Source organism: Denitratisoma sp. agr-D3 (assembly GCF_054658675.1).
In genome coordinates, this window is the sequence record NZ_BAAGIA010000002.1 from 671,799 (window position 1) to 727,649 (window position 55,851).

At 65.4% G+C, this 55,851-nt stretch carries 53 protein-coding genes and 1 other RNA gene (2 of these 54 running past the window's edge); 36 read left to right on the plus strand and 18 right to left on the minus strand.

Annotated elements, in window-relative coordinates:
• Positions 1 to 862: the 3' portion of a sigma-54-dependent transcriptional regulator gene (locus ACYQ2U_RS08220; protein ID WP_459949871.1), read on the plus strand. It extends 497 nt beyond the left edge of the window; 862 of the gene's 1,359 nt are visible here — the last part of the coding sequence; the start codon falls outside the window, past its left edge; it ends in the stop codon at positions 860 to 862.
• A gap of 25 nt (positions 863 to 887) precedes the next feature.
• On the opposite strand, the gene rfaE2 is transcribed toward ACYQ2U_RS08220, so the two are convergent.
• The 5 genes from rfaE2 to ACYQ2U_RS08245 all read right to left on the minus strand — a co-directional run bounded on the left by rfaE2 (position 888) and on the right by ACYQ2U_RS08245 (position 3,505).
• Positions 888 to 1,376: a D-glycero-beta-D-manno-heptose 1-phosphate adenylyltransferase gene (gene rfaE2, locus ACYQ2U_RS08225; protein WP_459949872.1), complete on the minus strand. Its 489-nt coding sequence runs from the start codon at positions 1,374 to 1,376 to the stop codon at positions 888 to 890.
• A gap of 9 nt (positions 1,377 to 1,385) precedes the next feature.
• On the minus strand, positions 1,386 to 2,054 hold the full coding sequence (locus tag ACYQ2U_RS08230; protein ID WP_459949873.1) for a BON domain-containing protein: 669 nt from the start codon (positions 2,052 to 2,054) through the stop codon (positions 1,386 to 1,388).
• Positions 2,051 to 2,644, minus strand: a complete 594-nt coding sequence (locus tag ACYQ2U_RS08235; protein WP_459949874.1) for a phosphoheptose isomerase — start codon at positions 2,642 to 2,644, stop codon at positions 2,051 to 2,053. Before ACYQ2U_RS08235 ends, ACYQ2U_RS08230 begins: the two co-directional genes overlap by 4 nt.
• A 71-nt stretch (positions 2,645 to 2,715) precedes the next feature.
• Positions 2,716 to 3,090 (minus strand): HIRAN domain-containing protein, encoded by a 375-nt coding sequence (locus ACYQ2U_RS08240; RefSeq protein WP_459949875.1) that lies wholly within the window; start codon positions 3,088 to 3,090, stop codon positions 2,716 to 2,718.
• A complete protein-coding gene (locus ACYQ2U_RS08245) occupies positions 3,071 to 3,505 on the minus strand; it encodes a YraN family protein (protein ID WP_459949876.1) in 435 nt (144 codons plus the stop codon). Before ACYQ2U_RS08245 ends, ACYQ2U_RS08240 begins: the two co-directional genes overlap by 20 nt.
• On the opposite strand from ACYQ2U_RS08245, the gene rsmI reads away from it, so the two are divergent.
• The 4 genes from rsmI to rnpB all read left to right on the plus strand — a co-directional run bounded on the left by rsmI (position 3,495) and on the right by rnpB (position 6,418).
• Positions 3,495 to 4,379: a 16S rRNA (cytidine(1402)-2'-O)-methyltransferase gene (gene rsmI / locus ACYQ2U_RS08250; protein WP_459949877.1), complete on the plus strand. Its 885-nt coding sequence runs from the start codon at positions 3,495 to 3,497 to the stop codon at positions 4,377 to 4,379. The two genes, ACYQ2U_RS08245 and rsmI, sit on opposite strands and share 11 nt — an antisense overlap.
• Positions 4,380 to 4,397: 18 nt before the next feature.
• Complete coding sequence (gene pyrC, locus ACYQ2U_RS08255) at positions 4,398 to 5,438, plus strand: dihydroorotase (RefSeq protein WP_459949878.1); 1,041 nt, start codon at positions 4,398 to 4,400, stop codon at positions 5,436 to 5,438.
• Positions 5,439 to 5,441: 3 nt separating this feature from the next.
• Positions 5,442 to 5,876 (plus strand): hypothetical protein, encoded by a 435-nt coding sequence (locus ACYQ2U_RS08260; RefSeq protein WP_459949879.1) that lies wholly within the window; start codon positions 5,442 to 5,444, stop codon positions 5,874 to 5,876.
• A gap of 33 nt (positions 5,877 to 5,909) precedes the next feature.
• Positions 5,910 to 6,418: RNase P RNA component class A (rnpB, locus tag ACYQ2U_RS08265), an RNA gene on the plus strand.
• Between the two features lie 32 nt (positions 6,419 to 6,450).
• On the opposite strand, the gene ACYQ2U_RS08270 is transcribed toward rnpB, so the two are convergent.
• Complete coding sequence (locus ACYQ2U_RS08270) at positions 6,451 to 6,999, minus strand: hypothetical protein (protein ID WP_459949880.1); 549 nt, start codon at positions 6,997 to 6,999, stop codon at positions 6,451 to 6,453.
• A 358-nt stretch (positions 7,000 to 7,357) separates the two neighbouring features.
• On the opposite strand from ACYQ2U_RS08270, the gene mraZ reads away from it, so the two are divergent.
• The 18 genes from mraZ (at position 7,358) to ACYQ2U_RS08360 (ending at position 26,594) form a co-directional block, all read left to right on the plus strand.
• Complete coding sequence (mraZ, locus tag ACYQ2U_RS08275; RefSeq protein WP_459949881.1) at positions 7,358 to 7,825, plus strand: division/cell wall cluster transcriptional repressor MraZ; 468 nt, start codon at positions 7,358 to 7,360, stop codon at positions 7,823 to 7,825.
• A complete protein-coding gene (gene rsmH / locus ACYQ2U_RS08280; protein ID WP_459949882.1) occupies positions 7,822 to 8,742 on the plus strand; it encodes a 16S rRNA (cytosine(1402)-N(4))-methyltransferase RsmH in 921 nt (306 codons plus the stop codon). Before mraZ ends, rsmH begins: the two co-directional genes overlap by 4 nt.
• A 2-nt stretch (positions 8,743 to 8,744) precedes the next feature.
• On the plus strand, positions 8,745 to 9,014 hold the full coding sequence (ftsL, locus tag ACYQ2U_RS08285; protein WP_459949883.1) for a cell division protein FtsL: 270 nt from the start codon (positions 8,745 to 8,747) through the stop codon (positions 9,012 to 9,014).
• A gap of 88 nt (positions 9,015 to 9,102) precedes the next feature.
• Positions 9,103 to 10,821, plus strand: a complete 1,719-nt coding sequence (locus ACYQ2U_RS08290; RefSeq protein WP_459949884.1) for a peptidoglycan D,D-transpeptidase FtsI family protein — start codon at positions 9,103 to 9,105, stop codon at positions 10,819 to 10,821.
• Positions 10,818 to 12,365, plus strand: coding sequence for a Mur ligase family protein (locus ACYQ2U_RS08295; protein ID WP_459949885.1), 1,548 nt, complete (start codon positions 10,818 to 10,820; stop codon positions 12,363 to 12,365). Before ACYQ2U_RS08290 ends, ACYQ2U_RS08295 begins: the two co-directional genes overlap by 4 nt.
• On the plus strand, positions 12,362 to 13,744 hold the full coding sequence (locus tag ACYQ2U_RS08300; protein WP_459949886.1) for a UDP-N-acetylmuramoyl-tripeptide--D-alanyl-D-alanine ligase: 1,383 nt from the start codon (positions 12,362 to 12,364) through the stop codon (positions 13,742 to 13,744). Before ACYQ2U_RS08295 ends, ACYQ2U_RS08300 begins: the two co-directional genes overlap by 4 nt.
• Complete coding sequence (mraY, locus tag ACYQ2U_RS08305) at positions 13,744 to 14,913, plus strand: phospho-N-acetylmuramoyl-pentapeptide-transferase (protein ID WP_459949887.1); 1,170 nt, start codon at positions 13,744 to 13,746, stop codon at positions 14,911 to 14,913. Before ACYQ2U_RS08300 ends, mraY begins: the two co-directional genes overlap by 1 nt.
• A gap of 9 nt (positions 14,914 to 14,922) precedes the next feature.
• On the plus strand, positions 14,923 to 16,317 hold the full coding sequence (gene murD / locus ACYQ2U_RS08310) for a UDP-N-acetylmuramoyl-L-alanine--D-glutamate ligase (protein WP_459949888.1): 1,395 nt from the start codon (positions 14,923 to 14,925) through the stop codon (positions 16,315 to 16,317).
• A 92-nt stretch (positions 16,318 to 16,409) separates the two neighbouring features.
• A complete protein-coding gene (gene ftsW, locus ACYQ2U_RS08315; protein ID WP_459949939.1) occupies positions 16,410 to 17,528 on the plus strand; it encodes a putative lipid II flippase FtsW in 1,119 nt (372 codons plus the stop codon).
• A gap of 124 nt (positions 17,529 to 17,652) precedes the next feature.
• The gene (gene murG / locus ACYQ2U_RS08320; protein ID WP_459949889.1) at positions 17,653 to 18,708 is read left to right on the plus strand and encodes an undecaprenyldiphospho-muramoylpentapeptide beta-N-acetylglucosaminyltransferase; all 1,056 of its coding nucleotides are present in this window, start codon (positions 17,653 to 17,655) and stop codon (positions 18,706 to 18,708) included.
• 16 nt (positions 18,709 to 18,724) lie between these two features.
• Positions 18,725 to 20,125: a UDP-N-acetylmuramate--L-alanine ligase gene (gene murC / locus ACYQ2U_RS08325; RefSeq protein ID WP_459949890.1), complete on the plus strand. Its 1,401-nt coding sequence runs from the start codon at positions 18,725 to 18,727 to the stop codon at positions 20,123 to 20,125.
• Between the two features lie 7 nt (positions 20,126 to 20,132).
• A complete protein-coding gene (gene murB / locus ACYQ2U_RS08330; protein ID WP_459949891.1) occupies positions 20,133 to 21,074 on the plus strand; it encodes a UDP-N-acetylmuramate dehydrogenase in 942 nt (313 codons plus the stop codon).
• The gene (locus ACYQ2U_RS08335) at positions 21,071 to 22,006 is read left to right on the plus strand and encodes a D-alanine--D-alanine ligase (protein ID WP_459949892.1); all 936 of its coding nucleotides are present in this window, start codon (positions 21,071 to 21,073) and stop codon (positions 22,004 to 22,006) included. Before murB ends, ACYQ2U_RS08335 begins: the two co-directional genes overlap by 4 nt.
• Positions 21,999 to 22,802: a cell division protein FtsQ/DivIB gene (locus tag ACYQ2U_RS08340; RefSeq protein WP_459949893.1), complete on the plus strand. Its 804-nt coding sequence runs from the start codon at positions 21,999 to 22,001 to the stop codon at positions 22,800 to 22,802. Before ACYQ2U_RS08335 ends, ACYQ2U_RS08340 begins: the two co-directional genes overlap by 8 nt.
• Before the next feature lie 7 nt (positions 22,803 to 22,809).
• Positions 22,810 to 24,039, plus strand: coding sequence for a cell division protein FtsA (gene ftsA, locus ACYQ2U_RS08345; RefSeq protein ID WP_459949894.1), 1,230 nt, complete (start codon positions 22,810 to 22,812; stop codon positions 24,037 to 24,039).
• 119 nt (positions 24,040 to 24,158) lie between these two features.
• The gene (ftsZ, locus tag ACYQ2U_RS08350; protein WP_459949895.1) at positions 24,159 to 25,322 is read left to right on the plus strand and encodes a cell division protein FtsZ; all 1,164 of its coding nucleotides are present in this window, start codon (positions 24,159 to 24,161) and stop codon (positions 25,320 to 25,322) included.
• Between the two features lie 126 nt (positions 25,323 to 25,448).
• Positions 25,449 to 26,363: a UDP-3-O-acyl-N-acetylglucosamine deacetylase gene (gene lpxC / locus ACYQ2U_RS08355; RefSeq protein WP_459949896.1), complete on the plus strand. Its 915-nt coding sequence runs from the start codon at positions 25,449 to 25,451 to the stop codon at positions 26,361 to 26,363.
• 48 nt (positions 26,364 to 26,411) lie between these two features.
• The gene (locus ACYQ2U_RS08360) at positions 26,412 to 26,594 is read left to right on the plus strand and encodes a hypothetical protein (protein ID WP_459949897.1); all 183 of its coding nucleotides are present in this window, start codon (positions 26,412 to 26,414) and stop codon (positions 26,592 to 26,594) included.
• A 3-nt stretch (positions 26,595 to 26,597) separates the two neighbouring features.
• Here ACYQ2U_RS08360 and ACYQ2U_RS08365 read toward each other — a convergent pair whose 3' ends face one another.
• The gene (locus tag ACYQ2U_RS08365) at positions 26,598 to 27,038 is read right to left on the minus strand and encodes a DciA family protein (protein ID WP_459949898.1); all 441 of its coding nucleotides are present in this window, start codon (positions 27,036 to 27,038) and stop codon (positions 26,598 to 26,600) included.
• 83 nt (positions 27,039 to 27,121) lie between these two features.
• Between ACYQ2U_RS08365 and ACYQ2U_RS08370 the strand changes: the two genes are divergently transcribed.
• The 4 genes from ACYQ2U_RS08370 to ACYQ2U_RS08385 all read left to right on the plus strand — a co-directional run bounded on the left by ACYQ2U_RS08370 (position 27,122) and on the right by ACYQ2U_RS08385 (position 32,565).
• On the plus strand, positions 27,122 to 28,030 hold the full coding sequence (locus ACYQ2U_RS08370; RefSeq protein ID WP_459949899.1) for a M23 family metallopeptidase: 909 nt from the start codon (positions 27,122 to 27,124) through the stop codon (positions 28,028 to 28,030).
• Between the two features lie 96 nt (positions 28,031 to 28,126).
• Positions 28,127 to 30,850, plus strand: a complete 2,724-nt coding sequence (gene secA, locus ACYQ2U_RS08375; RefSeq protein WP_459949900.1) for a preprotein translocase subunit SecA — start codon at positions 28,127 to 28,129, stop codon at positions 30,848 to 30,850.
• Positions 30,851 to 30,913: 63 nt separating this feature from the next.
• A complete protein-coding gene (gene mtnA / locus ACYQ2U_RS08380) occupies positions 30,914 to 31,933 on the plus strand; it encodes an S-methyl-5-thioribose-1-phosphate isomerase (protein ID WP_459949901.1) in 1,020 nt (339 codons plus the stop codon).
• Entirely contained in the window at positions 31,930 to 32,565 is a 636-nt protein-coding gene (locus tag ACYQ2U_RS08385; RefSeq protein ID WP_459949902.1) for a class II aldolase/adducin family protein, read from the plus strand. The genes mtnA and ACYQ2U_RS08385 overlap by 4 nt, the downstream gene beginning before the upstream one ends.
• A gap of 35 nt (positions 32,566 to 32,600) precedes the next feature.
• Here the strand turns inward: ACYQ2U_RS08385 and trpC are convergent, their stop codons facing one another.
• The 7 genes from trpC to rpe form a co-directional block, all read right to left on the minus strand.
• The gene (gene trpC, locus ACYQ2U_RS08390) at positions 32,601 to 33,389 is read right to left on the minus strand and encodes an indole-3-glycerol phosphate synthase TrpC (protein ID WP_459949903.1); all 789 of its coding nucleotides are present in this window, start codon (positions 33,387 to 33,389) and stop codon (positions 32,601 to 32,603) included.
• Positions 33,390 to 33,410: 21 nt separating this feature from the next.
• Positions 33,411 to 34,055 carry an FMN-binding negative transcriptional regulator gene (locus ACYQ2U_RS08395; protein WP_459949904.1) on the minus strand — a complete coding sequence of 215 codons (645 nt, stop codon included), beginning with the start codon at positions 34,053 to 34,055 and terminating at the stop codon, positions 33,411 to 33,413.
• Positions 34,056 to 34,074: 19 nt separating this feature from the next.
• Positions 34,075 to 35,097, minus strand: a complete 1,023-nt coding sequence (gene trpD, locus ACYQ2U_RS08400; RefSeq protein WP_459949905.1) for an anthranilate phosphoribosyltransferase — start codon at positions 35,095 to 35,097, stop codon at positions 34,075 to 34,077.
• Between the two features lie 49 nt (positions 35,098 to 35,146).
• Complete coding sequence (locus tag ACYQ2U_RS08405; protein WP_459949906.1) at positions 35,147 to 35,716, minus strand: aminodeoxychorismate/anthranilate synthase component II; 570 nt, start codon at positions 35,714 to 35,716, stop codon at positions 35,147 to 35,149.
• 13 nt (positions 35,717 to 35,729) lie between these two features.
• Positions 35,730 to 37,211 carry an anthranilate synthase component I gene (gene trpE, locus ACYQ2U_RS08410; protein WP_459949907.1) on the minus strand — a complete coding sequence of 494 codons (1,482 nt, stop codon included), beginning with the start codon at positions 37,209 to 37,211 and terminating at the stop codon, positions 35,730 to 35,732.
• 205 nt (positions 37,212 to 37,416) lie between these two features.
• Positions 37,417 to 38,088, minus strand: a complete 672-nt coding sequence (gene gph, locus ACYQ2U_RS08415; RefSeq protein WP_459949908.1) for a phosphoglycolate phosphatase — start codon at positions 38,086 to 38,088, stop codon at positions 37,417 to 37,419.
• Positions 38,089 to 38,155: 67 nt separating this feature from the next.
• Complete coding sequence (gene rpe / locus ACYQ2U_RS08420; RefSeq protein WP_459949909.1) at positions 38,156 to 38,851, minus strand: ribulose-phosphate 3-epimerase; 696 nt, start codon at positions 38,849 to 38,851, stop codon at positions 38,156 to 38,158.
• 650 nt (positions 38,852 to 39,501) lie between these two features.
• Here rpe and ACYQ2U_RS08425 point away from each other — a divergent pair.
• From ACYQ2U_RS08425 to ACYQ2U_RS08435, 3 genes are all read left to right on the plus strand, one after another.
• On the plus strand, positions 39,502 to 40,752 hold the full coding sequence (locus ACYQ2U_RS08425) for an HD-GYP domain-containing protein (protein WP_459949910.1): 1,251 nt from the start codon (positions 39,502 to 39,504) through the stop codon (positions 40,750 to 40,752).
• Between the two features lie 149 nt (positions 40,753 to 40,901).
• Complete coding sequence (apaG, locus tag ACYQ2U_RS08430; RefSeq protein ID WP_459949911.1) at positions 40,902 to 41,285, plus strand: Co2+/Mg2+ efflux protein ApaG; 384 nt, start codon at positions 40,902 to 40,904, stop codon at positions 41,283 to 41,285.
• A gap of 23 nt (positions 41,286 to 41,308) precedes the next feature.
• Positions 41,309 to 41,623: a hypothetical protein gene (locus tag ACYQ2U_RS08435; RefSeq protein ID WP_459949912.1), complete on the plus strand. Its 315-nt coding sequence runs from the start codon at positions 41,309 to 41,311 to the stop codon at positions 41,621 to 41,623.
• Positions 41,624 to 41,650: 27 nt separating this feature from the next.
• On the opposite strand, the gene ACYQ2U_RS08440 is transcribed toward ACYQ2U_RS08435, so the two are convergent.
• Positions 41,651 to 42,634, minus strand: a complete 984-nt coding sequence (locus ACYQ2U_RS08440) for a helix-turn-helix domain-containing protein (RefSeq protein WP_459949913.1) — start codon at positions 42,632 to 42,634, stop codon at positions 41,651 to 41,653.
• Between the two features lie 267 nt (positions 42,635 to 42,901).
• Here ACYQ2U_RS08440 and eat point away from each other — a divergent pair, with 267 nt between their 5' ends.
• From eat to eutC, 3 genes are read left to right on the plus strand one after another with little or no spacing between them, the layout of a single operon-like run.
• The gene (gene eat / locus ACYQ2U_RS08445) at positions 42,902 to 44,317 is read left to right on the plus strand and encodes an ethanolamine permease (RefSeq protein WP_459949914.1); all 1,416 of its coding nucleotides are present in this window, start codon (positions 42,902 to 42,904) and stop codon (positions 44,315 to 44,317) included.
• Positions 44,318 to 44,332: 15 nt separating this feature from the next.
• Positions 44,333 to 45,715, plus strand: coding sequence for an ethanolamine ammonia-lyase subunit EutB (locus ACYQ2U_RS08450; protein ID WP_459949915.1), 1,383 nt, complete (start codon positions 44,333 to 44,335; stop codon positions 45,713 to 45,715).
• A 14-nt stretch (positions 45,716 to 45,729) separates the two neighbouring features.
• The gene (gene eutC / locus ACYQ2U_RS08455) at positions 45,730 to 46,518 is read left to right on the plus strand and encodes an ethanolamine ammonia-lyase subunit EutC (protein WP_459949916.1); all 789 of its coding nucleotides are present in this window, start codon (positions 45,730 to 45,732) and stop codon (positions 46,516 to 46,518) included.
• A gap of 3 nt (positions 46,519 to 46,521) precedes the next feature.
• Here eutC and ACYQ2U_RS08460 read toward each other — a convergent pair whose 3' ends face one another.
• From ACYQ2U_RS08460 to glnE, 3 genes are all read right to left on the minus strand, one after another.
• Positions 46,522 to 47,022 carry a cupin domain-containing protein gene (locus ACYQ2U_RS08460; RefSeq protein ID WP_459949917.1) on the minus strand — a complete coding sequence of 167 codons (501 nt, stop codon included), beginning with the start codon at positions 47,020 to 47,022 and terminating at the stop codon, positions 46,522 to 46,524.
• Between the two features lies 1 nt (position 47,023).
• Positions 47,024 to 48,262 (minus strand): bifunctional glutamate N-acetyltransferase/amino-acid acetyltransferase ArgJ, encoded by a 1,239-nt coding sequence (gene argJ, locus ACYQ2U_RS08465; RefSeq protein ID WP_459949918.1) that lies wholly within the window; start codon positions 48,260 to 48,262, stop codon positions 47,024 to 47,026.
• Positions 48,263 to 48,342: 80 nt separating this feature from the next.
• Positions 48,343 to 51,024: a bifunctional [glutamate--ammonia ligase]-adenylyl-L-tyrosine phosphorylase/[glutamate--ammonia-ligase] adenylyltransferase gene (gene glnE, locus ACYQ2U_RS08470; RefSeq protein WP_459949919.1), complete on the minus strand. Its 2,682-nt coding sequence runs from the start codon at positions 51,022 to 51,024 to the stop codon at positions 48,343 to 48,345.
• A 61-nt stretch (positions 51,025 to 51,085) separates the two neighbouring features.
• Between glnE and ACYQ2U_RS08475 the strand changes: the two genes are divergently transcribed.
• The 3 genes in view from ACYQ2U_RS08475 to tldD are tightly spaced (at most 17 nt apart) and all read left to right on the plus strand, a layout consistent with a single transcriptional unit that may run on beyond the window.
• Positions 51,086 to 54,973, plus strand: a complete 3,888-nt coding sequence (locus ACYQ2U_RS08475) for a YhdP family protein (RefSeq protein ID WP_459949920.1) — start codon at positions 51,086 to 51,088, stop codon at positions 54,971 to 54,973.
• Complete coding sequence (locus ACYQ2U_RS08480) at positions 54,973 to 55,791, plus strand: carbon-nitrogen hydrolase family protein (RefSeq protein ID WP_459949921.1); 819 nt, start codon at positions 54,973 to 54,975, stop codon at positions 55,789 to 55,791. Before ACYQ2U_RS08475 ends, ACYQ2U_RS08480 begins: the two co-directional genes overlap by 1 nt.
• A gap of 17 nt (positions 55,792 to 55,808) precedes the next feature.
• A protein-coding gene (tldD, locus tag ACYQ2U_RS08485; protein WP_459949922.1) for a metalloprotease TldD crosses the window boundary here: on the plus strand, positions 55,809 to 55,851 show its 5' end (the start). It continues 1,415 nt past the right edge of the window; only the first 43 of its 1,458 coding nucleotides appear in the window; its start codon is at positions 55,809 to 55,811; its stop codon lies off the right edge, out of view.

Genomic DNA, 55,851 nt, shown 5'->3' on the forward strand with positions numbered 1-55,851 from the left:
GGACATCCTGATCAACGGCGAGACCGGCACCGGCAAGGAAGTGGTGGCCAGCGCCATCCACGCCGCCAGCGGCCGCGCCGGCCCCTTCGTCGCCCTCAATTGCGGCGCCCTGCCCGAGTCGGTGTTCGAAAGCGAAATCTTCGGCCACGAGGCCGGCGCCTTCACCGGCGCCGCCAAGCGGCGCATCGGCAAGATCGAATACGCCGGCGGCGGCACCCTGTTCCTGGACGAAATCGAATCCATGCCCCTGGACCTCCAGGTCAAGCTGCTGCGGGTCTTGCAGGACCGCAGCGTGGTGCGCCTGGGCAGCAATACGCCGGTGCCGGTGGAGTGCCGGGTCATCGCCGCCAGTAAGGTCGACCTCAAGGCCGAGGCGGCGGCTGGGCGCTTCCGCCCCGACCTTTACTACCGGCTCAACGTGGTCAGCATCGACTTGCCCCCCCTGCGTCAGCGACGGGAAGACATTCCCCTGTTGATGGCCGCCCTGCTCCAGGCGGCGGCCCTGCGTTTCGACCGCCCGGTGCCCACCTGGAGCGCGACCGACATGCTGCGCTGGCAGGGCTACGACTGGCCCGGCAACGTGCGGGAATTGAAGAACGTGGCGGAACGCTTCTGCCTGGGATTGCCGGACGGCGTGGGCAGCGGTGCGAACGCCCCGATCGGCGCGGGTGCGTCGTCAGGCTTGGTGGGCGCGTCCCTGGCGGAACGGCTGGAACAGGCGGAGCGGGGCTTCATCGAGGCCGCCCTGGCCGAGAGCAAGGGCCAGGTGGCGAAGGCGGCGGAACTGCTACAAGTGCCGCGCAAGACCCTCTACGACAAGCTGGCCCGGCTGGGGATCGAGGCGGAATCCTTCCGCGCCTAGGCGGCTTGCCGCCGCGCTCGGCGCATCAGAGGCGGCGAATCTTTTCCACCAGGGCGGTGGTGGAGCGCTCGTGGATGAAGGGGATGGAGTGCACCGCGCCACCCCAGGCCAGCACTTCCGTGTAGCCGACGATTTTTTCCACCGGCCAGTCGCCGCCCTTGACCAGGATGTCGGGGCGGACTTGCAGGATGCGTTGTAGGGGCGTGTCCTCGTTGAACCAGGTCACCAGGCTCACGCACTCCAGACTGGCCATTACCGCCAGGCGATCTTCCAGCTTGTTGATGGGACGGTCGTCCCCCTTGCCCAGGCGCTTGACCGAGGCATCGGAGTTGAGGGCCACCACCATGCCGGCTCCCAGGGCTCGGGCCTGGGCCAGGTAGGTGACGTGACCCCGGTGCAGGATGTCGAAACAGCCGTTGGTGAACACCAGGGGCCGGGGCAGGGTGGCGACGCGCACCGCCAATTGCTCGGGGGCGCAGATCTTGGCCTCGAAGGCCGGGGCGGGATAGCTCAAGGGCGGTCCTTACTTGGCCTGGGCCTTGGTATCCGCCTTGGCCGGGGCGTTCTTGTTGCTGCTGGCGTTGTCCAGACGGCGCGCCTCGGCGTCGCTGATGATTTCCATGACGCGCACCACCTTCATCACGCCACCGGTGGTGCGGGCGATTTCCACCGCCGCGTCGGCTTCACCCTTGGTCACCAGACCCAGCAGGTAGACGGTACCGTTTTCGCTGACCACCTTGACCACGTTGGCGCGGAACTTGTTGTGGTCGATGAAGCGGGCCTTCACCTTGGAGGTGATGTAGCTGTCGTTGCCCCGGGCGGAAAGGGAACTGGGGGCGGCGATCTGCAATTCGTTCACCGTGGCCTTGACGTTGGGCAGGGCGGCGACGATCTGCTCGACGCCGTTCTTGGTCGCCTCATCCGGCGCCTCGCCGGTGATCAGCACGGTGCGGTTGTAGCTGGTGAGGTTTACGTGCACCTTGTCGCCGTACTTCTCGCTGACGCGATTGACGCCGCGGATTTCGGTGCCTTCGTCGCTCAGATAGATTTCCGAGGCGCGGCGGTCGGTGGCCATCAGCACGCCGGCGCCGGCACCCACGGCCACGGCGCCGAAGCAGCCGGCCAGCAGGGGAACGACGCTGGCGGCCAGGGCCAGGACGGAAAGGCTGCGTTTGAGTTCGGTGATCTTCATGCGGGGTCTCCCAGCAGGGTGTGGTCGATGCCGTCGCACAGGCAGTGGATGGCGAGCAGGTGCACTTCCTGAATGCGGGCGGTGCGGTCGGCGGGCACGCACAGGTGGATGTCGTCGGGGCCGAGTAGGGCGGCCATCTTGCCGCCGCCCTTGCCGGTCAGGGCGACGATGCGGATGCCTTTTTCCTTGGCCACCTTCATGGCCTCCATCACGTTGGGAGAGTTGCCGCTGGTGGAAATGGCCAGCAGCACGTCGCCCTTGCGACCCAGAGCGTAGACCTGCTTGGAAAACACTTCCTGGTAGCTGTAGTCGTTGGCGATGGAGGTGAGGGTGGAGGTGTCGGTGGACAGGGCGATGGCGGCCAGGGGGCGGCGTTCGCGTTCGAAGCGGTTGAGCAGCTCGGCGGAAAAGTGCTGGGAATCCCCGGCGGAACCGCCGTTGCCGCAGGCCATGATCTTGCCCTCGGCCTTGAGACATTCGACCATGGCCGCCACGGCGGCGGCGATGGGGGCGGCCATGGCGTCCACGGCGGCGAGTTTGGTTTGGGCGCTATCGGCGAAGTGCCCGCGGATGCGTTGTTCGATGCTCATGAAGACAACCTGTTGGGAGTAAGGCGCCGATTTTACCGGCTGCATTCAGCGGCTCCCGGAAAATAAGCTCCTCAAAACGCGACAAATACCTCGATCAGCAGTCGTTGCCAGGGGTTGGGATGCTGTCGCAGGGCGGCAATGCGTCCTTCGACCCGGCCACCCCGGTCCAGTTCCTCCGCCACGCTGCGATTTTCCGCCCGGGGCAGGTAGCCCAGGGTTTCGCCATGCCATTCAACCCGTACCGCGCGCGGATCGTGGGGATTGTCCGGTTCCCGCACCAGCACTAGGGGATCGCCCACCCGCATGTCGTTCCACCGGGCCGGGCCGGCGTGGTACTGAAAACCCGCCAGGGGCGAGCTTTGCACCAGGACGCGCACGGTCTGGGCCTGGCCGTGCAGGGCCCAGACCAGGAGCAGCAGCGCCAGGCTAGTCCGCGCTGAAGGCATCCTTCACCCATTCCAGGGATTGCTCGTCCAAAGCGGACAGCAGGACGCAGTCGAAGCGACAGGGGCGGTCGCCCTCGGCTTGCAGATAGTGTTGGGCGGCCAGGATCAGCCGGCGTTGCTTGCTCGGCGTGATGCTGGCGCCGGCCCCGCCGTAGTCCCGGTGGCGGCGCAGGCGGACCTCGACGAAGACCAGGGTCTCGCCGTCGGCACAGATGAGGTCGATCTCGCCGCCCTTGACCCGGTAGTTGCGCGCCACCAGGCGCAAGCCCTGCCGTACCAGCCAGTCCGCCGCCAGGGCCTCCGCCGCGACGCCGGGGGCGGTGGGTGCAGTGGGTGCAGTGGGTGCGGCGGGAGAATCGGCGCGCGGCTTGCGCGAAGGGGCGGCGGACCGGAGAATGCGGGCAATGAACGACATCGACGAGCCCTCGGGCAAGCAAGCGGGGAGCGGTAGCGCTAGGACATCAGCATTGTATGTGGTGGCGACCCCCATGGGAAACCTGGCGGACATCACCCTGCGCGCCCTGGACATCCTGAAGACCGTGGACGCGGTGGCCTGCGAGGACACCCGCCATGCCCGCCGCTTTCTCGACCACTACGGCATCCGCGCCGCCACCTTTGCCCTGCATGAGCACAACGAGCAGGAGGCCAGCGCCAAGCTGCTCGACCTGTTGGCCCAGGGCAAGGTGGTGGCCCTGATTTCCGACGCCGGCACGCCGGCCATCTCCGACCCCGGCGCCCGGGCCGTGGCGACGGTGCAAGCCGCCGCCTATCCGGTGATTCCCCTGCCCGGTCCCAACGCGGCGGCCACCGCCCTGTCCGCCGCCGGCATCGGCGACGAACGGTTTTTGTTCGTCGGTTTCCTGCCGCCCAAGGCCGCCGCCCGCCGGACCGAGATCGAGAAACTCAAGACGGTGGAGGCGGCCCTGGTGTTCTACGAGGCGCCCCATCGCATCGTCGACACCGTCGCTGATCTGGCCGAACTGCTGGAGCCTGAGCGGGAATTGGTGGTGGCGCGGGAACTGACCAAGCTGTTCGAGCAGATCGTCCGCATGCCCATCGCCGAGGCCCCGGCCTGGCTGGCGGCGGACGCCAATCGGCAGCGCGGGGAGTTCGTCCTCATCGTCACCGCGCCGCCCGCCCGTGACGGTCTGGATGGCGAGGCCGAGCGGGTGCTCAAGGCCCTGCTGGCGGAACTGCCCACCAAGCAGGCGGCCAAGCTGGCGGCGGAGATCACCGGCGTCGGCAAGAACGACCTCTACCAACGGGCCTTGGCGCTGAAACAGGGCTAATCGGCGATAATTCCCCTCATGACCACGACCCTTACCCTCATCCGTCCCGACGACTGGCACCTGCACCTGCGCGACGGCGCGGCGCTTCAGGCCGTGCTGCCCGATACCGCCCGCCGCTTCGCCCGGGCCATCGTCATGCCCAATCTGAAGCCGCCGGTCACTACCGTGGCTCTGGCGGCCGAGTATCGCCAGCGGATTCTGGCCGCTCTGCCCCAGGGGGCGGATTTCACGCCGCTGATGACCCTGTATTTGACGGACAACACGGCCGCGGCGGAAATCGACGCGGCCAAGGCCAGCGGTTTCGTCCATGCCCTCAAGCTGTACCCGGCTGGCGCCACCACCAATTCCGACGCCGGCGTCACCGACCTGAAAAAATGCGCCGCCGTCCTGGCCCGCATGGAAGCCCTGGGCGTGCCATTGTTGGTGCATGGCGAGGTCACCGACCCGGCAGTGGACATCTTCGACCGGGAAGCGGTGTTCATCGACACCGTGCTGCAACCCCTGCTCAAGGATTTCCCCGGCTTGAAAGTGGTGCTGGAGCACATCACCACCCGGGATGGCGCCGAATTCGTTGCCGCTGCGGGTCCCAATGTCGCGGCCACCATCACCGCCCATCACCTGCTGCTCAACCGCAACGCCATTTTCGTCGGTGGCATCCGTCCCCACCATTACTGCCTACCCATCCTCAAGCGCGAGGTTCACCGCCAGGCCCTGGTCAAGGCGGCCACCTCGGGCAGCGCCAAGTTCTTCCTCGGCACCGACTCGGCCCCCCATGGCCAGAAGACCAAGGAAGCCGCCTGCGGCTGTGCCGGCTGTTACACCGCCAACGCCGGCATCGAGTTGTATGCCGAGGCCTTCGACGCGGCGGGCGCCCTCGAAAAGCTGGAGGGCTTCGCCAGCCTGCACGGTCCGGCCTTCTACGGCCTGCCGGTCAATACCGGACGGATTACCCTGGTCAAGGAGGATTGGCCGGTGCCCGCCGTCCTGCCCTACCTGGGGACCGATGCCCTGGTGCCCCTGCGGGCCGGCGAAACCATTGCCTGGAAGCTGAAGGAGTAAGTCATGCGCAAAGCCCTGTTTGCGTTCCTGCCCCTGTTGTCCTTGCTCGGTCTCGCCGGTTGCGGCGCCACCGATGGCGCCTCCTACAAGATCGGCGGTTACCGGGAACACACCATCAGCGTCATCCGCGAACAGAACTTCCCGTGGAGCGACTGGGACGTTTCCATCGTGGTCACGCGCCAGCCCGAGTGCCTGCGCCGCCACCACGTCAAGCCGGTGTCCCGCGATGCGGTGTTCAAGGTGGAGTTGTACCGTTCCCTGGAGGGGGGCTACATCCTGCGCCAGGGCAAGCGTTGGTACGTGACCGAAACCCGTCAATGCCAGTTGCAGCAATTCCAGGAACCACCGGTCGAGCCAGGGGATTTCCTCGGCACGTTTACCGCGGCGGATGGCAACCTGCGTTTCGAATCCGTCGAGGAGTCGGCCAGGTCACGCTGATCCGGTCGGGCGCGGCGGGTACAATGCCGCCGGGAAGTTCGCTAGGCAATCGCGGTGTCGCTTGACGGCATCGAGGAAAGTCCGGGCCCCGTAGAGCGGGATGCTGGCTAACGGCCAGGCGCTATAAGTCGTGGCAACACGACCCAAGGCGACAGACAGTGCAACAGAAAACATACCGCCGATGGCTTCCCCTACTTTGACGCCGTAAGGCGACACAGTCCTCTTTAGTGAGCGGGGGGTTCGGTTGGAGCTTGCTCCAGCCGAAAGGCAAAGCAGCTTGCTGCTTTGTCGAGATCAGGCAAGGTTGAAATGGTGGCGGGCCGCAAGGCCCGACGGTCCGCGTCAGCGGTGCCGGGGTAAGAGCCCACCGCGTTTCCGGCGACGGGAACGGCAGGGTAAACCTCATCCGGGGCAAGGCCAAATAGGGGAGCAATGGCGTGGCTCGCGCTGCTCCCGGGTAGGCTGCTAGAGGCCGTCGGCAACGGCGGTCCCAGAGGAATGATTGCCCACGACAGAACCCGGCTTATCGGCGGACTTCCCCCTTATTCCTGCCGCTGCCCTCGTTGCTCCCTAATTAGGCGGCCAGTCGCCGCCGGGGTTTCTTGCCCGTGGCGGGCGCCAATTGGACCTTGACCTCCTCGTCGATCAGCTCGGTGGCGGTGATGGCCGCCTCGGTGAGTTGATCGGCGGCGACGAAACCCTCGTCCACCGTGGTCTTGGCGCCTTGTAACAGCCAGAAGGTTTCCCAGGGAGCGGTTTTCAAGCCGCGGTTGAACAGGTGGGCCGCCAGGTCATGGGCCTGGTTGCTGCCATTGCCGGCATTCCCCCACCACTGCTCCATCTGGGCGGCACCCGCGTGCACCATGCCGGCCAGCAGGGAAGGCAGGTGGCGTTGCAGCAGCGCATGGCGCCATTGTTCGGATCGTTCGATCCACGAAACCGCCGACGCTTCACCGCTCGCGCCATCCAGGTGGTCTTTGCCTTCCTGGAGCAGTTTCTTGGCGAACTCGGTATGCAGGGTCAGATAGTTTTCCAGGCCGTCCAGGCAGTGGCGCGACACCCCGTGGCAGAAGTCGATGGCCTGGGTACGGGCGGCGTGGATGTCGTCGGCGGAAAAGTACATGGCGGGGCTCCGTGGCAATAGGGAAGTCCCGAGGCTAGGCGACGGTGGTGACGGCACTGTGTCGCCTCCATGACAAGCCGTGCCGCTGTTCACTCCTGGCCGTCTTGTGCCGCACATCACGGCCGCCGCGCGGCCTGTTTCTTATAAATCACTTTCAGTTAACCGGCTATCACCTTTGATTATCAAGGGTAATTTGTTCTGTTTTTCGTTGAGGAGGCGACGCTAAGTCATTGTCTTGGCTAGATAAAACCCGCTTTTGCCCTTGACTTGACGGCGCTGGGGCAATAAAGTGGGAAGAAGTGGGGCAAAGTGGGTAAAACCCGGTTTCAGCCCCCTGGAATTTTTGTGGGGAGAGGGAATGTTTCAAGGGGCGATCACGCTGAATCTCGATGCCAAGGGACGCATGGCCGTCCCCGCCCGGCATCGTGACGCCCTGCTGGCGGCCACGGCCGAGGCCGACGGTCGCCTGGTGCTGACCACCCATCCCCATCGCTGCCTGTTGCTCTACCCCGAGCCCGCCTGGCGCCCGATCCGCGACCAGATCCTGGCTGCGCCGTCCTTCGACCCCCGTTCCGCCGCCGCCAAGCGCGTGCTGGTGGGTAATGCCCGGGACGAAGCCATGGACGCGGCCGGCCGGCTGTTGATCGCGCCGGAGTTGCGGGACTACGCCGGCCTGGAAAAGCAGGTGTGGTTGGTGGGCATGGGCTCCCATTTCGAAATCTGGAGCGATGCCGGCTGGAAACGCCAGCACGACATGGCATTCGAGGCCTTGTCCGGTGCCGAGGGCGCTGCCCCGCCACCGGGCTTCGAGGGAATTTCCCTGTGACCCACGCCCACGTCAGCGTGTTGCTGGCGGAGGCGGTGGAAGCGCTGAACGTGCGGCCCGATGGCGTCTATGTGGATGCCACCTTTGGTCGCGGCGGCCACAGCCGGGCGATTCTGACGGCACTCGGCCCCCAGGGGCGCCTGATCGCCCTGGACCGGGACCCGGCCGCCATCGCCGCCGGCGAGGCCATTGCCGATCCGCGCTTCCGCCTTGAGCACGCCTGGTTCGGGGAGTTGGATCAGGTTTTGGACCGCCTGGATATTCCCCAGGTGGACGGGGTGCTGATGGACATCGGCGTTTCCAGCCCCCAATTGGACGACGGTAGTCGCGGATTCAGTTTTCGTTTCGATGCGCCGCTGGACATGCGCATGGACACGACCCAGGGAGAGACCGCCGCCGAGTGGCTGGCGCGGGCCGAGCAACAGGAAATCACGGAGGTTTTAAGAGACTATGGCGAAGAACGGTTTGCTCATGCGATTGCAAAGGCGGTTGTGGCTGCTCGGAGCAGCGGTGGTATTGCAACCACAGGACAGTTTGCCGCGCTCGTGGAAAAAGCCGTGCGCACGCGGGAACCGGGTCAGCACCCGGCGACGCGCAGCTTCCAGGGGTTGCGGATTTTCATCAATCGCGAACTTGAGGAGCTGTCGCTAGCCCTGCCCCGTGCTGTGGCGCGTTTGAAGCCCGGCGGTCGGCTCGTGGTGATCAGTTTCCATTCCCTCGAGGATCGCATCGTCAAGCAGTTCCTGCGGGACGAGGCGACCTCCAAACAACCGCCCAAGGGCGTTCCGGTCCGGGCGGCGGATCTGCCTCCGCCCAACATGCGGCTCATCGGCAAGGCCATCAAGGCTTCCGCCGCCGAAGTGGCCGCCAATCCCCGCGCCCGTAGCGCCGTGATGCGGGTCGCGGAGAAGGCCTGACCGTGGTCCGCCTCAATCTCCTCCTCCTTGCCGTTGCTGTGGCCTGCGCCTTGTCGGTGGTCACGGCCAACCACAAGGCGCGCCGCCTGTTCATCGAGTTGGACCGGGAACAGAACCGCATGCGCCAACTGGAAGTGGAGTGGGGGCAACTGCAACTGGAACAAAGCACCTGGGCGGGTCATGCCCGGATCGAGAAGATCGCCCGGGAAAAACTGCAAATGCGCTCCCCCGATCCGCGCCAGACCCTGACCCTGGAGGGGCGCGGCAAATGATCCGCGCCGCCGTTGCCATGGCTTCCCCTGCCGCCAACGCTCGGCGGGCAAGGTGCGTCGCCCTGCGGGCGGCTGGGAGCCAGTCGTCATGAAGTTCTCCAGCAGCCCTGTCCTGTCCGAGGCGGTGCCGGCCTGGCGCTCGCGCCTGGTGGTATTGGTGCTGCTGTTCGCCTTCGTCGCCCTGGTGGGACGTTCCCTCTACCTGCAAGGCATCAACAACGATTTCCTGCGGGGCAAGGGTGAGGCCCGCTACGAGCGGGTGTTGGACATTCCCGCCACCCGGGGTCGGATCATGGACCGCCAGGGGGACGTGCTGGCCATCTCGACCCCGGTCAAATCCATTTGGGCCATTCCCGATGATGCCAAGCTGCAACCGGTCCAGGCTCGGCAACTGGCCCAGTTGCTGGACATGGACGTGCGCGAGTTGAACCGCAAGCTGGCCAGCGACAAGGATTTCGTCTACATCAAGCGCCAGATCCCGCCTGACGTGGCGGACCAGATCGCCGCCCTCAAGCTGCCCGGCATCCACCAGCAGGAGGAATATCGCCGCTACTACCCGGCCGGGGAACTGACGGCCCACGTGCTGGGCTTCACCGGCGCCGAGGACGTGGGTCAGGAAGGCGTCGAGCTGGCCTTCAACGGCCTGCTGTCGGGCAAGCCCGGCAGTCGTCGAGTGATCAAGGATAGACGCGGCAACGTGGTGGAGGACGTGGAGTCCATCCGCGCGCCCCAGGAGGGCAAGGACGTGGTGCTGGCCCTCGACGACAAGGTCCAGTACCTGGCCTATTCCAGCCTCAAGCAGGTCATCGAGCAGCACAAGGCCAAGGCCGGCGGCGCCGTGGTGCTGGACGCCCGCACCGGCGAAATCCTGGCCCTGGTGAACCTGCCCACCTACAACCCCAACAACCGGTCCAAACTGTCCGGCGCCCAGCTGCGCAACCGGGCCCTGACCGATACCTACGAACCGGGCTCCACCATGAAGCCCTTCACCGCGGCCCTGGCCCTGGAGAAGGGAAAATACCGCTACGACACGCCGATCCAGACCGCGCCCGGGCGGCTCACCATCGGCAACGCCACCATCCACGATTCCCACGCCAACGACGTGTTGACCGTGGCCCAGGTGATCCAGAAGTCCTCCAACGTGGGCATCGCCAAGATCGCCCTCAGCTTTCCCTCGGAAATGCTGTGGGACATGTACGACAGCCTGGGTTTCGGCACCCCCCTCAAGCTCGGCTTTCCCGGCGAGGTGGGCGGCCGCCTGCGGCCCTGGAAAAAATGGCAGCCCATCGAGCAGGCCACCATGTCCTACGGCAACGGCATTTCGGTGACCCTGATCCAATTGGCCCGGGCCTATCTGGTTTTCGCCCGGGACGGCGACCTGATCCCCCTCGCCCTGACCAAGCTGGACGCGCCGCCGGCGCGGGGCAAGCCGGTGTTTTCGGCCCAGACCGCGAAGGAAGTGCGGGCCATGATGGAACTGGTGGTACAGCCCGGCGGCACGGCCACCAAGGCCCAGGTGGCCGGTTATCGCGTGGCCGGCAAGACCGGTACCGCCCACAAGCTGGAAGGCGGCCAGTACGCCAACAAGTACGTGGCTTCCTTCGTCGGCCTGGCGCCCGCTTCCGAGCCGCGCCTGGTGGTGGCGGTGATGGTGGACGAGCCGTCCAACGGCGTCTATTACGGTGGCGACGTGGCCGCGCCGGCCTTCGCCCAGATCATGGGCGGCGCCCTGCGCATCCTCGGCGTGCCCCAGGACGCGCCGCTCAAGCCCCTGATCCTGACCACCGACGCCAAGGAGGAAATGTGAACGCCGCCCAGGTGCTCCAAGTCCTGCGCGAGCGCGGCGTGACGGTGCGCGGCTTGTCCCTGGACTCGCGCCGGATCGGTCCGGGCGACGTGTTCCTGGCCTGGCCCGGCAGCCGTCAGGACGGCCGGCGCTACATTGCCGCCGCCGTGGCGGCCGGCGCCTCGGCGGTGCTCTACGAAGCCGCAGATGCCCGGGTACCGCCCCTTTCCGTGCCCGCCCTGGCGGTGCCGGGCTTGGCCACCCTGGCTGGCGAACTGGCCCATCAGGTCTATGGCCGGCCCTCGGAGCAGCTCTGGTTGTGCGGCATCACCGGCACCAACGGCAAGACCTCGGTGTCCCAATGGATCGCCCAGGCCTTGGATGACGCGACGCCGAACAAGACGCGAGGCGCGTCTTCTGCTTTGGGCGTGGGCGGCGATCAAGGGCGCGGGGAGGGGATCCTTCCTTCCCGGCGCAACGGTCTTGGGGGCCGTTGTGCCGTCATCGGCACCCTGGGCAACGGTTTTGTGGACCGGCTGGTGGAAAGCCCCAACACCACGCCCGACGCGGTCACCCTGCATCGTGACCTGGCGGATTTTCTCGCCGGTGGCGCTACCGCCTGCGCCATGGAGGTGTCCTCCATCGGCCTCGACCAGGGCCGTACCAACGGTGCCCGCTTCCAGGTCGCCGTGTTCACCAACCTGAGCCGGGACCACCTGGAGTACCACGGCACCATGGCGGCCTACGCTGAGGCCAAGGCGAAGTTGTTCGACACTCCGGGCCTGCAACGGGCGGTGATCAACCTGGACGACCCCTTCGGCCGGGAGTTGGCCGCCAGGCTGCGGGGCCGCATTCCGGTTACCGGCTACACCCTGGAGGCGGGCGACCATGAGGTGGACCTGCTGCTGCGGGCCGAGCACCTGGCCATGACCGCCGTCGGCCAGCGCTTCACCGTGCTGGGGCGGACGGTGGAGGCAAGCCTGTTGGGGCGCTTCAATACCTCGAACCTGTTGGCCGTACTGGGCGCCCTGCTGGCCGCCGGGCTGGATCAGGACACCGCAGTGGCCCGCCTTGCCGCCTTGCGGCCACCGCCGGGACGCATGGCCTGCCTGGGCGGACGGCACGCGCCCCTGGTCGTGGTGGATTACGCCCACACCCCCGATGCCCTGGAAAAAGCCCTGACTACCCTGCGGGAAACCGCCGAGGCCCGGGGCGGCCGCCTGCTCTGCCTGTTCGGCTGCGGCGGCGACCGGGATCCGGGCAAGCGGCCGCAAATGGGCGCCGTGGCCGAGGCCCTGGCCGACGCCGTGCTGCTCACCAGTGACAATCCCCGCAGCGAGGATCCCGAACAAATCCTCGATGCCATCGCCGCCGGCATGAAGGCAGCGCCCCAGCGCGAGACGGACCGGCGCAAAGCCGCCACCCGCCTGATTTTGGCGGCGGACAAGGCCGACGTGGTGCTGCTGGCAGGCAAGGGACATGAAACCTATCAGGAAATCGCCGGTCAGCGTTACCACCTTTCCGATCTGGAAATTGCCCGCCTAGCCCTGGAGTCCCGGCCATGAATGCAAGTCCGTCCCTTAGCCTGATCGAGGCCGCCATCGCCACCGGTGGCAGCCCCACCGCCGGCGACATCCGTTTCGCCGGCATCACCACCGATTCGCGCAAGGTGGCGCCCGGCCAGCTCTTCGTCGCCCTGCGCGGCGAAACCTTCGACGGCCACGACTTCGTCCCCGAGGTCATCGCCAAGGGCGCCGCCGCCGCATTGGTGGACCGTAATTGGGCCAGCCGCCACGGCCAGGGCCTGCCCCTGCTGGCGGTGGACGACACTCGGCTCGGCCTGGGCCACCTGGCGGCCTTCTGGCGCGACGGCTTCGACATCCCCCTGATCGGCATCACCGGCAGCAACGGCAAGACCACGGTGAAGGAAATGTGCGGCGCCATCCTGGCCGCCCACCTGGGGGCCGGCAACGTGCTGACCACCGCCGGCAACTTCAACAACGACATCGGCCTGCCCCTGACCCTGTTGGGCCTGGAGCGCCACCACCGGGCCGCCGTGATCGAGATGGGCATGAACCATCCCGGCGAAATCGCCTACCTGACCCGCCTGGCCTCCCCCACCGTGGCCCTGGTGAACAACGCCCAGCGCGCCCACCTGGCCGGCCTGGGCACCGTGCGCGACGTGGCGGCGGCCAAGGGCGAGATATTCCAGGGCCTGGCGACGGACGGCATCGCCGTGCTCAACGCCGACGATCCCAATGCCGACCTGTGGCAGACCCTGGCGGGACAGCACGTCATCCTCAGCTTCGGCCTGGAAGCCGCCGCCGACGTTTCCGGTCGAGCCCAGCTGCGCCATTTCTCCAGCCTGATTTCCCTGATCACCCCGGTCGGTACCGCCGAATTCGAACTGCCGGTGCCGGGCCTGCACAACGCCCGCAATGCCCTGGGGGCGGTGGCGGCCTGTTTGGCGGCCAAGGTGCCCCTGGACACCATCGTGCGTGGCCTGGAGGGTTATGGCGGCGTCAAGGGCCGGCTGCAACGCAAGCCGGGCCACAAGGGCGCCCGGGTGGTGGACGACACCTACAACGCCAATCCCGACTCCATGCGCGCCGCGGTGGACGTGCTGGCCTCCCTGCCGGGCAAGCGCATTTTCGTCATGGGCGACATGGGCGAGGTGGGCGAGGCCGGTGGCCAGTTCCACGACGAGCTGGGCGGCTACGCCAAGAGCATGGGCATCGACCGGCTCTTCTGCCTGGGCGAACTCTGCGTGGCGGCCGTGCACAACTTCGGCGAGGGCGGCCAGCATTTCGACCGGGTGGACGCCCTGGTCAAGGCCCTGGAAAAAGAATTGGATGCCGACACCACGGTGCTGGTGAAAGGCTCGCGCTTCATGCGCATGGAACGGGTGGTGGACGCCATCACCGATAACGGAGAGAAGAAATAATGTTGCTCGAACTCGCCCAATGGCTGGCCAAGGACGTCCGCGCCTTCAGCGTTTTCAACTACATCACCCTGCGGGCGGTGATGGCCACCATGACGGCCCTGACCATTTCCTTCGTCGCCGGCCCGGCCTTCATCCGTTGGCTGACGGCCAAGAAGATCGGCCAGCCGGTGCGCAGCGACGGTCCCCAGACCCACCTGGCCAAGTCCGGCACGCCCACCATGGGCGGCGGCCTAATCCTGATCTCCCTGGGCATCTCGACCCTGCTCTGGGCCGATTTGACCAACCGCTTCGTCTGGATCGTGCTGATCGTCACTCTCGGTTACGGCGCCATCGGTTGGGTGGATGACTGGCGCAAGGTGGTGTACAAGAACCCCGACGGGTTGTCGAGCCGGGCCAAGTATTTCTGGCAGTCGGTGATCGGCCTGGTGGCGGCCATCTACATCGCCTTCTCCATCTCGGCCCCCGACAATGAAAAAGTGGTGCAACTGTTCTTCCATTGGGTGGGCAGCGGTTTCACCCTCGAGTTGCCGGCCAAGGCCGACTTGATCGTGCCCTTCTTCAAGACCGTCACCTATCCCCTGGGCATGTTCGGCTTCATCCTGCTCACCTATTTCGTCATCGTCGGTTCCAGCAACGCGGTGAACCTGACCGACGGCCTCGACGGCCTCGCCATCATGCCCACCGTGCTGGTGGGCTCGGCCCTGGGCATCTTCGCCTACGCCACGGGCAACGCCGTGTTCGCCAAGTACCTGTTCATCCCCTACATCCCCGGTGCCGGCGAACTGACCGTGTTCTGCGCCGCCATCGCCGGCGCCGGCCTGGGCTTTCTCTGGTTCAACGCCTACCCGGCCGAGGTGTTCATGGGCGACGTGGGTGCCCTGTCCCTGGGCGCCGCCCTCGGCGCGGTGGCGGTGATCGTGCGCCAGGAGATCGTGCTGTTCATCATGGGGGGCGTCTTCGTCGCCGAAACCCTGTCGGTGATGGTCCAGGTCAGTTACTTCAAGTACACCAAGAAGCGCTACGGCGAAGGTCGCCGCATTCTGTTGATGGCGCCCCTGCACCACCATTTTGAAAAGAGCGGCTGGAAGGAAACCCAGGTCGTGGTCCGCTTCTGGATCATCACCATCCTGCTGGTGCTGTTCGGTTTGTCCACCCTGAAGATTCGGTAAAGGTCGGCCATGCAACTCAAGGGCAAGCACGTTCTCGTTCTCGGTCTCGGCGAATCGGGCCTGGCCATGGCCCGCTGGTGCGCCCGCCAGGGCGCCCATGTGCGGGTGGCCGATACCCGGGCCGAGCCGCCGAAGAAAGGCGCATTGCTGGCCCAGGTGCCCACGGCGGAGTTCGTCAACAGCCACTTCGACGACCGCTTCGACAAGCGCGTGCTCGAGGATATCGAATTGCTAGCCCTCTCCCCCGGTCTGTCCGGCGGCCTGATGCCCATGCTCCATGCCCGGGCCAACGGCATTCCGGTGGTGGGCGAGATCGAATTGTTCGCCTGGGGCCTGGGCGCCCTGGGTCTGCGGGAAACCAGTCGGGTGCTGGCCATCACCGGCACCAACGGCAAGACCACCACCACGGCCCTGACGACCCATTTGCTCAACAGCGTCGGCCGCCGTGCCGTCGCCGCCGGCAATATTTCCCCGGCGGCCCTGGATGCCCTGATGGACGCCCAGGACGAGGGCCGCTATCCCCAGGTCTGGGTGCTGGAACTGTCCAGCTTCCAGCTGGAAACCCTGGACAGCCTCTGGGCCGATGCCGCCACGGTGCTCAACGTCAGCGACGATCACCTGGACCGCTACGTGGGCCTGGACGACTACGCCGAGGCCAAGGCCCGGATCTTCCAGGGAGACGGCGTCCAGGTGTTGAACCGGGAAGACCTGCGGGTGCGCAAGATGGCCCGGGACGGGCGGCGCATCGTCAGTTTCGGTCTGGACGCGCCGGGCATGGCGGAGGACTTCGGTCTGGGGGAAAACCGGGGCGAAACCTGGTTGGTCCAAGGCGACCGTTACCTGTTGCCCCTCGCCCAATTACCCCTGGCCGGCCTGCATAACGCCGCCAACGCCATGGCCGCCCTGGCCCTGTGTGCCAGCATCGACATTCCCGTGGCCTCCCTGCTGCCCGGCTTGCGCAGCTTCAAGGGCCTGGCCCACCGGGTGGAGCGGGTGGCGGACATCGGCGGCGTGACCTATTACGACGACTCCAAGGGGACCAACGTGGGCGCCACCCTGGCCGCCTTGACTGGCATGGGCCGCAAGGTGGTGCTGATCCTGGGCGGCGACGGTAAGGGACAGGATTTTTCCCCCCTGCGGCCGGCGGTCGCCCATCACGCCCGGGCCGTGGTGCTGATGGGACGGGACGGGCCGAAGATCGGGCAGGTCCTGGAGGGTTGTGGCGTCCCCCTGAGTCGTGCCGCCGACATGGATGAAGCCGTGGCCCAGGCGGCGGCGGCGGCCAAGGCCGGCGATGCGGTATTGCTCTCGCCCGCCTGCGCCAGCCTGGACATGTACCGCAATTACGCCCATCGGGCGGAGGTCTTCATCGCCGCGGTGAAGGCCCTGGAGTGCCGGGCGTGAGCGCCAAGGCGCTGCTGAACCGACTGGGCGGCCTGTTCGCCGGCCAGCCCGCGCCCCGCTTCGGCCAAGGGACACAGCGGGCGCCGGCCGAGCTGGACGGACTGCTGCTGTGGCCAGCCCTGGGCCTGCTGCTGTTCGGTTTGGTGATGGTCTATTCCTCGTCCATCGCCATGGCCGAGGGCAGCAAGTTCACCAACTATTCCGCGTCCTATTTCCTCATCCGCCACGGTTTCTTCCTCGCCATCGGCCTGGTGGCCGGCGTCGTCGCCTTCCAGGTACCCGTGCGCTTCTGGCAGCAGATCGCGCCTTGGCTGTTCGTTGCCGGGGTGGTGATGCTGGCCCTGGTCCTGATCCCCCACGTGGGCCGCTCGGTGAATGGCGCCCAGCGCTGGATCCCCCTCGGGCCGGTGAACTTGCAGCCGTCGGAGTTCATGAAGCTGTTCGCCGCCCTTTACGCCGCCGACTACACCACGCGCAAATTGGCGGACATGGATTCCTTCCGCCGTGGTTTCGTGCCCATGGCGGTGGTGATGCTGCTGGTGGGCGGTCTGCTGCTGCGGGAGCCGGACTTCGGCGCCTTCGTCGTCATCATCAGCATCGCCATGGGCGTGCTGTTCCTCGGTGGGATCAACGCCCGCCTGTTCGGCATCCTCTTCGTCGTCCTGTTGGTGGCCTTCGCCGTGTTGATCCTGACCTCCCCCTATCGCCGGGAGCGCCTGTTCGGCTTCATGGATCCCTGGCAGGACGCCTACGGCAAGGGTTACCAGTTGTCCCACGCCCTGATCGCCTTCGGCCGCGGCGAATGGTTCGGTGTCGGCCTGGGGGCCAGCGTGGAAAAGCTGTTCTATCTGCCCGAGGCCCATACCGACTTCCTGCTGGCGGTGATCGCCGAGGAACTGGGGCTGGTGGGGGTGACCTTCGTCATCTTCCTGTTCGCCCTGTTGGTGCAGCGGGCCTTCGCCATCGGTCGCCAGGCCATCGTCCTGGAACGGGTATTCGGCGGCCTGGCCGCCCAGGGCATCGGCATCTGGCTGGGCGTGCAGTCCTTCATCAACATGGGGGTGAACATGGGGCTGCTGCCCACCAAGGGGCTCACCCTGCCGATGATGAGCTACGGTGGTTCCGGCATCCTGGCCAATTGCATCGCCCTGGCCCTGCTGTTACGCATCGACTATGAAAACCGCTCCGTGATGAGAGGGGTGCGGATATGAAAAACCTGAAGACCACCGCTGCGTGGGGAGAAACCCCGTGGCGCCGTGCGGAATCCGCCTTCGGCGGCCCTGAGGCCCGCAGCCTGGTCAATGCAGACGCCGCAGAGGGACAGAGGGTGCAGAGATGAAGACCATCCTCATCATGGCGGGCGGTACCGGCGGCCACATCATGCCCGGTCTGGCAGTGGCGGACCGCTTGCGCAGCCTGGGTTGGCGAGTGGTGTGGATGGGCAATCCAGACGGCATGGAGGCGCGACTGGTACCAGGACACGGCTTTGAGACCGCCTGGGTGCGCTTTGCCGCCCTGCGCGGCAAGGGCCTGCTGCGCAAGCTGATGTTGCCCGTCAATCTGGCGAAGGCTTGTTGGCAGGCGCGGTTGGAATTGAAGAAGATCCAGCCCGATGTGGTGCTGGGCTTCGGTGGCTTCATCACCTTCCCCGGCGGCATGATGGCGTCCCTGATGGGCATACCGGTGGTGCTGCACGAGCAGAATTCGGTCGCCGGCCTCGCCAACCGGGTCCTGGCCCGTTTCGCCCGTCGCATCCTGACCGGGTTCCCCAACGTGTTACCCGGCGGCGTCTGGGTCGGCAATCCGGTACGGCCCGCCATCGCCCAGTTGCCGGCGCCCGCCGAGCGCATGGCCGGCCGCAGCGGGCCGTTGAACATTCTGGTGGTGGGCGGCAGCCTGGGCGCCAAGGCCCTCAACGAATCCCTGCCCATGGCCCTGGCCCGCATCCCCGAACGGGAGCGACCCCAGGTCATCCACCAATCCGGCGAGCAGCACATCGAGGGCTTGCGCCACAGCTATGCCCAAGCCGGGGTGCGGGGCGAACTGGTGCCCTTCATCGAGGACATGGCGGCGGCCTATGCCTGGGCCGACCTGGTGATCTGCCGTGCCGGCGCCCTGACCGTGGCCGAATTGGCCGCCGCTGGCGTGGCCAGCGTGCTGGTGCCCTTCCCCTACGCGGTGGACGACCACCAGACCGGCAATGCCCGCTTCCTCGCCAACATCGGGGCGGCGGTCCTGTTGCCCCAGGTGGACCTGAGCCCGGAAACCCTGGCCCTGTTGCGCAACCTGAGCCGGGCCCAGTTGTTGGAAATGGCGGAGAAGGCCCGGACCCTGGCCAAGCCCGATGCCACCCTGGCGGTGGCAAGCATTTGTACCGAACTCGCGAAATGACGCGGGAGGATGAGTCATGAAACACAAAGTTAAAAGCATTCACTTCATCGGCATCGGCGGTTCCGGCATGAGCGGTATCGCCGAGGTGCTGGTGAACCAGGGCTTCGAAGTCAGCGGTTCCGACCTGGCCGAGTCCACCACCACCCGTCGCCTGGCGGCGGCGGGCATCACGGTGCACATCGGCCACAAACCGGAGAACGTGTTGGCGGCGGATGCCGTGGTGGCCTCCACCGCCGTCAAGGAAGACAACCCGGAAGTGATCGCCGCCCGGGAGCGCAAGATTCCCGTGGTGCCCCGGGCCCAGATGTTGGCCGAGCTGATGCGCATCAAGCAGGGCATCGCCATCGCCGGCACCCACGGCAAGACCACCACCACCAGTCTGGTGGCCAGCGCCCTGGCCGCCGGCGGCATGGATCCCACCTTCGTCATCGGCGGTCGCCTCAACTCGGCCGGCGTCAATGCCCGCCTGGGTCAGGGGGAATTCCTGGTGGCCGAGGCCGACGAGTCCGATGCCTCCTTCCTGTTCCTGTCCCCCGTGATTTCCGTGGTCACCAATATCGACGCCGACCACATGGAGACCTACGGCCACGACTTCGGCAAGCTCAAGCAGACCTTCGTGGACTTTCTCCACCGCCTGCCCTTCTATGGCGTCGCCGTGCTGTGCCTGGACGACCCCAACGTCAAGGAAATCATGCCCCGGGTGGCAAAGCAGATCATCACCTACGGCCTGGATCCGGAAGCCAACATCCGCGCCGAGAACGTACGGGCCGTGGATGGGCAGATGCACTTCGACTGCGTCAAGACCAACGGCAAGGTGGTGCGCTTTCCCGTGGTACTCAACCTGCCCGGCATCCACAACGTGAAGAACGCCCTGGCCACCATTGCCGTGGCAACGGAAGTGGGCGTGCCGGACGAGGCCATTGTTCGCGCCCTGGCCGAGTTCAAGGGCGTAGGCCGGCGCTTCCAGCGCTATGGCGAGGTGGCCCTGACCAACGGTGGTTACGCCACCATCATCGACGACTACGGCCACCACCCGGTGGAAATGGCTGCCACCCTGGAAGCCGCCCGGGGCGCCTTTCCCGGTCGACGCATCGTGCTGGCCTTTCAGCCCCACCGCTATACCCGTACCCGGGATTGCTTCGAGGATTTCGTCAAGGTGCTGTCCGCTTGTGACGCCCTGCTGTTGGCCGAGGTTTATGCCGCCGGCGAAGCCCCCATCGTGGCTGCCGACGGTCGTACCCTGGCCCGGGCCATCCGGGTCGCCGGCAAGGTGGAGCCGGTGTTCGTCGAGGACATTGCCGCCATGCCCCAGACCATCCTCGACACCTGCCGCGACGGCGACGTGGTGATCACCATGGGTGCCGGTTCCATCGGGGCGGTGCCCGGAAAACTCACCGCCAAGTTGGCGGGAGCCTGAGCCGGTCATGAGCGTCGAGTGGAGCGAGTCGACCCGTACCTCCCCGGACCAGAGGGGGGGCGGGGGGGCATTGCGCGGTTCCTTGCTACGCGATGAGCCCATGGGACGACACGTTTCCTGGCGGGCCGGCGGTGCCGTGGACCGCGCCTACATTCCCGCCGACCTGGACGACCTCGCCGCTTTCCTCGGCCAGTTGCCGGATGACGAGCCGCGCCTGCTGGTGGGCCTGGGCAGCAATCTGCTGGTGCGCGACAAGGGGTTTCGCGGCACGGCCATCTTTACCCATGGCGTCCTCAAGACCCTGCGCCGGGAAGCCGACGGTTCCCTCTATGCCGAGGCCGGCGTCGCCTCTCCCAAGCTGGCGCGCTTCGCCGCCACCCATGCCTTGGTGGAGGCGGAGTTCCTGGCCGGCATCCCCGGCACGGTCGGTGGTGCCCTGGCCATGAATGCCGGTTGCTACGGTGGCGAAACCTGGTCCTATGTGGCCAAGGTGTTGACCCTGGATCGTGCCGGCGGGCGCCATGAGCGGCTGCCCGACGAGTTCGCGGTGGGCTATCGGCATGTGGCACCGGTCACGCCCCGGGACGAAATTTTCGCCGCGGCCTGGTTCCGTTTTCCCGCGGGTGACGGCGAGGCCAGCCGGGCCCGGATCAAGGCCTTGCTGGAACAACGCATCGCCAGCCAGCCCCTGCAACTGCCCAATGCCGGCTCGGTTTTCCGCAATCCGCCGGGAGACCACGCGGCCCGCCTGATCGAGGCGGCCGGATTGAAGGGACTGGAAATCGACGGCGCGAGGGTGTCCGAAAAGCACGCCAATTTCATTGTTAATCCCGAGGGCAGGGCCACGGCTTCTGGGATAGAAATGCTAATCGGCCGAATCCAGGCCGTGGTGGCTGAGAAGTTCGGTGTGACGTTGATCCCGGAAGTGCGGATCGTGGGTGAGGTATGAGCGTGGCGGAAAAGAAATTTGGCAAGGTGGCCGTGATGTTCGGCGGCGACTCCGACGAACGGGAGGTTTCCCTCAAGAGCGGCGCGGCGGTGCTGGCGGCCCTGCGCGCCGCCGGCGTGGATGCCCATGCCTTCGATCCGCGTGACAAACCCCTGGCCGCCTTGCGCGAGGAAAACTTCCAACGGGTCTTCATCGCCCTCCACGGTCGTGGCGGCGAGGATGGCACCCTGCAAGGGGCGCTGGAGCTGATGGGCATTCCCTATACGGGCAGCGGCGTGCTGGCCTCGGCCCTGGGTATGGATAAATGGCGGACCAAGCTGGTCTGGCAGGCGGCGGGCATTCCCGTGCCGGAGTTCACCGTGGTGGACGAGCACAGCGATTTCGCCGCCGTCGAGAAGCAACTGGGCCTGCCCCTGTTCGTCAAGCCGGCCAACGAGGGGTCCAGCATCGGCATCAGCAAGGTGAAAGAGGCCGGCGGTCTGGCCACCGCCTACCAATTGGCGGCCCAGTACGACCGCATCGTGATCGCCGAGCGTTTCATGTCGGGCGGCGAGTTCACCGTCGGCATCCTCGGCCATGGCGACCAGGCCCGGGCCTTGCCGGTGATCCGCATCGTGCCCAGCACCGAGTTCTACGACTACGACGCGAAATACCTGCGCGACGATACCGAATACCGCATTCCCTCCGGCCTCAGCGAAGCCCAGGAGCAGGAGATGCAGGCCCTGGCCCTGAAGGCGTTTGCCGTGCTCGGCTGTCGCGGCTGGGGGCGGGTGGACATGATGATCGACGGTGAAGGCCGCATCGTGGCCCTGGAGGCCAACACGGCGCCGGGCATGACCGACCACTCCCTGGTGCCCATGGCGGCGCGGGCCGTCGGCCTGGATTTCCAGGCCCTGGTGGTCAAGGTATTGGAGGAGGCCCGCCTTGGCTAGGGAAAAGGCCGCCAAAGCGAACCGGCCCAGCAGGCCGGTGCGGCGCGAGAAGAAGGAAGGCTTCTGGGATAAGCCCGACCTGCTCAATCTGACGGCGGATGTGCTGTTCCTGTTCGGCGCGGTGGCTCTGGCCTATGCGGCCGTGGTGGCCGCGAAGCGTTTGCCGGTGTTTCCCCTGCGAGAAGTGGTGGTGCAGGGCAAGTTGAACCAGGTGACCCGGACCCAGGTGGAGTTTGCCGCCCGTACCGCGGTGAACGGTAATTTCTTCACGGTGGACCTGGACGCGGTACGCGGCACCTTCGAGAAACTGCCCTGGGTGCGCCGTGCCGATGTGCGTCGGCGTTGGCCGGACGGCATCGAGTTGACCCTGGAGGAGCAGGTGGCCGCGGCCCGCTGGAAGCAGGCCGATGGGGAGTACCGGCTGGTGAATAGTTACGGTGAAGTATTCGTCGCCGCCACGGAAGAAAAGCTGCCGGTGTTCGCCGGGCCGGAAGGCATGGCGGCGCAGGTACTGGGACAGCATCGGGCATTTTCCGAGTCCTTGCAGCGCTTGAGCCGACGCCCGGTGGAGGTGACCCTGTCACCGCGCCAGGCCTGGCAAATCCGGCTGGACGACGGTCTGGTGATCGACCTGGGGCGGGAGGAAAGCAAACATCCGGTGGCGGAACGGCTGGACCGTTTCGTCGCCAATTATCGGGAAGTGCAGCAGAAGCTGCGTTTCCAGCCGACGCTGATCGACATGCGTTATCCCAACGGCTTCGCCCTGCGCCTGGGCGGGGTCGCAAAACCATCGTGAGTGGCCCATGAGCAAGGAAAACCGAGATTTGATTGTCGGTCTGGATATCGGAACATCCAAGATCGTCGCCATCGTCGCCGAACTGGACCAGGAGGGCCAGCTCGCGGTGCTGGGCATGGGCAGCCAGGAATCGGAGGGCCTGAAGAAGGGCATGGTGGTGAACATCGAGGCCACCGTGAATTCCATTTCCCGCGCCATCCAGGAAGTGGAACTGATGACCGGCTGCAAGGTGCGCGAGGTCTATACCGGCATCGCCGGCAGCCACATCAAGAGCAAGGACTCCAACGGCATGGCCGTGGTGAAGGACAAGGAGGTCACCCAGCTGGATGTCGAGCGGGCGATGGAAGCCGCCGCCGCCACGCCCATTTCTGCCGATGACCAGATCCTCCACACCCTGGTGCAGGAGTTCATCGTGGATGGTCAGGATGGCGTCAAGGAGCCCATCGGCATGGACGCCAAGCGCCTGGAGGTGCGGGTGCACCTGGTGACCGGTGCCGTGACCGCGGTGCAGAACATTGTCAAATGCGTGCACCGCTGCGGCCTGGAGGTCGTGGACCTGGTGCTGCAACCCCTGGCCTCGGGCCATGCGGTGCTGACCGAGGACGAGAAGGACGTAGGCGTCTGCCTGGTGGACATCGGTGGCGGCACCACCGACGTGGCCATCTTCACCCAGGGTGCCATCCGCCACACGGCGGTGATTCCCATTGCCGGCGACCAGCTGACCTCCGACATCAGCATCGCCCTGCGCACGTCCACCCAGGACGCGGAGGAAATCAAGATCGGCTATGGCGTCGCCCTGCAACAGTTGGCGGACCCGGAGGAAATGCTCGAGGTGCCGGGCGTCGGCGATCGTCCCGCCAGCAGCTTGTCGCGCCAGACACTGGCCGGCTTCATCCAGCCTCGGGTGGAGGAGATTCTGATGAAGGTGCACGAGGAGCTGGTGCGCAGCGGCTATGAACGCCTGCTCCGGGCAGGCATCGTACTGACCGGCGGCTCGGCCCAGATGCCGGGCATGATCGAGTTGGGCGAGGAGATCTTCCACAACACGGTGAAGCTGGGGGTGCCCCACTACGAGGGGCCCCTCAAGGACGTGACGCGCAACCCCCGCTATTCGACGGCCATGGGCTTGCTGCTGGAGGGCCAGTCACAGCGCAAGCGGGGCATCAAGGTGCGGGAGAGCGGATCCTTCAAGCAGGTGATGGCGAAGATGCGTTCCTGGTTCGAGAAGAATTTTTGATCACTGCGGTCGACCAATCAACGGCGGCGCAGTGGAGGGCGGGAAAGAACCCTCTTTTTTGCGGGTCGGCGCCTGGGGCGCCATGGTGAAATCGGGTAGGACTATTGTAGGAGGCGAACATGTTTGAAATTGAGGAAGTGGTGGCCCCAAGCCCCGCCAATACAACGATCATCAAGGTGATCGGTGTCGGCGGCGCTGGCGGCAACGCCGTGGAGCACATGATCCGGGAAGGGGTCAATGGCGTCGAGTTCATTAGCGTGAACACCGACGCCCAGGCCCTGCACCATTCGAGCGCCGGCGCCAAGCTGCAACTGGGCCCCGGTCTCGGGGCCGGCGGCAAGCCGGGCAAGGCACGGGAACTGGCTGAGATCGACCGCGAGCAAATCGCCGAGACCCTGCGCGGTGCCCACATGGCCTTCATCACCGCCGGCATGGGCGGTGGCACCGGTACCGGTGCGGCGCCCATCGTGGCCGAGGTGGCCAAGGACCTGGGCATCCTGACCGTGGCCGTGGTGACCAAGCCTTTCGAATTCGAGGGCAACCGCATGCGCCTGGCCGAGGAAGGCCTGGCCGAGCTGGCCCAGCACGTGGATTCCCTGATCGTTGTGCTCAACGAAAAGCTGATGGAAGTCCTCGGCGAGGAAGTCGGCATGAAGGACGCCTTCAAGGCGGCCGACAACGTGCTGAAGAACGCCGTGGGCGGCATCGCCGAAATCATCAACGTGCCCGGCCTGGTGAACGTGGACTTCGAGGACGTGCGCACCGTGATGAGCGAAATGGGCAAGGCCATGATGGGCTCTGCCACCGCCGCCGGCGTGGATCGCGCCCGCATCGCCGCCGAGCAGGCCGCAGCCAGCCCCCTGCTGGAAGGCATTGAGCTGTCCGGCGCCCGCGGCGTGCTGGTGAACATCACCGCCAGCCACTCCCTGGGCATGAAGGAGGTCAAGGAAGTCATGGCCACCATCCGCAACTACGCCGCAGAAGACGCCACCGTGATCTTCGGTACCGTGTTCGACGATGCGATGGAAGACAATCTGCGGGTCACCGTGGTGGCCACCGGCCTCGGCGGCAAGGTCGCCAAGAAGCAACCCGTGCTGACCCAGGTGCCCAACGTCACCTACGGTCTGCGCACTGGCACCGACAACATGGTGGTGGATACCGGCGAAGCCATGCCCTCCGTGCTCCATGGTCGCGGCGCCCGCAATGCCGCCGTGGAAGCCATGACCTCCAGCGGCATGGACAAGTACGACATTCCGGCTTTCCTGCGCAAGCAGGCAGACTAATAGGCGTCGCCCCGGCAAGCCCCGGGTCGGACGGCAGCGTGGATCGCCTCCCGCGCTGTGGTTCGACCCGGGGTTTGTCTTTGTTGCAGTGCTACAATCACGCTTAAATCGTTGATTCCCATCGTCATGCTCAAGCAACGCACATTGAAGACCCTGGTTCGCACCACTGGTGTCGGATTGCATTCCGGCGCCAAGGTCACGTTGACGCTGCGCCCCGCCGCGCCGGATACGGGCATCGTCTTCCATCGCGTGGACCTTGAGCCGCCGGTCACCCTGCACGCCGATCCGTTCGGTGTCGGCGATACCCGCATGGCGTCCTGCCTGGAAAAGGACGGCGCCAAGGTAGGCACCGTGGAGCACCTGATGTCGGCCCTGGCGGGACTGGGCATCGACAATGTGCACGTGGACGTGGACGCGGCGGAAATTCCCATCATGGACGGTTCCGCCTCGCCCTTCGTTTACCTGCTGCAATCGGCGGGCATCGAGGAACAGAACGCGCCGAAGAAATTCATCCGGGTGAAGAAGGCCGTCGAGGTCAGGGAAGGGGACAAGTGGGCCAAGCTGGAACCCCATGACGGTTTCCGCCTGTCCTTTTCCATCGTCTTCAACCATCCGGCCGTGGACCAGACCGGTAATTCCACGACGGTGGATTTCGCCGACAACTCCTACATCCGCGAAGTTGCCCGGGCCCGTACCTTCGGCTTCACCCAGGACGTGGAGGCCCTGCGGGAGCAGGGCCTGGCCCTGGGGGGCAGCCTGGAAAACGCCATCGTGATGGACGAGTACCGGGTGCTCAACAGCGAGGGCCTGCGCTACGCCGACGAGTTCGTCAAACATAAGGTGTTGGATGCGGTCGGCGATCTGTACCTGGCCGGTCACCCCTTGCTGGCGGCCTTTTCCGCCCACAAGTCCGGCCACGCGATGAACAACAAGCTGCTGCGGGCCCTGTTGGCCGACCAGACGGCATGGGAGTTCGTTGCCTTCGAGGACGAGTCCGCCGCGCCGGCGACGGTGGTGCACCTCTATCCACAAGCCGCCTGACGCCGGCGCCTGGTCGTCGGGACCGACGCCACCCGCAGGGGAGGGACCATGTTCCTGATGCGTATTGCCGGTTTCCTGACAGTGTTTGCCGTGGCTGGCGGCATCCTCTGCTACCTGCTGACGGGACAACGGCGTTATCTCGTCTGGGCTGGCCGGGTGGCGAAATGGGCCTTGATCTTCGTCCTGCTGGTGTTCGGCCTGATGTTCGCTGAACGCCTGCTGGTGCTCTGAACCTCAGTCTTCCTGCTTCGCCCGTCCGAGGAAGCGCGTCAGCGCCCGTTTCAGGGGCGAGCTATCCGGCAAGCGTCCGGTGAGATTTTCAAGTCCTTGTTTTGCTGTTGTTTTCAAGCTGGCGCCAACGGCGGCGGCTGGGCCGGCTTGGGGTGATGCAGGTTGCACTTTGATCTGTACTTCGCTAACCTCTGGCCGGATTTGACGAAAAAGGTCGGTCAAACGCGGTGCAAGTTGCCGTAATTTGGCCGCCGCTGCGCCGCTCGTGGCGTAGATAACAACCACCCCCTGCTTGAGATTGGCCACTCGGCCGGAACGAACCAAGTTTGATGGCGCCGCTTTTTCATAAGCGCGCTGGAGTCGGACCAACAGGGCGGCATGGGCGGTATAGCGGGCCAGTCCGCTATCGGAATCGATGAATTTGCCTAGGCTGTTGGCGGGCATCGCTATAACCGTAAAAGTGTCGCCGCGATGGGCGGCAAAGTGAGAGAGGAACAGTTTTGCACATTATTCTTGTCTCCAGCCGGATGGCAACAACCCGGACCATTTCCTTGACCCCGCTGCGGGTTCTGGCGCTGCTGGTACTCCTGACCATCACTCTGATGAGTCTTTCTTCCCTGTTCTCCTACCTGACGGTGCGCTATGCGGCGGAGATCCGCCATCCCTTCCTGCAAACCCTGATCCGGGCGGTGACGCTCCAGGAAAACCAGCGGCGGGAAGAGTACATGAAGGAAAACATCAAGGTCATGGCCACCAAGCTGGGGGAAATGCAGGCCCAGCTGACCCGGTTGGACTCCCTGGGTGACCGCTTGGCGGCCCAGTCCGGCATCAAGCCGGCGGAACTGAAGGCGGTCAACAACAAGGGCGGTCAGGGCGGCCCGCTGGTGCTGGCGGCCGACCTGTCCCCGGACGAGCTGCAAAAAGCCGTGGACGCCCTGGCGTCCCAGGTGGAGGCCAGGACGGACACGCTGACCCTGATCGAGGCGGAAATCTTCGAACAACGGGTGCGCAAGAACTTCCTGCCGACCACCCTGCCGATCAACAGCCAATGGAACGCCTCGGCCTTCGGCTGGCGGGTGGATCCCTTCACTGGACTGCGGGCGATGCACGAAGGCGTGGACTTCCCCGCCGCCGTGGGCACGCCGATCATGGCGGCGGCCTCGGGCATCGTGACTTCCGCCGAGTGGCACCCGGAATACGGCAACATGGTGGAAATCGACCATGGCAATGAAATGACCACCCGCTACGCCCATGCCTCGAAACTCAATGTACGGGTGGGCGAGTTGATCAAGCGCGGTCAGAGGGTTGCCGAAGTCGGCTCCACCGGGCGTTCCACGGGCCCTCACCTGCATTTCGAGGTGCGTTTCCGCGGCATTGCCCAAAACCCGAACCGCTTCCTCGAGGCCGCCCAGAACAATTCCCTGGCCAAGCGCTAGGCCGGCATCCCGGGCCTACGATAAGTCCTTGAGCGGGCAGGCCGTCGCTGCCCCCATGCTAAAATCGCCACTTTTCTCAAGCTGGCGGATTCCTTGATGCTTACGGGCTTTCTCAAGAAGATTTTCGGCAGCCGCAACGAGCGGCTGCTGCGGCAATACCGGGCCTCGGTGGTCCGCATCAACGCCCTGGAGCCGGCCATGGAGGCCCTCTCCGACGGTCAACTGGCCGCCAAGACGGCGGAGTTCAAGGAACGCTACGCCCAGGGCGAAAGCCTCGACGACCTGCTGCCCGAGGCCTTTGCCGTCGTGCGCGAGGCCGGCAAGCGGGTGCTGGGCATGCGCCATTTCGACGTCCAACTGGTGGGCGGGATGGCCCTGCACTACGGCAAGATCGCCGAAATGCGCACCGGCGAGGGCAAGACCCTGGTGGCCACGCTGCCGTCCTACCTGAATGCCATTTCCGGCAAGGGCGTGCACGTCATCACCGTCAACGACTATCTGGCCAAGCGCGACGCCGAGTGGATGAGCCGCCTGCACGGCTTCCTCGGCCTGACCGTGGGAGTGAATCTCTCCCAGATGTCCCACGACGCCAAGCAGGCCGCCTACGCCGCCGACATCACCTACGGCACCAACAACGAGTTCGGCTTCGACTACCTGCGGGACAACATGGTCTATGCCGCCGGCGAGCGGGTGCAGCGCAGCCTCAACTTCGCCATCGTGGACGAGGTGGACTCCATCCTGATCGACGAGGCCCGTACTCCCCTGATCATCTCCGGTCAGGCGGAAGACCACACCGATCTCTATCTCAAGCTCAATGCCGTGCCGCCCCTGCTGACCCGGGGCGAGGCCGCCCAGAACGAGGGCGAGCAGGACAGCGGCGACTACACCGTGGACCTCAAGTCCCACCAGGTGCTGCTGACCGAAGAAGGGCACGAGAAGGCCGAGCAGATTCTCGCCCGCATGGGCCTGCTGCCCGAAGGCAGCAGCCTCTACGAGCCCGGCAACATCCTGCTGGTGCACCACCTCTACGCCGCGTTGCGCGCCCATAGCCTGTTCCACAAGGACCAGCACTACGTGGTGCAGGACGGCGAGATCGTCATCGTGGACGAGTTCACCGGTCGTCTCATGTCCGGTCGTCGTTGGTCCGATGGTCTGCACCAGGCCGTGGAGGCCAAGGAAGGGGTGCAGATCCAGGCCGAGAACCAGACCCTGGCCTCCATCACCTTCCAGAACTACTTCCGCATGTACGGCAAGTTGGCCGGCATGACCGGTACCGCCGACACGGAAGCCTACGAATTCCACCAGATCTACGGCCTGGAAACCGTGGTGATCCCCACCCACCGGCCGCCCCAGCGCAAGGACGAGAACGACCAGATCTACCGTACCGCCCAGGAAAAGCACGCGGCCATCATCGCCGACATCCGTGCTTGCCACGAACGAGGCCAGCCGGTGCTGGTGGGTACCACCTCCATCGAGAACTCCGAGCTGTTGTCGGAATTGCTCAAACGCGAGAAGCTGCCCCATCAGGTGCTCAACGCCAAACAGCACGCCCGCGAGGCGGAAATCGTGGCCCAGGCCGGCGGCCCCGGCGTGATCACCATCGCCACCAACATGGCGGGCCGGGGTACCGACATCGTGCTCGGCGGCAACGTCGAGAAGGAACTGGACGCCATTCGCGACGACGAGACGCTTTCCGCCGACGAGAAGGAAAAGCGCATCGCTGCGCGCAAGGCCGAGTGGCAGCAGGTGCACGACCGTGTGCTGGCAGCCGGCGGCCTGCACATCATCGGCTCCGAGCGTCACGAGTCGCGCCGCATCGACAACCAGTTGCGCGGCCGCTCCGGTCGCCAGGGGGATCCGGGTTCTTCCCGCTTCTACCTGTCCCTGGAAGATCCCCTGCTCAAGATCTTCGCCGGCGAACGCCTCAACGCCATCATGGTCCGGCTCAAGATGCCCGAGGGCGAGGCCATCGAGCATCCCATCGTCAACCGTTCCCTGGAATCGGCCCAGCGCAAGGTGGAACAGCGCAACTTCGACATCCGCAAGCAACTGCTCGAATACGACGACGTCGCCAACGACCAGCGCAAGGTGATCTACCAGCAGCGTAACGAACTGCTGGAAACAGAGGACATCTCCGAAACCGTCAGCGCCATGCGCCAAGGACTGCTGCACGACACCTTCCGCCTTTACGTGCCGGCGGAAAGCGTCGAGGAACAGTGGGACATCCACGGCCTGGAGACCGCCTTGGCCGGCGAACTGCAACTCAAGCTGCCGGTGGCCGAATGGGTCAAGGCCGACCCCCAACTGAGCGACGACGACCTCCTGCGCCGCATTCTGGACGCCGCCGACGCCGCCTACAGCGACAAGATCGCTGCGGTGGATCCGGCCGCCTGGCACGGTTTCGAGCGTAACGTGATGCTGCAAAGCCTGGACACCCATTGGCGCGAGCACCTGGCGGCCCTTGACCATCTGCGCCAGGGCATCCACCTGCGCGGCTATGCCCAGAAGAACCCCAAGCAGGAATACAAACGGGAATCCTTCGAATTGTTCGAGGGCTTGCTCAACACGGTAAGGGCCGAAGTGACCCGGTTGCTGATGACGGTGGAAATCCGTTCCGAGGCTCAGATCGAGGAAGCGGAGCAGCACCATCCCGGCGTCGAGAACGTGCAATATCACCATGCCGATTACGACGAGGCCCTGGGCGCCGCGGCGGACAAGAAGCCCCAACCGGCCCAGGCCGGGCCCAAGGTGAGCCGCAACGATCCCTGCCCCTGCGGCAGCGGCAAGAAGTACAAGCATTGCCACGGCAAGCTGGCATGAGTGTCGTGGTCTTCATCAACGCAACGGCTCCCGGTGGAGCCGTTTTCTTTTGACAGGATCGCCATGGGCCGCCATCCCCTGAACACGTTGCAAGAGGACGGAGATTCCATCCTTATCCTCGACCAGACCCGCCTGCCGGCCGAGGCCGTGTTGACCCGGCTGGGCAGCGCCGAGGCGGTCGCCGAGGCCATTGCCGTCATGCGCGTGCGCGGCGCGCCCTTGATCGGCGCCACGGCGGCGTACGGCGTTGCCCTGGGGCTGCTCCATGCCGCGGACGACGAGCGTCTGGAGGCCGTTTTGTCCCTCTTGGCCACCACCCGGCCCACGGCGGTGAACCTGCACTGGGCCTTGGGCCGCATGGCCAGCCTATTGCGCCCCCTGTCGCCGGAGGTGCGTTGCCTGAGCGCCTGGCAGGAAGCCCGGGCCATCGCCGATCTGGACCGCCAGGCCAATGACTCGATCGGCCGGCACGGTTCGGCCCTGCTGACGGCATTGCGCGAGGCCAAGCAGGATGGGGCCGGGGCGGGACGCATCAACGTCATGACCCATTGCAATGCCGGCTGGTTGGCGACGGTCGCCCACGGTACCGCCCTGGCGCCGGTTTATGCCGCAACTGCCGCGCGCATGCCGCTCCATGTCTGGGTATCCGAGACCCGGCCGCGCAACCAGGGTTTACTCACCGAGTGGGAACTGCGCCAAGCCGGCGTCCCCCATACCCTGATCGCGGACAACGCGGCGGGACTGCTGATGATGCAGGGCCGGGTGGATTGCGTCATCGTCGGCGCGGATCGCATTGCCGCCAACGGCGACACCGCCAACAAGGTGGGCACCTACCTCAAGGCCCTGGCCGCCCAGGCCCACGACATTCCTTTTTACGTGGCGGCGCCGGTGTCCACCATCGACTTTGCCTGCGCAAGCGGCGCGGCCATTCCCATCGAGGAACGCAGCGCCGCAGAGCTGGGCGTGGATGAGGCGATTGCCGTGGCCAATCCGGCCTTCGACGTGACGCCGGCTTCCCTGATCCGGGGCATCATCACCGAACGGGGCGTGTTCGCTCCCGACCAACTCGGCGCCCTGCGGTGAGTAGCGACGATCTCAAGGGTCAGGTGCTGGCCACGGCCCGAGCCATGAATGCGGCAGGCATCAACCGGGGATCCGCCGGCAACGTCAGTGCCCGCTGCGGTTCGGGGTTCCTCATCACCCCCACCGGCATGGCCTACACCGATTGCGAGGCGGCGGACATGGTCTTCTTCGCCCTGGACGGGGAAACCGAGGGGCGTCGCAAGCCTTCCTCCGAATGGCGGTTTCACCGGGATATTTACGCCGCCCGGCCCGAGGTGGGAGCGGTGGTCCACACCCATTCCCCCTTTGCCACCAGCCTCGCCTGCATGGGTACCGAGATCGGCCCCTTCCACTACATGATCGCCCGCTTCGGCGGCAAGACGGTGCGTTGTGCCGACTACGCCCTGTTCGGTAGCCAGGCCCTGTCCGACGCCATTCTCCGCGCGTTGGAGGATCGCTGTGCCTGCCTTATGGCCCACCACGGCATGGTGGTGGCGGCAGCCAACCTGAACAAGGCCCTGGATTTGGCGGTGGAATTGGAAACGCTCTGTGAACAGTACTGGCGCGTGCTGCAACTGGGGCAGCCGAAGTTGATCGATGATGCCGAAATGGACCGGGTGCTGGAGAAGTTCACGACTTACGGCCAGCAGTAGGCCGTGCGCCGCCGTTCGGCCAGCGCCGCGCGTGGTCAGGTAAACAGGCGGGCCAGTTCGCTACCCGGGTCCCCGGCACGCATGAAGGCTTCTCCCACCAGGAATGCATTGACGCCGTGTTGCCGCATCAGCGCCACGTCAGCCCCATTGAGAATGCCCGACTCGGTGATCACCAGGCGCTCGGCGGGGATGCGGCCAAGCTGTTGCAGGGTCGTGTCGAGGCTCACTTCGAAGGTGCGCAGGTTGCGGTTGTTGATGCCGATCAGGGGCGTTTTCAGTTGCAGCGCCAGATCGAGTTCCGCACCGTCGTGGGACTCCACCAGTACTGCCATGCCGAGTTCGGCGGCGATGGTTTCCATTTCCTGCATTTCCGCCAGGGACAGTGAAGCGACGATGAGCAGGATGCAGTCCGCGCCCATGGCCCGGGCTTCGTAAACCTGGTAGGGATCGACGAGGAAGTCCTTGCGCAGCACCGGCAAGGCACAAGCGGCCCGGGCGGCTTTGAGGTAATCCGGCGAACCTTGGAAATAGGGGGCATCGGTGAGCACGGAAAGACAGGCGGCACCGCCCTCTTCGTAGCTGCGGGCGATGGCGGCGGGATCGAAGTTCTCCCGCAATACGCCCTTGGAGGGGCTGGCTTTTTTGACCTCGGCAATCACCGCGGAACGACCGTCGGCGATTTTCCGCCGCAGGGCGCCGGTGAAGTCGCGGCAAGGGGGCTGGGCCAAGGCGTCGGCCCGCACTTGTTCAAGGGGCCGCAGGCGCTTGGCGGCAGCCACCTCTTCCCGTTTGGTGGCGTTGATCTTGTTGAGAATGTCGGACATAAAAATCTCGGTAAAAATTGGTCAGCCCAGGTCGCCATCCCGGTGCGCGATGGCGTCGGCCATCTGTTGGGCCGCGTGGGAGCCTTGCTCGCGCAGGGCATTGATCGCGGACCAACGGTTCGCTTGCACTTGGTTCTGACTCAGTTTGGCTTTGCCGACCATGTCGCTAATCTCGATGCGGATACCGACAATGGCGGTCAGGCGGGCGTCGATGTAATCCTCGGGGGCATCGGCCAAGGTCCAGGGCACGGGCTGGGATGCTTCGTGGCGGGCGGTCAGTTCGACGAGGCAATCCCGCAGCCATACTCGATCATCCATGGCAAAAAGCCGTCCCTGCACCTGAACCACTTCGTAATTCCAGGTCGGCACAACTTTGCCCGTCTCCGCCTTGGTGGCGTACCAGTTGGGGGAGATATAGTGTTGATGCCCCTGGAAAATCACCAAACAAGGAATGCCGGATCGGGCCTTTTGCCAGAGGGGATTGGCCCGGGCCACATGGCCGACCAGGCTGCGGCTGCCGTCTTGCCCATGCCGCAGCAGGAGGGGGACGGGGTCCGCCGCCAAGCCCGATGCATCGTGAACTACGATGGTGCCGAGGGCATGTTGCGCGATGAAGCCTTCCAGTACCTCGGGGCGGGATTCCTGAAAGTGCGGAGGCAGGTACATGGGCAGCCGGCTCAGTGCGTCACAGGCTCTGGGTGGTGCGGACGAATTGTTCCAGCTTGGCCTTGGCGGCGCCGTTGGCGAGTACTTCCCTAGCCTTGTCGATACCCGCCGCAATGGAAGGCGTCAGATTGGCGGTGTACAGGGCGGCACCGGCGTTGAGCAGGACGATGTCGCGGGCCGGGCCAGCTTTGTCGTCCAACACCGACAACATCATGGCGCGCGACTCGGCGGCATCGGCCACGGTCAGGTTGCGGCTGGAGGCCATGGACAGGCCGAAGTCCTCGGGATGGATTTCGTATTCGCGGACCTCGCCATTCTTCAATTCGCCCACCCGGGTGGCGGCACCGAGGGAGATCTCGTCCATACCGTCCTTGCCCCACACCACCAGCACGTGTTCGGCGCCGAGACGCTGCATGACGCGGACCAGGATGCCCACCAGGTCTTCATGGAAGACGCCGAGCAGGGAGTTCGGCGCGCCAGCTGGATTGGTCAGGGGGCCGAGGATGTTGAACAGGGTTCGGATGCCCATTTCCTTGCGCACCGGCGCCACGTTCTTCATGGCCGGATGGTGGTTGGGGGCGTACATGAAGCCCATGCTCAGGGTTTCCAGGCAGCGGGCCACCTGGGCCGGTTGAAGATCGATCTTGGCGCCCAGGGCCTCCAATACGTCGGCCGCGCCGGACTTGGAAGAGACGCTGCGGTTACCGTGCTTGGCCACGGTGGCGCCCGCCGCCGCGGCGACGAAGGCCACGGTGGTGGAAACGTTGAAGGTATGGCTGCCGTCGCCGCCGGTGCCGACGATGTCCACGAAATGGGGATTGTGGGTCGTCTGCACCGGGTTGCACATCTCGCGCATGACCTGGGCGGCGGCGGTGATCTCGCCGATGGTTTCCTTCTTCACCCGCAAGCCGGTGAGGATGGCTGCCGTCATCACCGGGCTGACCTCGCCGCGCATGATCTGCCGCATCAGATGCAGCATTTCATCGGCGAAGATTTCCCGGTGTTCGATGGTGCGCTGGAGCGCTTCCTGGGGGGTGATCATGGCGGCGGCTTTCTAAAGAGCGGTGGATGGCAAAAGATTGAAGTCTAAATCATCCGTGCGCCTGGAGAAAGTTGCGCAATAGATCGTGCCCGCGCTCGGTGAGGATGGATTCCGGGTGGAACTGCACTCCCTCGATGGCGAATTGCTTGTGGCGCACGCCCATGATCTCGCCGTCGTCGGTCCAGGCGGTGATTTCCAGGCAGTCGGGCAGGGACTCGCGCTCGATGGCCAGGGAGTGGTAGCGGGTCACCGTCAGCGGATTGGGCAGGCCCCGGAACACGCCGACGTTGTTGTGATGCACGGGAGAGGTCTTGCCGTGCATGACCTGCTTGGCCCGTACCACCTTGCCGCCGAAGGCCGCGCCGATGCTCTGGTGACCCAGGCAGACACCGAGGATCGGCTTCTTGCCGGCGAAGTGTTGCAGGGTCGGCACGGAAATGCCGGCCTCGGCCGGGCTACAGGGGCCGGGGGAAATCACGATGTGGTCGGGATTCAATTGCTCGATTTCAGCCAGGGTGATTTCGTCGTTGCGGTACACCCGCACGTCCTCGCCCAGTTCGCCGAAATACTGCACCAGGTTGTAGGTGAAGGAGTCGTAGTTGTCGATCATCAATAACATGGCAGGCTCCTATTCAATGGGCGTCGAAACGGGTGTCGAGGCCGGCTTCGGCAATCTCGGCGGCGCGCAGGGCGGCGAGGCCCTTGTTGCGGGTTTCTTCCCATTCGGAATCGGGGTTGGAGTCGGCCACGATGCCGGCCCCGGCCTGGACGTGGATCATGCCGTCCTTGAGCACGGCGGTACGAATGGCGATGGCCAGGTCCATGTCGCCGTGGAAGCCCAGGTAGCCCACGGCACCGGCGTAGATGCCGCGCTTGGTGGGTTCCAGTTCGTCGATGATTTCCATGGCCCGCACCTTGGGCGCACCGGACACGGTGCCCGCCGGGAAGGTGGCCTTGAGCACGGAGAGGGCGTTTTCCCCCTGGCGCAGCTTGCCTTCCACGTTGGAGACGATGTGCATGACGTGGGAGTAGCGTTCGATGACGTAGCGCTCGGTCACCTTGACGCTGCCGATCTCGGACACCCGGCCCGCGTCGTTGCGACCCAGGTCGAGCAGTTGCAGGTGCTCGGCGCATTCCTTCTGGTCGGCCAGCAGGTCGGCGGCCAGGGCGGCATCCTCCTCGGCGGTCTTGCCCCGCTTGCGAGTGCCGGCGATGGGCCGCACGGTGACTTTATCCCCTTCCAGTCGGACCAGGATTTCCGGCGAGGCACCCACCACGTGGAAGTCGCCGAAGTTGAAGAAGAACATGTAGGGCGAGGGATTCAGGGTGCGCAGCGCCCGGTAAAGGGCCAGGGGCGTGGCCTTGAAGGGACGACTCATGCGTTGGGACAGCACCACCTGCATGATGTCGCCGTCGAGGATGTATTCCTTGGCTTTGCGCACGGCGGCCTTGAAGGGTTCCTCGCCGAATTCGGACACCGGCGCGGCGGAGGTCGCCACGGTGTCGGCGGGAATGGCCGCCGGTTCCCGCATCCGTGCCACCAGGGCGCGCAGCCGGGCCTGGGCCTTGTCGTAGGCGTTGGCCTGGGCTGGGTCGGCATAGACCACCAGGGTCAGCTTGCCGGACAGGTTGTCCACCACGGCGATTTCCTCCGACAGCAAGAGCAGGATGTCGGGGCAGCCGATGGGGTCGGGTTTTATCACCTGGGACAGGCGCTTTTCCAGATAGCGGATGGTTTCGTAGCCGAAGGCACCCACCAGCCCGCCGTTGAGGCGGGGCAGGTCGGCCAGCTCCGGTACCTTGAAGCGGGCCTGATAGCTGCCGAGAAAGGCGATGGGGTCGACGTCCTCGTGCTGTTCCACCACCTGGTCGTCGGTAATGATGCGCACCGTGCGCGCCCGGACTTCGATGCGCGTGGCGGCAGCCAGGCCGATGGAGGAAAAGCGGCCGAACCGCTCGCCGCCTTGCACCGATTCCAAGAGGTAGGTGTAGGGCGCGTCGGCCAGCTTGAGGTAGAGGGAAAGGGGCGTGTCCAGGTCGGCGAAGGTCTGGAGGGTGACCGGAATGCGGTTATAGCCCTCGGCGGCCAGCCGGTTGAATTCGGTTTGGTTCATGGTGATTCCTCAACAAAAGTGTATTCAGCGTTCGACGTGATTCATCGCGCATTGATCGTCCGCGGGGACGAAGGCCAGCGCTGGCCAGCTAGGTCAGAGTGCGCGCCAGGGGCGCCAGGGCCAAGCCTCCACCGCGCGGGTGAAGTTCTGCGTCGAAAGCAGTGAGTTGAGGAACACGATAAGGGTCTTGATAAAGAGGGATTCGTCAGCCGCGGTCCGGGGCCAACAGGTCGGCCAAGTCCGCGAGAGAGCTAACTATAGCATCGCAGTCCAGGTTGTGGACCGAGGGACTGTAACCGTAGGGCACCAGGGCCACGGGACAACCGGCGGCCCGGGCCGCTTCCGCGTCGTGGCGGGAATCGCCCACGTGCAGGTTGTGGGCGGGCTGGCTACCCAGGCGGGCCGAGGCGTGGAGCAGGGGCAGGGGATGGGGCTTCTTCTCCGCCAGGCTGTCGCCGCCGATGGCGAAATCGAAGTAGGGTGCCAGACCCGTGCTGGCCAGGAGCGGCGTGGTGAATTCCATGGCCTTGTTGGTGACCACGGCCATGGGGAATCCCAAGTCCCTCAATCGTTGCAAGCCCGTCATCACGCCAGGATAGGGCCTGGCTTCCCGTCCGTTGGCGGTGGCGTAGTGGCGGCGGAAAACTAGCAGTGCAGCGGCAGGGTCGATCTGGCAATCACGTCCTTCCGCCAAGCAACGTCGCACCAGGTCGGCGACGCCCTTGCCGACGAAACCGGCAATTTCCTCCCGGCTTCGCGCCGGTTGGTCGAGTTCGTCCAGCATTGCATTGGCGGCGGCGACGAGATCCGGCAGGGAGTCAAGCAGGGTGCCGTCCAGGTCAAGGGTCAGGGAACGGATGGGCGTAGGCAGCGGCATGGGGCGAGGTGTTGCTGAACGGGCTGGTGCGGCGGGGACGGGAACAATATTCCCGCTGGCGGTTTTTTTACTGGGTCTTGGCGAGTTCGGCGCGCAGCCCGGCGATCACCGAATCGTAACGATGGGGGTCGGCATCCTTGCCGGCACCGAACACGGCGGAGCCGGCCACGAAGGCATCTGCGCCGGCGCGGGCGATCTCGGCGATGTTGTCGGTCTTGACGCCGCCATCCACTTCGAGACGGATGCGCCGACCCGTGCGGGCTGTGTATTCGTCGATGTGGGACCGGGCCTGCTTGAGCTTGTTGAGGGTTTCGGGAATGAACTTCTGGCCGCCAAAACCGGGGTTCACGCTCATCAGCAGCACCACGTCCAGCTTGTCCATGACGTGATCCATGTAGTGCAGGGGCGTGGCGGGGTTGAACACTAGGCCGGCCTGGCAACCACTGTCGCGGATCAGGCCCAGGGTGCGGTCGATGTGTTCGGAGGCTTCCGGGTGGAAGGTGATGATGTCGGCACCGGCCTTGGCGAAATCGGGCACGATGCGATCCACCGGTTTTACCATGAGGTGCACGTCGATCGGTGCCTTGGTCACCGGCCGCAAGGCCTCACAGACCAGGGGACCAACGGTGAGGTTGGGGACGTAATGGTTGTCCATCACATCGAAGTGCACCCAGTCGGCACCGGCGGCGATGACGTTGCTGACCTCCTCGCCGAGCTTGGCGAAGTTGGCGGAAAGGATGCTGGGGGCGATGATGAAAGACATGGTGTCGGTCGGCGAAAAATAGAGGCAAATTCTATCCCTGAACGGCAACTCCTATGACTATCGTCCGGACGGGCGGTCGTTCCAATCGTCGGAGAGGTTTCCCAAGTCCTTGCGTTACGGGTGATGCGATGTCTATTGGGCGAATCGGGGTGAACGACTGGCCGGTTTTCGTTGTAAGGCGTGACGTATGTCTTTAGCAATAAATATGTATTACTAAAAGCATATGTCTATGAAAAATGGGCATTTTTGGTGCATAAGGCTTTGTTGACAAGGGTAGTTTCGTCCCCCTATATTCGAACCGAGTTTCTTGATTTGAGCAGTGGTTTTCAGCAGATTTTCGCCGTAGCAGGGAAGTGGTTCTTTGAAAATCAAAGGGCGGTTCGGCGGGTCTTGGCCTTCCGTTTTTTATTGATGGCGACGGCGCTGAAACTTCTTCGAATCGCTCCCGTGTGTATCCCCATCGTTTCTTCATGACAATGCATGAAGGCGACGGTGGTTTTACCGTTTGGCTGCCATGCAGGTCTTGATCTGTTGGGACTGGAATGCGGCGAACGGCGTGTCCCCAGAGAGCTTTGGATGAGGGTGAGGATTAAATGACATTAAAAAAATTGATCCCCGTCGATATACGTGACATCTTGATCGATGTGCCCGTGCCTTACTCCATTTACGATAGCGATGGACGTCTGCTTTTGCGCAGCGGTCTTGTGGTACGTAACCCCAAGCATCTGGACGCATTGCTCGCCGTCGGCATGAAGGAAGACGAAACTGCTGAAGCCGAGGGTGGTGAGCAGAAAGCCGCATCCTCCACCTTCGAGCGGATGGAACAGATCGCCCAGCGCTTGTCGGTGGTCTACCAGCACATCCGGATTTACCAGCGCTTTCAGGAGTATCAGGACGGTTCCAACGACATCCTGCTCCACAGCATTCAGGACTTGGCCCAGGCCATCTTGGCTTGTACCGAGAAGGATAGCGATGCGGCGTTTGCCATGCCGCACTTGGATCGTCACCATGGCTACGAGGTAGTGCACCACTTGATGGCGTCGGTGGTCAGCGCCCGCATGGCCATGGCGTTGAAGTGGAACCAATCGCGGAAGGAGTCCCTGGTTGCCGCCGTGCTGACCCAGGACATCGCCCTGCTGCCCCTGCGCAGCGTGCTGGAGTCCCAGAAGACACTCGACGACGCCTTGCAACAACAGATTCGCCGCCATACCGACGATGGTGTGCTTTGGTTGAAGCGCATCGGCGTCCGCGACCAGGCTTGGCTGGACTGTGTCCAGCAGCACCACGAGGCCATGAATGGTGGCGGTTATCCGCAAGGACTGGCGGGTGGCGCCATCTGCACCGAGGCGCGTATTGCTGCCTTGGCCGATGCTTTCAGCGCCATGCTGCGTCCTCGTCCCTACCGGGGGCGGGTGCTGGCCAAGATGGCCTTGGCGGATTTGTATGCCAATCCCCAGGGTCGTTACGACCCCAGTCTGATCAGCGGCCTGATCCGTGAGTTGGGCATCTTCCCGCCGGGCAGCGTGGTGGGCTTGATCAACGGCGAAATGGGGATCGTGACTCGCAGTCGGGAAGGCAAGTTGAATACGCCCCTGGTGAGCGTGTTGATCGATGCCAAGGGTCGGGAGTTGTACAAGGCCTGTCCGCGGGACGTGAGCGATCCGCTCTACGCCATTGATCACCTCAAGGAACCGGAAAGCTGCCACCGCATCTGGAAAAAACTCAGCTTGTTGTGGGATACCACGATCCTGCATGAGGAAGAGGCGCCGATCGAAGGCGATGTGGTGGATCCGGCGGCCGGCGGTACTCCCGCCACAAGCGGTCAGGAGAATGTGGCGGTTGCAGCAGCGGGTGCCTCGCCCGCCTTCGTGCAATTCCAGGCGGCATTGGGCGCTGCCTGATTACTGCGCCTATCGGGCCGTCGCTGGACGCCCGGCAAGCCGCAAGGCGGCTTTCCCTCTCGGGTTTTTGACTCCTTCGGGGCGCCCATCAACTTGATGGGTGCCCTGGCATTGCACTTCGCTGATTTTTCCTGTGCAATGGCGGTCCTATGACTGAATCCAACCTGTACCGCATCGCGGTGAGCGTCCGTAGCGAATACCTCGCAGACCAGTCCGATCCCGAGGGGGAGCGGTATGTTTTCGCCTATCACGTGACCTTGCGCAACGAAGGCACTGTCGCGGCCCAGCTTATTTCCCGGCATTGGATCATCACCGATGCCGATGGGCAGGTGCAGGAAGTCCGAGGACAGGGCGTCGTGGGCGCCCAGCCCCTGTTGCAGCCCGGGCAGAGCTACGAATACAGCAGCGGCAGCACCTTCGCCACCCCGGTGGGGACCATGAAGGGCAGCTACCAGATGACGGCGGCGGATGGCACCCGGTTCGATGCCGAAATCCCCGAGTTCATCCTGTCCATGCCCAGGGTGTTGCATTGAAGCGGCGAGTCTTCGGCTGTTGCTTGGCGCTGTTGCTTGGCCCAACCTGGGCGCAGACCACCGAGCCGGCGCTTCTGGCATCCGGCAGCCAAGCGGCTTCGGACGTCAGCGGTGCCGCCGTGGTGGAAGGTTTGCAATCCTTGACGCCCTCTCAGCTCGACCGGGTTTTGGCCGATTACGACAAATTCGACGACAACACCAAGCGCCAGTTCAAGGATGCCCTGGCCAAGCCCAATCCCTTCGTCATCGCCTTGCTGACCTCGGCCGCCAATCGCATTGCGCCCGAGAGTCGGCGCCAACTGGCCGATAGCATCGCCCGGGTCAAGGCAGGCAAGTAAACACCCCATTAACCCTCAATCAACGCTTCAGTCGGCCCCGATGGGTTGTCGGCAGCGGGTTTCCGAGGGGAGCTCGCCGAACAGGCGTTGGTAATCCTTGGCGAACTGGCTCATGTGGGTGAATCCCCAGGCATAGGCGGTATTCGAAACGCTGCGGGCATCCTTGCCGTAACGAAGCTCCCGGCGTACCTCATTCAGGCGCAGGGAACGCATATAGGCCAGCGGGCCCATGCCGGCCACTTCGTCGAAGCAGTTCTGCAAGGCGCGGCGACTCATGTGCAATTGGGCGCAAAGCTCGGGAATGCTGGGCGGGTATTCGGGATCGTCCAACAGACGCTCACGGACCTTGGCAACCACTTGTTGCCGATGTCGCCAAGAGCGGTGGGCTGGGTCGGTTGTCGCGCCGGCCAACAGCAATTGCGCCAGCACGCCGAAGATCCGTTCCTGAAGGTGGTCGGTGGCGGGCGCGGAGGCCTCCCCCGCATCGACCAGGATGTCGGCCAAGGTGTCGCACAGCGTCCGCTTCAATGCCATGGGCAGATTGAGGACATCGCCCCGATCCAAGAGCCGATCCAGGTTTTGCCGTTCCGTGATTTCCAGGTATTCGGCGAAGGTGTTCTTGTCCACCACGATGCCGAACAGGTTGAAGTTCGGCGCCGTGGTCAGGTCGAATTCGGCGCCCCCATCCCGCAGGCAGACCGCCTGGGCTGAGAGGGGCTTGCCTCCCATGGACATCATCCCGTCCGCCGCCGCGGGCACGCCGAACCAGATCGACTCCGGCCAGGCGGCGCAGGCCTGGCGCAATTGCCGGTTGGCGGTTTCGACAAAGATCTGCGTTTTGGGCAGCCACAGCTCCGTCACCGAGCCCTCGAACACGCCGGGGGACAACTGATCGTAGCGCTGGTCCCAATGGGAAAGATTCTGGGCATGCTCGTCCGCGTCCCGGGCATGGGTGACTCGCAGGCCAAGCTTGGCTGGGCGATCCTGGGCGAAGTGGGCGGTCGGTGACATGGCATCCAAGGGGAGCGGGTATATCTCCGCTGTAGCAAATCACGTACCCAATCCCGCATCGGCCGCAATGGCGCCATGGCTGGGGCTCTAGGGCCAAGGCCCAGCCGTCCTTCGTGCCATTTGCTGGCGCATGGCACGGGTCTGGGGCACAGACCTGGTGCAGGGGAAAGCCCTGTGCCGAAATTTGCTATCACTGTGCCGAAACTTGATAGCGCCCGATGTCGGTCGCGGCCATGATGAAAAATATCCAACAACAGGGAGTGCATCATGAGCACACAATCACACGGTCAGCATGTGGGCGCCGTGACCCACCACGAACTGTCCGCCAGCCTCGGTACCTGGCAACTTTGGGGCATTGCCGTCGGCCTGGTGATTTCCGGCGAGTACTTCGGCTGGAGCTTCGGCTGGGCCTCCGCCGGGACGCTGGGCTTTTTGGTGACCGCCATTGGCGTGGCCCTGATGTACACCACCTTCATCTTCAGTTTCACCGAACTTACCACCAGCATTCCCCATGCGGGCGGCCCCTTCGCCTACAGCTACCATGCCTTCGGGCCGACGGGCGGCTACCTGGCCGGGATGGCAACCCTGATCGAGTTTGTCTTCGCCCCGCCGGCCATTGCCCTGGCCATCGGCGCCTATCTCAATGTGCAGTTCCCCGCCCTCGATCCCAAGGTGGCCGCCGTGGGCGCCTATCTGGTGTTCATGGCCCTCAACATCGTCGGCGTGCAGATCGCCGCGACCTTCGAGTTGTTCGTCACCATCCTCGCCATTTTCGAACTGCTGGTGTTCATGGGCGTGGTGGCACCGGGCTTCTCCATCGCCAATTTCGTCAAGGGCGGCTGGTCGGGCCAGGACCACTTCAGCATCGACTCGGTGTCCGGCATCTTCGCCGCGATTCCCTTCGCCATCTGGTTCTTCCTCGCCATCGAGGGTGTTGCCATGGCGGCGGAAGAGGCCAAGAACCCCAAGCGCTCCATCCCCATCGCCTATAGCGCCGGCATCCTGACCCTGGTGGCCCTGGCCATCGGCGTCATGGTTTTCGCCGGTGGTGCCGGTGACTGGACCCAACTGGCCAACATCAACGATCCCCTGCCCCAGGCCATGAAGATGATCGTGGGTGAATCCTCGGGCTGGCTGCACATGCTGGTCTGGCTGGGGCTGTTCGGCCTGGTGGCATCCTTCCACGGCATCATCCTCGGCTACTCCCGTCAGATCTATGCCCAGGCCCGGGCCGGCTATCTGCCCGCCTGGCTGGCCAAGGTCCATCCCCGCTTCAAGACCCCCCATCGCGCCATCCTGGCGGGGGGCGTGATCGGCATCGCCGCCATCTTCAGCGACGAACTGATCCAATTCGGTGGCCAGACCCTGACCGCCAACATCGTCACCATGTCCGTGTTCGGCGCTCTCTTGATGTACGTCCTCAGCATGGCCGCCCTGTTCAAGCTGCGCATCAGCGAACCCCGCTTGGCCCGGTCCTACAAGGCCCCCTTCTATCCCCTGTTCCCCGCCGTGGCCCTGATCGGCGCCCTGGTGTCCCTGGTGACGGTGGTCTGGTTCAACCAGATGCTGGCGGGCCTGTTCCTGGTGATCCTGCTGTTGGGCTACGCCTACTTCCGTACCACCCAACACCAGCGGGAAGCGTCCCCCTTCGACGACCTGCTGGAAGCCGAAGCCGAGGCCTGATCCGGAAACGCCGCCATGAAATACCACTGCGACATCGGCCCTCGCCGCCATGTCTTCGCCGACCTGAAAACCCTCCTGGCCAAGGCCAGTCCCCTGCGGTCCGGGGACTTGCTGGCCGGGGTGGCGGCGGCCTCGGAAGAGGAGCGCATGGCGGCCAAGCTGGCCCTGGCGGAGGTGCCCCTGGCCCGGTTCCTGGAAGAGATGGTGGTGCCCTACGAGACCGACGAGGTGACCCGCATCATCATCGATAGCCACGATGATGCGGCCTTCGCGCCGGTGGCCGGCCTGACCGTGGGCGAGTTCCGCGACTGGCTGCTGTCCACCGCGGCCGATGACAAGGCCCTGGCCGCCCTGGCGCCGGGACTGACGCCGGAAATGGTGGCGGCCGTGAGCAAGCTGATGCGCAACCAGGACCTGATCCTGGTGGCCGCCAAGTGCCGGGTAGTGACGGCCTTCCGTACCACCATCGGGCTGCCTGGTCGGCTGGCGGTACGCTTGCAGCCCAACCATCCCACCGACGACCCCAAGGGCATCGCCGCGTCCATTCTCGACGGCCTGCTCTACGGCGTGGGTGATGCGGTGATCGGCATCAACCCGGCCAGCGACAGCCTGCCCGCTATCAGCGCCTTGCTCAGTCTGATCGATGACCTGCGCCAGCGCTATCAGGTACCGGTGCAAAGCTGCGTGCTGACCCACGTGACCAACAGCCTGCGCGCCATCGACAAGGGCGCTCCGGTGGATCTGGTGTTCCAGTCCATCGGCGGCACCGAGGCGGTGAATCGTAGCTTCGGCATCAGTGCCGATCTGCTGGCCCAGGCCGACAGCGCCGCCCGGGAACTGGGGCGCGGCACCGTGGGCAGCAACGTGATGTATTTCGAAACTGGCCAGGGCAGCGCCCTGTCCGCCAACGCCCACCACGGCGCCGACCAGCAGACCCTGGAAACCCGGGCCTACGGCCTGGCGCGGCGTTTCCGGCCCCTGCTGGTGAATACCGTGGTCGGCTTCATCGGTCCGGAATACCTCTACGACGGCAAGCAGATCATCCGCGCCGGGCTGGAGGACCACTTCTGCGGCAAGCTGCTGGGCCTGCCCATGGGCTGCGACATCTGCTACACCAACCATGCCGAAGCCGACCAGGACGATATGGATAACCTGCTCACCCTGCTCGGCACGGCGGGTATCAACTTCGTCATCGGTGTGCCCGGCGCCGACGACATCATGCTCAACTACCAGAGCACCTCTTTCCATGATGCCCTCTATCTGCGGCAGTTGCTCAACCTGCGCCGCGCGCCGGAGTTCGAGGACTGGTTGGAGCGCATGGCCATCGTGGATCATCAGGGCCGCCTGCTTCCCCAGACCGAGCAGCAACCCCTGCTCAAACTGGCCGCCAATTTCTGAGGATCGCTTCCGTCATGAGTACGCCTCCTTCCCTGATCCGAGATCCCTGGCAGCAATTGCGGGCGTTTACCCAGGCGCGCATCGCCCTGGGCCGCAGCGGCGTCAGCCTGCCCACCGCCGAGGTACTGCGCTTCGGCCTGGCCCATGCCCAGGCCCGCGACGCCGTGCATCAACCCCTGGACGTAACGGTCATGCAAGCGCGCTTTCACGAGGCGGGCTTCGCCACCCTGGCGGTGACCAGCCAGGCGGAAAACCGCAGTGCCTATTTGCGCCGGCCCGATTGGGGACGGCGTCTGGCCCAGGAGAGTGCCGCCCTGTTGCAGGCCAACGCCGCCACTTTGTGGGGCGATGCGCCGAAACTGGCTTTCGTCGCGGCAGACGGCTTGTCTTCCCTGGCCTGCCAGACCCACAGCCAGGCCCTGCTGCAAGCCTTGACGCCCTATCTGCCGGAAATCCGCGAGTCGCCGGTGGTGATCGCCACCCAAGCCCGGGTGGCCCTGGGCGACGAGGTGGGGCAATTGCTTGGCGCGGAGATGGTGGTCGTCCTGATCGGCGAACGGCCGGGGCTTTCCTCCCCGGACAGCCTGGGTGTTTACCTCACCAGCCGGCCCCGCGTGGGACTCACCGATGCCGACCGGAACTGCATTTCCAACGTGCGCCCGGAGGGTTTGGATTATCCCGAGGCCGCCCGAAAATTGGCGTTTCTCATCGCCGGCGCGCGGCGTCTCGGTCGTTCCGGCGTGGACCTCAAGGACGATAGTGACAGCTTGCCGCCGGGGGCTTCCGCTCCCCTGCTGGACTGAGGACTACTCCTCGCCGTGCCAGTAGTCCTTGCCGTCGGCGACGTGGCCAAAGAACTCGAACGTCCGCTCGCCGGTTTTTGAGCCGGGAGCGGTGCCTACCAGCACGCCAAATTTTTCCGAGTCCGGATAAAAGAGTACGTCCGGTTGCTTCATGGTGGAAATGGCGAGGTAACGCAACTCGGCATCGCTGTCGTTGACGATCTGGTGGGCGCTCTCCGGTCCGCCGGGAACCAGGGACACCACGTCTCCGGCGCGGATGGCGTGGTCCTCCGCGCCCAGGCGAAGACGTCCATGGCCGGCGAGCACCACCACCATCTCCTCGTTCACGCTGTGGGCGTGGAAGGGCCACGCTGCCTTGCCCGGCGGCAGGATGCAAAGACGGGCGCCCAGTTGCTGGGCGCCGATCAGGGGCGCCAGGGAGGCAAAGCGAGCCTGGTAACGCTCGCCCCGCAGATGGTCGCTCAGCACCACTTCATCCAGATTGGCGATGGGTGCGCGCGGCATGTCAGCTCCGGTAGTCGGCGTTGATCTTGACGTAGTCGTAGGACAGGTCGCAGGTCCACACCGTGGCGGATGCCGTGCCCCGGCCCAGGTGGACGCGCACGGTGATCTCGGCGGCCTTCATGATGCGGGAGCCGGTTTCCTCGGTGTAGCCGGCAGCGCGGCCGCCGTGTTCGGAAACCAGGGCTTCTTCGCCATTGCTGGCGAGCCAGATGCGGGTCTGGGATACGTCCAGGTCGTCGATGCCGGCATAGCCCACGGCGGCCTGGATGCGGCCCAGGTTGGGGTCCGAGGCGAAGAAGGCGGTTTTCACCAGGGGCGAGTGGCCGATGGCGTAGGCCACCTTGCGACACTCTTCCACATCCTTGCCGCCTTCGACGGCGATGGTCATGAACTTGGTGGCGCCTTCGCCGTCGCGGACGATGGCCTGGGCCAACTCTTGCGCCACGGCGATGACGGCGGCCTTGAGGGCAGGCCATTCGGGGGTGCCGGCATCATTGACTTGCAGGCCCGACTTGCCGGTGGCGATGAGGATGAAGGAATCGTTGGTGGAGGTGTCGCCGTCCACGGTGATGCAGTTGAAGGAGTGGTCGGCGGCTTCCTTCACCAGTTGTTGCAGCAGGGCCGGGGCGATGCCGGCGTCGGTGGCGACGAAGCCCAGCATGGTGGCCATGTTGGGCTTGATCATGCCCGCGCCCTTGGACATGCCGGTGATGGTCACGGTCTTGCCACCGATCTCCACCTGGCGCGAGGCGGCCTTGGCGATGGTGTCGGTGGTCATGATGGCGTGGGCGGCGGCGTGCCAACCGTCGGCCTTGAGGGCGGCCTTGCAGGCGGCCAGACCGTCGATCACCTTGTCGGCGGGCAGCAGTTCCAGGATCACGCCGGTGGAGAAGGGCAGCACCTGGTGCTGCTCGATGTCCAGTTCGGCGGCCACGGCGGCACAGGTGGCCACGGCGGCGGCCATGCCCGGGGCACCGGTGCCGGCGTTGGCGATGCCGGTGTTGATCACCAGGGCGCGCACGGCATTGCTGGCGGCCAGATGTTCCCGGCAGAGGGTGACGGGGGCGGCGCAAAAACGGTTCTTGGTGAACACGCCGGCGGCCTGGCTGCCTTCGTCCAGGGCGATCAGGGTCAGGTCGTAGCGGTCTTTCTTGCGGATACCGGCCTGGGTGACCCCCAGGCGGACCCCAGCGACGGGAAAGAGTTGATCGGCGGCGGGGGTGGCGTAATTGACGGGCATGGTGGCGAGTACGTGAAAAAGACGGGGGAACGGTAGAGGAGGTAAAGGGTAAATAGCGGGGTAAATAGCGCGACGCTAAATTAGTCGCCGAATACTACACGCCAGAGACGGCGCACGGCGTCGACCTGGGGTTCGACACTATCCCGCGCCACCACGCTCTTGCGGTTGTTGAGGCGCAGGCTGTGTTGCAGTCGACGGTATTCCCGATAGGCGCCCCGCACCTGTTCCGCCAGGTCCTGGGGAATCAGGCCGATGCCGGCGGCGATGCGCAGCAGGGCGATGTTGCCCAGGTTGCCGCACAGTTCGGGATGCTCGTGGGCGTGGCCCAGGATCAGGTACTGGATGATGAACTCCACGTCGATCAGGCCGCCTGGGTCCTGCTTGAGGTCGAACCGGGTTTCCCGCTCGTCGCCCTTGGTGCCGTGGTTGTCGATCATGCGCTGGCGCATGGACAGGACTTCTTCCTTGAGCTTGGCCGGGTCCCGTTGCTGGCGCAGGATTTCGCTGCGGATCTGTTCGAACTTGGCGCCGATGGCCCTGTCGCCGGCACTGAAGCGGGCCCGGGTTAGGGCCTGGTGTTCCCAGACCCAGGCATTTTCCAACTGGTATTTGCGGAAGCCCTCCAGGCTCACCACCACCAGTCCCGATTCGCCGTTGGGCCGCAGACGCAGGTCGGTTTCGAACAACTGGCCGGCGGAGGTCTGGGCCGACAGCCAGGTGTTGAGCCGGGTGGAGAGGCGCGAATAGACCTGTTCGGCGTTGGGGTCGTCGTCCTCGTAGAGGAACACCATGTCCAGGTCGGAGGAATAGCCCAACTCCTTGCCCCCCAGCTTGCCGTAGCTGATGACGGCGAACTTGGGATCGTCCCGGTGCCGGGTCAGCACCTTCTTCCAGGCGAATTCCAGGGCCAGGTCCACCATGATGTCGGCCAGTTCCGACAGGTGGTCGGAGAGGCTCTCCAAGGGCAGCAGGCCGGAAACGTCCTGGGTCAGCAGGCGGAAGGTCTGGGCGTGGTGGGCTTCCCGCAGCAGGTCCATCTGCCGCTCGGCATCGGGTTCGGCTTCGCTCAGGCGACGGTGCAGGTCGGCGCGGAACTGTTGCCAGTCGTGGCCCGCCTCCAGCAGGCGCGGGTCGAGCAGTTCGTCGAGCAGGATGGGGTGTTGTTGCAGGTACTGGGCGGCCCAGGCCGAGCTGCCGGCCAGTTCGGCCACCTTTTGCAGGGCCTGGGGATATTGCTGCAACAGGGCCAGATAGGCGGCGCGGCGGGAAATGCTTTCCAACAGGTCGAGCAGCCGGGTCAGGGTCTCGTCCGGGTGGGGCGTGGCGGCGGCGGCCTCGATGGCGCGGGGAATCAGGGCGTCGAAGCGCTCGCGGATGCCCGTCGCCATCTGCTGGTAGCGGGCCGCCGAACGCAGGGCAGCCAGGCGCTGGGCGACTTCCGGCACCTGGCGGAAGCCCAGCTCCTCCAGCAGGGCGCCGCACTGGTCGGTGCTGCCGGCGTGTTGCCACAGGCCGTCCAGGCTGTGGCCGTCGCGATTGGGGTCGGAGAAAACCTCGTCGAAATGACGCGACACCAGCTGGCGGTGGTCGTCCAGCTCGTAGAGCAGTCCCTCGTAGCTGTCGAAGCCCATGGCGGCGGCGACCAGGGCCTGGTCTTCCGTGTTGGCCGGCAGGTGGTGGGTCTGGGCGTCGTCCAGGTATTGCAGCCGGTGCTCCACCCGGCGCAGGAAGTCGTAGGCCCGGCTCAGGCCGTCCCGGCTGGTGGCGCTGAGGATGCCGCGCTGGGCCAGCAGGTCCAGGACCTGGAGGGTGGGCTTGATTTGCAGGGCGGTTTCCCGGCCGCCGCGAATCAGTTGGAACACCTGGGCGAGGAATTCGATCTCGCGGATGCCCCCCGGGCCCAGCTTGACGTTGCCCGCCATGTCCTTTTTCGCCACCTCGCGCCGGATCTGGGCGTGCAGGTCGCGCATGGCGTTGATGGCGCCGAAGTCCAGGTACTTGCGGAAGACGAAGGGGCGGCGGATGGCCTCCAGTTCGTCCCAGCGCTCGCCGGTCATGGGTCGCGCCTTGATCCAGGCATAACGCTCCCATTCCCGGCCCTGGCTGATGAAGTAGTTCTCCAGCATGTCGAAACTGCATACCAGGGGACCGGAGTCGCCGTTGGGCCGCAGTCGCATGTCCACCCGGAACACCTGGCCGTCCTCGGTGATCTCGCCGATGGCGTTGATCAACTGGCGGCCCAGGCGGGTGAAAAACTCGAAGTTGGAGATGGACTTGAGCCCCGCCTGTTCGCCGTCGGTGTCGCCATCCTCGGGATAGACGAAAATCAGGTCGATGTCCGAGGAGACGTTGAGTTCCCGCCCCCCCAGCTTGCCCATGCCCAGCACGATCAACTGTTGCGCCCGCCCGGCGGCGTTGCGCGGAACCCCGTAACGGGCCTCGAAACTGGCGCCGAGCACGGCCTGGGCCCGCGCCACCGCCAGTTCGGCGATCAGGGTCAAGACCTCGGTGACCTCCCTCAGGGGGGCAAGGCCCGCCAGGTCGCGCAGGGCGATCCAGGCGTAGGCCCATTGCTTGAAGTGGCGCAGTACCGGCTTGAGGTTGTCCTCTCGGATGTCCTGCCGCGCCAGCCAGGCCACCATCGCCTCCCGGTCGGGGGGCGTTTGCCAACATCCGGCCATTTCCTCGGCGAGGGCGGGACGGGCGGCAAAAAGACGGCTCAGATAGCGGGAATAGGGCAGCAGGGTGTTGATCTGGGTCATGTAAAATTCCGGCTCTATCAATCAGCCGGAATTCTAGCCCCGGCGCCGCCGCCCCCTTTTAATGTCCGTCAAGCAGCCCGGTCTTTCCCGCCTCCTTTCCTCCCTATGGCAGCAACGCTGGGCGCGCTGGCTCGCCTGGGGCCTGGGTACGGCCTATGTCCTCTTCGCCCTGCTGGTGCTGGCGCTGCGCTACGTGGTGCTGCCCCAGGTGGGCAACTACCGCGCCGAGCTGGAAGCGGCCCTGAGCCGCAGCCTGCATCTGACGGTGGCCGTGGCGCGGCTGGAGGCGGACTGGCAGGGCCTGCGTCCCCGCCTGATTCTGTCCGGACTGGAGATCCGTGACCGCGATCGGCGGGCCGCCTTGAGTTTCGACCAGGTGCAGGCGGTGCTGGGCTGGACCTCCCTGCTGGCCCTGGAGCCCAAGCTTCATCGCCTGGAAATCCTGTCGCCCCAGTTGGCCGTGCGGCGCGACCAGGAAGGGCGGCTGTTCGTCGCCGGCCTGGAAATCGATACCCGAAGCAACGAACCCGGCGTGGCCGACTGGTTGCTCAAGCAGCACCAGATCGTGGTGCGGGACGCCGCCATCACCTGGACCGACGAATGGCGTCAGGCGCCGCCCCTGGCCCTGACCCAGTTGAACTTCAACCTGGTGAACAATGGCAGCCGCCATCGTTTCGGCCTGACCGCCTTGCCCCCCCCCGCCCTGGCGGCCCGTTTCGATCTGCGCGGCGATTTTCGCGGTGACGATCTGGCCCATCCGGCCGACTGGCAGGGGCAGGCCTATGTCGAACTGGACTACGCCGACCTGGCGGTGTGGCGCACCTGGGTGGACTATCCGCTGGAATTACCCAAGGGCAGCGGCGGCCTGCGCCTGTGGCTGGACCTGGCCGGCACCGAGCCGGTGGCCGCCACGGCCGACCTGTCCTTGAGCAATGTTTCCCTGCGCCTGGCCAAGGAACTGCCCATGCTCGACTTGACCCGTCTCCAGGGCCGGCTGCAAGCCAAGCGCCTGGAAGGGGGCTTCGAGCTGAGCAGCAGCAAGCTGACGTTGGCGACCGCCGATGGCATCCGCATCGAACCCCTGGATTGCCATGTGCGCTGGCAGCCCCTGGCCGGCGAATTGAGCGCCAACCATCTGGACCTGGCGCGCCTGGTCCGCTTGGCGGAGCACTTGCCCTTGCCTGAAGCCGTGCGCCAGGGCCTGGCCAAACATGATCCCCAGGGCCGCTTCCGCGACCTGAGCCTGAGCTGGAGCGGTCGTCAGGACCCCTTCGAACACTATCGCGCCGTTGGCCGGTTTGAAGACCTGGCCTGGGTGGGCGAGGGCAGCGTGCCCGGCGGCAGCGGCATCAGCGGCAGCATCGACGGCACGGAAAAGGGCGGCCGCTTCGAGATCGCCAGCAAGGATGCCGGCCTGGACCTGCCCGCCGTGTTCGCCGAGTCGCACCTGGCTTTCGACAAGCTGGAGGTCCAGGGCCGCTGGAAGCGCAACGGCAGCGATTACGACCTCTACCTGGATCGCAGTGCCTTCCGCAACCGGGACGCCGAGGGCAGCGCCAGCGGCAGCATCCGCAGCAAGGCCGGGCAACAGCCGGTGCTGGACCTGGAGGCCCTGCTCAGCCGGGGCGAGGGTAACGCGGTGTGGAAGTACATGCCCAAGGTGGTCAATCCCGACGTGGCGGCCTGGCTCAAGGTCGGCATCGTTTCCGGTCACGCCGAGAACGTCAGCCTCAAGCTCAAGGGCGACCTGGCCCGCTTCCCCTTCACCGACGGCTCGGGCACTTTCCGCATCCAGGGCCGCATTTTCGATGCCGTGCTCAACTACGCTCCAGGCTGGCCCCGTATCGACGGCGTCCAGGGCGAGTTGCTGTTCGACAAGGCGCGCATGCTGATCAGCGCCCAGCGCGCCAGCCTGATGGGCACCGTGCTCGGCCCGGTGACGGCGGAACTGCCCGACCTGATGGCCAACGAGGAGATGATGCTGATCCACGGCAAGGCCAAGGGCGACGTGCAGTCCTTCCTCAAGTTCATCGAGGCCAGTCCGGTGGGCAACCGCATCGACCACGCCACCGCTGACATGAGCGGCAGCGGCGACGGCGAACTGGACCTGAAGCTGACCATGCCCCTGCGCCACGTGGTGGATACCAAGGTGGCCGGGGTGTTCCGTTTCGACGGCGACCGCCTGCTGGTGACGCCGGGGGTGCCGACCTTCGAGGACGTGCGCGGCAAGTTGGAGTTCACCGAGAACGGCATCGGCGCCAAGGACATCCGTGCCCGCAGCCTGGGCGGCGCCATGGGCCTGGAGGTGAAAACCCTGGGCGACGGCCTGGTGGCGGTGGACGCCCAGGGCGAGGCCACCGCCCTGGCCCTGCGCAAATACATTCCTTCTTCCCCCATCGCCTCCCTGGCGCCCCTGTTCGACCACGTCACCGGCAGCACCCGCTGGGAGGGCACGGTGCGGGTGAAAAAACGCAACCCCGAGATCCGCATCAGCAGCGACCTGAAGGGCATTTCCATCGCCCTGCCGGAGCCCTTCAACAAGGCCGCCACCGAGGCCCGTCCCTTCGTCCTCGAGCGCAAGACCCCCGAGGCCCGCCTGGTGCCAGCACGGAGCAAGGCCGCCAGCCGCGATCTGATCGACGTCAGCCTCGGCCGCAGTCTGCGGGTGCAGTTGTTGCGCAACACCAGCGGCGCGGAAAGCCAGGTGGAGCGCGGATTCATCGGCATCAACACGCCGCCCCGCCTGCCGGAGCGGGGCACGTTGTTCGCCCTCAGCGCCAGCCGGGTGGACGCGGACTACTGGCGCCATCTGCTGGCCGCCAAGGGCGGTGCCAAGGCCGCCGAGGGTGACGGCGGCCTGGACCTGAACCAGGTGGATCTGCGCGCCGACGAGGTGGTGGCTGGCGGTCGTCGCATCCACGAGCTGCGGCTCCAGGGGCAGTTGCGCAACGACCATTGGCTGGCGGATTTGCGCAGCCGCGAGATCGTCGGCCGCTTCGACTGGGTAGGCACGGGCAAAGGCAAGCTGGTGGGCCGCATCAGCCAGTTCACCCTGCCGGAAAGCGCCGCCACGGGGACCGAGGCGACCAGCGGCGGCGGCACGGGCAGCGACGAGAGCGATGAGCTGCCGGCCCTGGACCTGACCTTCGACCGCTTCGTCTGGGCCGGCAAGGACTTCGGTCAGCTCAAGGTGGCGGCGGAAAATCGCGGTGGTTTCTGGAGCGCCAACTTCAACGTGCAGAACGACGATGCGACCCTCAGCGGCGAGGGGCGCTGGCGTCCCGATGCCAGCGCCGCGGACACGGCGGTGGATTTCAAGCTCAACGTGAAGAGCCTGGAAAAACTGCTGGCCCGCCTCGGCACGGTGAATGCCGTGCGCCGCGGCAGCGGGACCCTGGAAGGACGGCTGACCTGGAACGGCCCGCCCCAGGGGCTGGACTACCCGAGCCTGGCGGGCAGCGTGAAGTTCCAGCTCAAGGACGGCCAGTTCAACAAGATGGAACCGGGGGTGGGGCGGTTGCTGGGCATCATCAGCCTGCAATCCCTGCCGCGCCGGATCACCCTGGACTTCCGCGATATCTTCAGCGAGGGCTTCGCCTTCGACAGCATCGAGGGCAATGCCGTGGTGAACCGGGGCGTGCTCGACACCCGGGATCTGGAGATCAAGGGGCCCGCCGCCCTGATCGCCATGCAGGGCACCGTGGATTTGTCCAAGGAAACCCAGAACCTGAAGGTACGGGTGCAGCCGGCCCTGGGCGAGACGGTGACCACCGGTCTGGTGCTGGCCCATCCCGCCGTGGGTGCCGCCTACTGGGTGGCCAACAAATTGTTCGGCCGGCCCCTGGACCAGATTTTCGCTTTTGAATACGGCGTCACCGGCGCCTGGGCCGATCCCAAGGTGGAAAAACTCGGCGGCGGCGTGCCCAAGGAAGCCAAGGAGGGCAAGTGATGACGACCCCCGCCCAAGCCGTCACGGTCGCCGTGGTGCAGATGATTTCCGCACCCGCCGTGGCGCCCAATCTGGTCACGGCCGAGCGCCTGTTGACCGAGGCCGCGGCAGCCGGCGCCCACCTAGCGGTGCTGCCCGAGTACTTTCCCTTCATCGGTGCCGGCGATGCCGAACGCCTGGCGGCGCGGGAGACGGAAGGTAGCGGGCCGATCCAGGATTTCCTTGCCGCCACCGCCCGTCGCCTCGGCATCTGGCTGGTGGCCGGGTCCATTCCCCTGGCGGCGGACGATCCGGCCAAGCTGCGCAACAGCCTGCTGATCTACGATGACCAGGGACAGGCCCGGGGGCGCTATGACAAGATCCACCTGTTCGGTTTCCGCAAGGGCGACGAGCACTACGACGAGTCCGCCACCATCGAGGCCGGGGACCGCCCCCTGGCCCTGGACACCCCCTTCGGCCGGCTCGGCGTGGGCATCTGCTACGACCTGCGCTTTCCCGAGCTGTTCCGCCAGTTGGGGCCGATGGACATGCTCGCCCTGCCGGCGGCCTTCACCGAGACCACGGGACAGGCCCACTGGGAACTGCTGCTGCGGGCCCGGGCAGTGGAAAACCAGTGCTACGTGCTGGCATCGGCCCAGGGCGGACGCCATCCCACGGGGCGCATGACCCACGGCAACAGTATGATCATTGATCCCTGGGGCCAGGTCCTGGCCCGCATGGACAAGGGCGAGGGCGTGTTGACGGCCGTCATCGACCCGGCGAGGATTGCGGAAGTGCGCACTTCTCTGCCAGCATTGCAGCATCGAAAAATTCCTTGAATTCCGGTGACCCCGACATGAGCGCATCCGCCGAAAAGGCCCTGAACCACTACCTGACCG

Excerpts from the sequence above, each read along its gene's own strand:
- murB (WP_459949891.1), top strand. The coding sequence starts at position 20,133 with ATGAGCGTCGAGTGGAGCGAGTCGACCCGTACCTCCCCGGACCAGAGG.
- ACYQ2U_RS08370 (WP_459949899.1), top strand. The coding sequence starts at position 27,122 with ATGGCAACAACCCGGACCATTTCCTTGACCCCGCTGCGGGTTCTGGCG.
- eat (WP_459949914.1), top strand. The coding sequence starts at position 42,902 with ATGAGCACACAATCACACGGTCAGCATGTGGGCGCCGTGACCCACCAC.
- trpC (WP_459949903.1), bottom strand. The coding sequence starts at position 33,389 with ATGTCCGACATTCTCAACAAGATCAACGCCACCAAACGGGAAGAGGTG.
- mraZ (WP_459949881.1), top strand. The coding sequence starts at position 7,358 with ATGTTTCAAGGGGCGATCACGCTGAATCTCGATGCCAAGGGACGCATG.
- ACYQ2U_RS08460 (WP_459949917.1), bottom strand. The coding sequence starts at position 47,022 with ATGCCGCGCGCACCCATCGCCAATCTGGATGAAGTGGTGCTGAGCGAC.
- ACYQ2U_RS08475 (WP_459949920.1), top strand. The coding sequence starts at position 51,086 with ATGTCCGTCAAGCAGCCCGGTCTTTCCCGCCTCCTTTCCTCCCTATGG.
- argJ (WP_459949918.1), bottom strand. The coding sequence starts at position 48,262 with ATGCCCGTCAATTACGCCACCCCCGCCGCCGATCAACTCTTTCCCGTC.
- ACYQ2U_RS08480 (WP_459949921.1), top strand. The coding sequence starts at position 54,973 with ATGACGACCCCCGCCCAAGCCGTCACGGTCGCCGTGGTGCAGATGATT.
- eutC (WP_459949916.1), top strand. The coding sequence starts at position 45,730 with ATGAGTACGCCTCCTTCCCTGATCCGAGATCCCTGGCAGCAATTGCGG.
- mraY (WP_459949887.1), top strand. The coding sequence starts at position 13,744 with ATGTTGCTCGAACTCGCCCAATGGCTGGCCAAGGACGTCCGCGCCTTC.
- ACYQ2U_RS08240 (WP_459949875.1), bottom strand. The coding sequence starts at position 3,090 with ATGCCTTCAGCGCGGACTAGCCTGGCGCTGCTGCTCCTGGTCTGGGCC.
- apaG (WP_459949911.1), top strand. The coding sequence starts at position 40,902 with ATGACTGAATCCAACCTGTACCGCATCGCGGTGAGCGTCCGTAGCGAA.
- ftsZ (WP_459949895.1), top strand. The coding sequence starts at position 24,159 with ATGTTTGAAATTGAGGAAGTGGTGGCCCCAAGCCCCGCCAATACAACG.
- ACYQ2U_RS08405 (WP_459949906.1), bottom strand. The coding sequence starts at position 35,716 with ATGTTATTGATGATCGACAACTACGACTCCTTCACCTACAACCTGGTG.
- gph (WP_459949908.1), bottom strand. The coding sequence starts at position 38,088 with ATGCCGCTGCCTACGCCCATCCGTTCCCTGACCCTTGACCTGGACGGC.
- ACYQ2U_RS08290 (WP_459949884.1), top strand. The coding sequence starts at position 9,103 with ATGAAGTTCTCCAGCAGCCCTGTCCTGTCCGAGGCGGTGCCGGCCTGG.
- ACYQ2U_RS08230 (WP_459949873.1), bottom strand. The coding sequence starts at position 2,054 with ATGAAGATCACCGAACTCAAACGCAGCCTTTCCGTCCTGGCCCTGGCC.
- trpD (WP_459949905.1), bottom strand. The coding sequence starts at position 35,097 with ATGATCACCCCCCAGGAAGCGCTCCAGCGCACCATCGAACACCGGGAA.
- ACYQ2U_RS08260 (WP_459949879.1), top strand. The coding sequence starts at position 5,442 with ATGCGCAAAGCCCTGTTTGCGTTCCTGCCCCTGTTGTCCTTGCTCGGT.
- ACYQ2U_RS08300 (WP_459949886.1), top strand. The coding sequence starts at position 12,362 with ATGAATGCAAGTCCGTCCCTTAGCCTGATCGAGGCCGCCATCGCCACC.
- ACYQ2U_RS08365 (WP_459949898.1), bottom strand. The coding sequence starts at position 27,038 with ATGCCCGCCAACAGCCTAGGCAAATTCATCGATTCCGATAGCGGACTG.
- rpe (WP_459949909.1), bottom strand. The coding sequence starts at position 38,851 with ATGTCTTTCATCATCGCCCCCAGCATCCTTTCCGCCAACTTCGCCAAG.
- ACYQ2U_RS08245 (WP_459949876.1), bottom strand. The coding sequence starts at position 3,505 with ATGTCGTTCATTGCCCGCATTCTCCGGTCCGCCGCCCCTTCGCGCAAG.
- murG (WP_459949889.1), top strand. The coding sequence starts at position 17,653 with ATGAAGACCATCCTCATCATGGCGGGCGGTACCGGCGGCCACATCATG.
- glnE (WP_459949919.1), bottom strand. The coding sequence starts at position 51,024 with ATGACCCAGATCAACACCCTGCTGCCCTATTCCCGCTATCTGAGCCGT.
- ACYQ2U_RS08335 (WP_459949892.1), top strand. The coding sequence starts at position 21,071 with ATGAGCGTGGCGGAAAAGAAATTTGGCAAGGTGGCCGTGATGTTCGGC.
- pyrC (WP_459949878.1), top strand. The coding sequence starts at position 4,398 with ATGACCACGACCCTTACCCTCATCCGTCCCGACGACTGGCACCTGCAC.
- lpxC (WP_459949896.1), top strand. The coding sequence starts at position 25,449 with ATGCTCAAGCAACGCACATTGAAGACCCTGGTTCGCACCACTGGTGTC.
- murC (WP_459949890.1), top strand. The coding sequence starts at position 18,725 with ATGAAACACAAAGTTAAAAGCATTCACTTCATCGGCATCGGCGGTTCC.
- rsmI (WP_459949877.1), top strand. The coding sequence starts at position 3,495 with ATGAACGACATCGACGAGCCCTCGGGCAAGCAAGCGGGGAGCGGTAGC.
- ACYQ2U_RS08270 (WP_459949880.1), bottom strand. The coding sequence starts at position 6,999 with ATGTACTTTTCCGCCGACGACATCCACGCCGCCCGTACCCAGGCCATC.
- trpE (WP_459949907.1), bottom strand. The coding sequence starts at position 37,211 with ATGAACCAAACCGAATTCAACCGGCTGGCCGCCGAGGGCTATAACCGC.
- ACYQ2U_RS08450 (WP_459949915.1), top strand. The coding sequence starts at position 44,333 with ATGAAATACCACTGCGACATCGGCCCTCGCCGCCATGTCTTCGCCGAC.
- ACYQ2U_RS08235 (WP_459949874.1), bottom strand. The coding sequence starts at position 2,644 with ATGAGCATCGAACAACGCATCCGCGGGCACTTCGCCGATAGCGCCCAA.
- mtnA (WP_459949901.1), top strand. The coding sequence starts at position 30,914 with ATGGGCCGCCATCCCCTGAACACGTTGCAAGAGGACGGAGATTCCATC.
- ACYQ2U_RS08395 (WP_459949904.1), bottom strand. The coding sequence starts at position 34,055 with ATGTACCTGCCTCCGCACTTTCAGGAATCCCGCCCCGAGGTACTGGAA.
- ACYQ2U_RS08440 (WP_459949913.1), bottom strand. The coding sequence starts at position 42,634 with ATGTCACCGACCGCCCACTTCGCCCAGGATCGCCCAGCCAAGCTTGGC.
- murD (WP_459949888.1), top strand. The coding sequence starts at position 14,923 with ATGCAACTCAAGGGCAAGCACGTTCTCGTTCTCGGTCTCGGCGAATCG.
- ftsA (WP_459949894.1), top strand. The coding sequence starts at position 22,810 with ATGAGCAAGGAAAACCGAGATTTGATTGTCGGTCTGGATATCGGAACA.
- secA (WP_459949900.1), top strand. The coding sequence starts at position 28,127 with ATGCTTACGGGCTTTCTCAAGAAGATTTTCGGCAGCCGCAACGAGCGG.
- ACYQ2U_RS08360 (WP_459949897.1), top strand. The coding sequence starts at position 26,412 with ATGTTCCTGATGCGTATTGCCGGTTTCCTGACAGTGTTTGCCGTGGCT.